Below are 57,671 nucleotides of genomic sequence, written 5' to 3'. Positions count from 1 at the left end.
TTGGTGCTGGCTTATCTACCAGTGGAATAAATTATTGGGGTACGGCGATCGATTCTGGAAGGGTAGCTATCGATAAAGTTGCCCAGGCTTTTGTTAATGAGCGTTCTTACCTTACTTCGCTGAGCAATGAAGATTTTGTGGCACGTATCTTCCAGTTTGGCTTTGAGCGTGCGCCTACTGCATCTGAGTCCGCTGCCTATCTGGCTGAACTTGCTGGTGGCGCTACGCGAGGCAATATTGTCGTTGACATTATCGGAGCGCTGCGTTCGAACGTTGATCCTAGTGATGCAACCGCCCAGGCGCATTTTAATGCAATCACCGACGTTTATGCTCCTGGTCATCTGCCAGCGCTGAATATCCAAGAACAGGTTGCTGCAATCTATTTAGGCGCGGCCCATCGTGGCATTGATGCTCAAGCTTTGGATACCTGGGGCAAAATGCTTTCTGCCGGCAGCCTCAATGCGACTACGCTTACAGCCAAGTTATTGAACTCAACTGAATTCCAGAAAAAAGGCGCTCAATTAACGGGTGATGATTTCATCCAGCATGTTTACACGGCCGTGCATGGCGTTGCGGCAACGGCGGCTCAATTGGCCGTCTACAGCGCATTGGGCACTAACAAGTCAACAATCACCCAGGCCATTATCAACGATCTGCGTAGCTCAACGGCTACCGATGCAACCACCATAACCCAACAGCATGCGTTTGAAGCGGATATCGGTACCAGCCTGCTGTATAAAACTGCGGCATCGCTGACGGCAACCGCCGCAGGCGGCAATGCCACCGGCACGGTAAATACCGGTGCCAGCCACGTGCTGAGCAACGCCGAAACTGCCGTTTTGACTAACGTAGTGTTGAATGCCAACGCTGCCAGCGCGGTAAACCTGAAGTTCGCCGATAATCTGTCTAACCTGACCATCAACGGTACCAGTGCTGCCACCGTCAGCCTGTCGGACAACGGCGTAAATGCCGGAGTGGATGTTACCGTGAATAACGGCAACGTGATCCTCAACGGCAGCTCTGGCGCCGATGACGTGACACTGACCACCAATGCCAACGTTGCTACTGGCACCGGTGATTTTAACCTCGGAGCAGGCAATGACTCGCTGAAATGGGCCGGCAACGCCGCTACCGGCGCCGCCAACACGGTTGGCTCCGGTATTAGCGCCAACGGTGGTGACGGCATCGACACCATTTCTGCCAACTTTATCACCAAGAACGTCGCCATCACCGGCACCCTGCTGCGCACTGCGACCATTACTTCCAACTCTTCACAGTTCAGCAACTTTGAAAAAGTGGATCTGGCTGGTTACATCGGCAAGGCAACGGTTACCGGCGGTACTTCTACCGCGGCAAACCACACCTTTGACTTCGGCGTACTGACCGGTAATGCGACTACCGAATCCAGCACCGCCGTTTCCACCACCAACCAGGCGGCGACCTCAACCGTGGGTTCACAAGGTTTCGTGCTTTCCGGCCTGGCCGATCAGGTCAAGGTTATCAACGCTGCCGGCGGCAACTCCGCGCAGTTGGAAGTCACCGGTAACGCGACCTCTGCCAGCGATCTGGCGATCACTTTCCGTCAGAACGCCACCGATCATTTCAACGTCAACTTCAACGCTGAAAGCAATACCGATATCAACGCCGGTACGCTGAGCCTGAACAGCAGCAGCTCGGTGTTGGCAGGTACTGCGCTGCGTACGGTGAACATCTCCTCTGGTGGGACCGGCGACTTTGACAATACCCTAACGCTGGCTGGCAACAATGCGCAGGTGCAAACCATCAACGTGTCCGGCGATCATACGCTTGACTTGAATCTGGGCAGCGGCTTTAGCGATGTTCGTACCATCAACGCCTCTACCAATACCGGCGGGCTGAATCTTGATTCGGCGCATGGCGGTACCGGTGACGGCCTGATCGTACAGCTGTTGAACGCCTTGCCATTGAGCGTGGTCACCACCACATTGTTGACACCGGTTCTGACAGCATTGGGGCTGAACGGTTATCAGTTGAACGTAACGGGTACCGGGACTGCGGACAGCTTCGACATCGCTGCCAACACCAGCGTTACCGGTGGTGCCGGGGCTAATACCTATGAGCTGAAATCCAGTACTTCAGCCGCGGGTGTGACCATCAATGACTTCAGCAGTGCGAAAGACAACATTATTGACGGGCTGTCCGGCCTGAAAATCTCTGATGATGCGTCTGGCACGGCAATTGCGGACTATGGTACTCGTTCGTCCGACGTATTGGATGGGATCCTGGGGACACTGTTGGGCGGGGTGGTTGGTTCTGCGGCCGGCCTGCTTGGCGGCATCCTCGGGCTGAACAACAGCAATTCGTTGACCGCAAAAGTGGGTGTGGCGTCGGTGGTGTTTGATGGCTTGAACACCGATTCCTATCTGATTATCGACAACAACGATAACGGTACGCTGGATAATGCTGACTCGGTTATCTATTTGACCGACCAGAATCACCAGAACCTGCTGGATACGCTGCACTATGCTCCACAGGTTGCACTGAACGGCATCGCCGATGCTGGCGCTGGCGCCGATCTGGTCGCTGCATAACATCTGCTGCTACATCCCCCTGATAATGGGGGATATTTACCTGCTAACAACGCCCGATGAAGTTTGTCGGGCGTTTTTTATTAATGTAAGGCAATCGGATATCGACTTTTCTGAGCGATCCATCAATGGTTCATTTTAAGACGAGATAATAGACACGCCATGTACATTTATTATACGGAATTTATATTTCTCTGTGGCTCTCTGACATCCAGTATTATTATTTTTACAGCGACAGGTCGAATGGCATGGGGAGCCGGTGGCTTATAAAGTTTACCATGATAATAACCGGGGTGAATGATGTGTGAAGTCGTAACTGTCTAATAGATATACTAAAAATCAGATCTCTAACCAATTGATTGTTATTGACTTTTTTTGTTGCCGGTTTTCTGGTTTTTTTTTCGTTTTGACCTTGCTGATATTTGAATTTGGTAACTATAGTTAAAAGCGGTAGCTGTAGTCTGGTGCAGGGTTGGGATGCTGAGCGTATTAAGATTTTCCTTAGTACGGATCTCTGTGGATTTGACTGGCAGCGTAGGTGAAGTAAGGATAAAAAGTGAACCAATTCATACCGCGCAATGAGATTGCGGATGTTATACGCACACGCAGTAAAGTTTTCTGGACCGTGGGTATATTTACTGCATTTATAAATCTATTAATGCTCGTTCCTTCTGTTTACATGCTTCAGGTATATGACAGGGTTCTCCCTTCGCGTAATGAAATCACTCTGCTGATGTTAACGCTGATCATGCTGGGGCTGTTCGGCATGATGGCCATGCTGGAATATGTGCGCAGCATGGTGGTGATCCGCATCGGCAGTCAGCTGGATATGCGTCTTAATACTCGAATTTACACTGCCGCATACGAATCAAACCTTAAAAACGGTTCATCCGACGCCGGGCAAATGCTGGGCGATCTGACCACGCTGCGTCAATTTCTCACCGGTAGCGCCTTATTTGCGTTTTTTGATGCGCCCTGGTTCCCGATCTATCTGCTGGTGATTTTCCTCTTCAACCCATGGTTGGGGCTTTTTGCCCTGGTCGGATCGCTGTTATTGATCGCGCTGGCGGTGATTAACGAAATGGTGTCGAAAAAGCCATTGGGGGAGGCCAGCAAACTGTCCATCATGTCCGGCAGTCTGGCGAGCACCAATTTGCGCAACGCTGAAGTGATCGAAGCATTGGGCATGTTGCCGAATTTAAAGCGTCGTTGGTTTGGGCTGCATCAGCGGTTCCTCAATAGCCAACGCGTTGCCAGCGAACGCGCCGCCCGTGTGACCTCGGTAACCAAATTCGTCCGCCTTTCATTGCAGTCGCTGGTGCTGGGGCTAGGGGGATGGCTGGCTATCGACGGCCATATCACGCCGGGGATGATGATTGCCGGTTCGATTCTGATGGGGCGAACTCTGGCACCGATTGAACAGGTGATTAACGTCTGGAAAAGCTGGAGTGCCGCCAAGCTGTCCTATGGTCGTCTGGTCAAGTTGCTGGACGAGCATCCGCAACGTGGAACCGGCATGTCGCTGCCGCGTCCGGAAGGGGTACTGTCGGTCGAGGGCGTTACTGCCGCACCGCCGGGATCCAAGGCTGACGCGGTGTTGCACAATGTGAGCTTTGCGCTGCAACCCGGTGACGTATTGGGGATTATCGGCCCGAGTGCGTCGGGCAAGTCGACGCTGGCACGGTTGCTGGTCGGTATCTGGCCGGTCAGCGAAGGCATTGTCCGCCTGGACAACGCCGACATTTATCAATGGAACAAGGACGAACTGGGGCCGTACATCGGCTATTTGCCGCAGGATATCGAACTGTTCGCCGGCACCATTGCCGAGAACATCGCCCGCTTTAACGAAGTGGATTCTGAAAAGGTCATCGAGGCGGCCAAACTGGCCGGCGTGCATGAACTGATTTTGCGCTTCCCGAAAGGCTATGACTCGATTATCGGTAACGGTGGCGCCGGTCTGTCCGGCGGTCAGAAGCAGCGTATCGGGCTGGCACGGGCCTTATATGGCGATCCTTCGCTGGTGGTGCTTGACGAGCCGAACTCCAACCTGGACGACGCCGGCGAGAAAGCCCTGAACCAGGCGATACTGTTCCTCAAACAGCGTAATAAGACCGTGATCCTGATTACGCACCGAACCAATTTGCTGTCGATGACCAGCAAATTGTTACTGCTGACCAATGGCGTGGTCAATGCATTTGGCCCAACGCAACAGGTATTGCAGGCGCTGGCCAATGCGCAGAAAGCCCAGGTCAGCCAACAGGCGGTGCGCGCGGTGAATACAGAGACGGATGAAGGCAACTTCCCAAAAACTCAAACAAATTAGTTGTGAACTTGCCCGGCGGTGCTGTCATGGCCGCCTGCAGTCAAAGGAGTTGGTATGTCTATGCAAATTGGCGAGCCGCAGGACTCGTATTCACAGCAGATCCCGCAGGATGAACGTCGCTTTACCCGAATGGGGTGGCTGGTGGTGGGCGTAGGGCTGTTTGGCTTCTTCGCCTGGGCGGCTTTCGCACCGTTGGACAAAGGCGTGGCGTCACCAGGCTCGGTGATCGTGTCCGGTAACCGTAAAACGGTGCAGGCACCGGCCAGCGGTATCATCAAAAACATCGCGGTAAAAGAAGGCGACAAGGTCAAGGCCGGCGAAGTACTGGTACAGCTGAGCCAGGTACAGGCACAGGCGCAGGTTGATTCGCTGCGCGATCAGTATTACACCACCCTGGCGACGGAAGGCCGACTGCTGGCCGAACGCGATGGGCTGGACAAGGTCACCTTTTCACCGGTACTGCTGCAGTTGCAGGCGCAACCGCGGGTAGCGGAAATCATTGCGCTGCAAAATCAGCTGTTCCATTCACGCCGCCTCGGCCTGCAAAGCGAAATCGATGGTTATAAACAATCGATGGATGGCATGCGCTTCCAACTGAAAGGGCTGCAGGATTCCAAGGTCAATAAAAACATTCAGCTGTCCAGCCTGCGTGAACAGATGAACAGCATGAAACAGCTGGCGGCAGACGGCTATCTGCCGCGCAATCGCTATCTCGAAGTGCAGCGCCAGTTTGCCGAAGTCAACGGCAGTATCGACGAGACGCTGGGGCGCATCGGTCAACTGCAAAAGCAATTGCAAGAGTCGCAACAGAAAGTGGATCAACGTTTTGCCGATTATCAACGGGAGGTGCGAACCCAACTGGCGCAAACGCAGATGGACGCCAGCGAATTTAGAAACAAGCTGGAAATGGCGAACTTCGACCTGGGCAACACCGCAATCACCTCGCCGGTCGACGGCACGGTGGTCGGTTTGACCATTTTCACTCAGGGGGGCGTCGTGGGAGCGGGTGACCACCTGATGGATGTGGTGCCAAGCCAGGCCAATCTGGTGGTGGATGCGCGCCTGAAAGTAGACATGATCGACAAGGTCTACCATGGGCTGCCGGTCGATTTGATGTTTACCGCCTTCAATCAGAACAAAACCCCGAAAATAGAAGGCTCGGTGACGCTGATTTCCGCCGACAGGCTGGTGGATAAGGCGAACGGCGAACCGTATTACCAGATGCAGGTAACGGTGACGCCGGAAGGGATGAAAAAGCTCAACGCGGAAGAAATCAAACCGGGCATGCCGGTTGAGGTATTTGTCAAAACCGGTTCGCGTTCGCTGCTCAGCTACCTGTTTAAACCTATTTTGGATCGCGCTCATACTTCATTGACTGAGGAATAATTTTGAATCGATTTAAACGGCGGGCGACTGGCCTGGTGGCCAGCGCCTGTATGTTTGCGATGTCTGCGCCGGTTTATTCGATAGGAATTTTGGACGCATACTCGCTGGCACTTGATAAGGATCCGACCTTCCAGGCGGCATTAAAAGAGAAACAGGCAGGGGACGAAAACAAAAATATCGGTCGTGCCGGCCTGCTGCCCAAGGTGGCATTCAACTATCAGAATGCCCCCAAGAACTGGCAAACGGTGAAACAACCGCAGAGCAATATATTTACTGGTGAAACGATCCAGACCACCAACAGCCAGCAATACCGCAGTTACTCCGGTTCGGTGACGCTGACCCAGCCAGTGTTCGATTACGAGGCCTACGCGCGATACAAGGCCGGCGTGGCGCAGACGCTGATGTCTGATGAACGTTACCGTGCCAAATTTATGGATCTGGCGGTGCGGGTGGTTGGCGCCTACGTCGAAGTAGCGTATGCCAAAGATCAGATTGCCTTGGCAGAGGCGCAAAAGGCGGCTTATAAAGAACAGCTGGCACTCAACGATCGTTTGCTGGCTGCCGGCGAGGGGACGGTCACCGATCTGTCCGAAACACAGGCGCGTTACAGCCTGGCCGAAGCGCAGGAGATCGAAGCGCGCGACGCGCTGGACGCGGCGCAGCGGGAACTGGAAGTGATCATCGGCATGCCGCTGAGTCAGTTTGACGAGCTGCAGGTATTGCGGCCGGGCAAATTCCAGGTCGCGCCGTTGATCCCCTCCAAGTTTGAGGAGTGGCAAAAAATTGCCATGCAGAACAACCCGCAACTGGCGGCTTCGCGTCATGGGGTGGATGCGGCGAAGTACGATGTGGAACGCAGTCGCGCCGGCTTTATGCCGCATGTGCAGATTTACGCCAGCCATTCCGAGAACGACTCCAGCAGCGATAACACCGTCAACCAAAAATACCGCACTGACAGTATCGGCGTGCAGGTCAGCATGCCTATCTATTCAGGCGGCGGTGTAGCAGCTTCGACCCGCCAGGCGGCGGCGCGCTATGGGCAGGCGATGTATGAGATGGATGCGCAGGTGGGAACCACGCTCAACGATTTGCGTAAACAGTTTAATTTGTGCATCAGCAGTCGCGCCAAGCTGGCGGCCTATGAGCTGGCGGTCAAATCGGCCACCACTCAGGTGGAAGCCACGCGCAAAAGCGTGCTGGCCGGGCAACGGGTCAACGTTGACGTGCTTAACGCCGAACAGCAACTGTACAGCGCGCAACGCGATCTGGCGTCTGCCAAATACACCTACATTAAATCCTGGATCACTTTGCTGAGCGATTCCGGCACCCTCGATGAGAACGATGTGAAACGCGTAGCGCAGTATTTTGCCGATCGTCGCTAAATGGAACAACGCGTGGGCAAACATCAGTATTAATCCGAAAGAGCAGCCGCAAGCTGCTCTTTTTTGCGTTAATACGGTATGTTATCGGGCAGTAGTTTTTCTTTCGTTACTCTGTATGATTCACTTGCCATGTAAGTTTTTGCACATTTTCTTTTTAGTGTTCAGGCAGTGACTTAGGGAGGGGTCTGCATAAGTATGTATGCCGTTGACGAAAGTATAAATTTTATGGTGAATAAACAGCCAATCGTATTGTGGTCTCTGTTTGCAAGTAGGACGACTGAGTAAAGGGTTAATAATGTCAAAACTAATTCCTGTGGTTATGGCCGGCGGTACCGGTAGCCGGTTGTGGCCCTTGTCACGCGAGTCTTTTCCTAAACAATTCTTATCCATTGATGACAGTGGATTCAGTTTGTTACAGCAAACGCTACAGCGCCTATCAAGTTTTGAAGGGTGTGAAGTCGCAGCACCATTGGTTATCTGCAATGAAAATCACCGTTTTCTGGTTGCTGAACAGTTACGTGAAATTGGTCAACTGGGAACCAATATCATTTTGGAGCCGATGGGGCGCAACACTGCGCCAGCCGTAGCGTTGGCAGCACATTTAGCGGCTGAAAGCGCGCCAGGGGATACTTTGCTGGTATTGGCTGCGGACCACCTGATTAAAAAGGTGGACGTTTTCCACGATGCCATCAAGCTGGCAATGGAATACGCAGCGAAAGAGCAACTGGTTACTTTCGGTATTATCCCTGAGCATCCGGAAACCGGCTACGGCTATATCAAGCGCGGCAGCGCGTTTTGCGATGCGTGTTTCAAGGTCGATGCGTTTGTAGAGAAGCCTTGCCTGGAAAAGGCGCAGGCATACTTAGCTTCGGGTGAATACAGCTGGAACAGCGGCATGTTTATGTTCAAGGCTGACTGCTTCCTACGCGAGCTGAAGCAATTTAGCCCGGAAATTTATCAAGTTACCCAACGTGCGATTAATGAAAGCCAGCGTGACATGAACTTTATTCGCATTGACGAAGCGGTCTTTAGCCCTTGCCCTAGCGATTCTATTGACTACGCAGTGATGGAAAAAACGCATGACGCGGTGGTGATCCCCATTGACGCTGGCTGGAGCGATGTCGGTTCATGGTCATCGCTGTGGGACGTTTCTGAAAAAGATGTTCAGGGTAACGTCAATGTTGGCGAGATCATCTCAATCGATTCCAGCAACAACTATATCTCTTCCGAGAAGGCACTGGTCGCCACCATTGGCCTGGATGATATCGTTGTGATCAACACTGATGACGCATTGTTAATTTCAGTAAAAGATCGTGTGCAAGACGTTAAGAAAGTGGTCGATGAGCTTAAAAGACGCAATCTGCATCACTATCGGCAACATTCTTCTTCCTACCGGCCATGGGGCAAGATCTGCGACATTGATAGCGGTGATCACTTCCAGGTAAAGAAAATTATTGTCCACCCTGGTGAAGGGTTGTCAGTTCAGCGCCATCTCCATCGGGCTGAACATTGGGTGGTGGTCAGTGGAACGGCGAAGGTGAGCGTTGACAATAACGAATTCTATCTTTCAGAAAATCAGTCCACCTTTATACCTGCCGGTAGTGTGCATACGCTCGAGAATCCAGGGAAAATCGATCTGGAAATGATAGAGGTCAGATCGGGGCATTACTTGGAAGAGGATGATATAGAACGTTTGCACGATCGGTACGGCAGAGTTTAATTAAAGGATAAGATGATGGAAAAGTTGACATGTTTTAAAGCCTACGATGTGCGTGGGAAACTGGGCGAAGAATTAAATGAAGATATCGCCTACCGCATTGGTCGTGCCTATGGTGAGTTTTTGCAGCCTAAAAGCATTGTATTGGGCAGCGATGTCAGGCTGACCAGTGAAGGCTTGAAGCTGGCGCTGGCGAAAGGGTTGCAGGACGCAGGGACAGACGTCATCGATATTGGTATGACGGGAACCGAAGAAGTGTATTTTGCTACCTCACATCTTAATGCCGACGGCGGTGTCGAAGTGACGGCCAGTCATAATCCAATCGATTACAATGGCATGAAGCTGGTGCGTGAAGGATCCCGTCCGATTAGCGGTGATACCGGTCTGCGCGCCGTTCAGGAACTGGCGGAAAGAAATCAGTTTTCCGAGGTTGCGGCGACTCGTGGTAGTTACGTGCGTAAAGACGTTCTTGGCGACTACGTGCAGCATATCCTTTCTTACGTCAAGGTTGAGAATTTCAAGCCGTTGAAACTGGTGATCAACTCTGGTAACGGCGCCGCAGGTCATGTGATTGACGCCATCGAGGCACAGCTAGGCGCACTGGGGGTGCCACTAGAGTTCATCAAGGTTCACCACCAGCCGGATGGCACCTTCCCTAACGGTATTCCTAACCCACTGTTGCCTGAGTGTCGCGCAGACACGGCCAATGCCGTGCGCGAACATAAGGCGGACATGGGAATAGCCTTCGACGGCGACTTCGACCGTTGCTTCCTGTTCGATGAGCATGGCGAATTTATCGAAGGTTATTACATCGTTGGACTGCTGGCGGAAGCGTTCTTGCAGAAGCAACCCGGGGCGAAAATTATTCACGATCCGCGTCTGAGCTGGAACACCATCGATGTGGTGACGGCTGCCGGCGGCGAGCCGGTGATGTCCAAAACTGGCCATGCGTTCATCAAGGAGCGTATGCGGGCAGAAGATGCTATTTACGGCGGTGAGATGAGCGCGCATCACTACTTCCGCGACTTCGCCTATTGCGACAGTGGGATGATCCCCTGGTTGCTGGTGGCGGAGCTGGTATGTGTGAAGGGGCAAACGCTGGGTGAGCTGGTGCGTGATCGTATTGCAGCCTATCCTTCCTCGGGCGAAATCAATAGTAAGCTGGCCGATCCGGCAGGGTCGATAGAAAAAGTGAAGCAGCATTATCTGAGCCAGGCGACGGCGGTGGACTATACCGACGGCATCAGCATGGAAATTGGGGATTGGCGCTTCAATCTGCGCTCGTCGAATACCGAACCGGTTGTTCGTTTAAACGTCGAGTCGCGCGCTAACGTACAATTAATGCAGCAAAAAACAGAAGAAATATTGCGTTTACTCAACGCGGAATAAACTTTCTTATTGCTTTACGCTAATAAAAACCGGCGCATGATTTTTGCGCCGGTTTTTGCTTGAGGAAAATTAAATGAATTTTCTCATTGATTCTGATGTATCTCGCTGATGAGGTGGTTAGAATAGCGAAGTATGGCAATGTAAAACATCTATGAATGTATGAGGGGTTTTCATGGCAATTTTAGTCACCGGCGGCGCCGGATATATTGGATCACATACCGTATTGGCGCTGTTGGAGCGTGGTGAAAATGTCGTAGTCCTGGATAACCTGTCGAACGCATCCGAGATATCTCTGCATCGGGTCGAGCAATTAACCGGCAAGACTGCGGTATTCTATCAGGGCGATATCCAGGACCGCGCATGCCTAAAGCGCATTTTTGACGCGCATGACATCTCCTCGGTGATTCATTTTGCCGGTCTGAAGGCGGTCGGAGAATCTACCCGTAAACCGTTAGAATATTACCAGAACAACGTTGCCGGCACCCTGGTTCTACTGCAGACGATGCGCGAGGCTGGCGTACACCAGTTCATCTTCAGTTCTTCCGCTACCGTCTATGGCGCCAATGCGCCGGTGCCGTACGTAGAAACCACGCCTATTGGCGGCACAACCAGCCCATACGGTACCTCGAAGCTGATGGTCGAGCAGATTCTGCAGGATTTTGCCAAGGCCGAGCCGGCGTTTTCCATCATCGCGCTGCGTTACTTCAACCCGGTGGGAGCGCATCCATCGGGGCTTATCGGTGAAGATCCGAACGGTATCCCCAACAACCTGTTGCCGTATATCGCGCAGGTAGCCATCGGCAAACTGGAGAAGCTCGGTATCTTCGGTGGCGACTATCCCACCAAGGATGGCACCGGCGTGCGTGATTACATTCACGTTATGGATTTGGCCGAAGGGCATCTGATGGCCATGGATCATCTGAACGGTAACAGCGGCTTCAAAGCCTACAATCTCGGCGCCGGGGTAGGCTACTCGGTGCTGGAGATGGTTCATGCCTTCGAGAAAGCCGCCGAGGTAACCATCCCCTATCAAATTTTGCCACGCCGAGACGGCGACCTGCCGGCATTCTGGGCCGATGCCTCATTGGCCAAACGGGATCTGGGCTGGGAAGTCAAACGCGGAATTGATGAAATGATGCGTGATACCTGGAACTGGCAGAGCAACAATCCACAGGGATATAAAAAGTAAAATCAACCGGTTGCTGGCAGGCTGATCCGTGGTGGAATTAAGTTTGCCAGCACTATAATAACGTGAGTTATTATCATCAAACGCGCCACACCGGTATTTAACCGCGCCAACGGAGGCGCAAATCAAATAGGTGTTCCAGGCGTCGGGCAGGGCAGGTGCCGAGATTTGTCTGATCGGGCAAACGATTTTTTTTAAATCGTTTGTATTTGCTGATGAGAGGAAAACGGCCTACTATCGCTGGCCTGCGGCGCTGTTGGTGTTTCAGTCGCTATGGTAATATTGGCCGCATTTGTTACGTTAATGCATTAACAGCGGTTATCTAAATGAAACACGCTGGCAGAAGCTGGGCATCAAGCTGGGCGTTTTTGGCGGGTGTACAGCAGCGTATAAAATTCTCAGTGCATTGGTAGCTGCAAGCCAAGGGCGGTAGCGTGCATAAAACCGGCGTTGTCAGAGAGCCGCAGCGCGTTAAGCCCTGACGTTATTTCCAAACCGCGCAACCTGTCGGCGTGTCATGCAAATGGTTTTCATTACGCAGCGCGGCTATCTGTTAAGTTTTCTTCATTGTTTACTGGTGAATTAAGCCAGAAATAATACCATTTTCGTCAAACTGTGGCTTTATGAAACAGATTTGAGCAATAAACAAGCGCATGGCTGAGTAGTAAAATGATTAGAGAAATATTATCAGATGGTTTTTATTCACTGATTAATAAAATATGTTATTTCAGTCTTAAAACGCTGGCCATTATTCTTATTACCCGTTCTTTAGGTATTGAGAATGGTGGGGATTTTGTCCTGTTGGTCGGTATCATCGAAATCATGCGAATCGTGGTCGACTTCGGTGTCGATGTATTTGTTATCCGTCGTTATACCGAATTACAACAGCAGGAAAAAATTCAGCTACTTGAGTTGGTGTGTTTACAAAAAATCTGCGTTGGTGTGATCGTCAGTCTGGTAGTTTTTGCCGGATTGATTTTCCAAGGTTATGAAGCAGATTTCCTGCTGCCATTGGCTCTGGTGCTGCCTTTCTCTTTATTGTTTAATTTGGCGGTAAGTTATTTTCAGTCGCAGAACAATAACCGTATGCTGTTGGACCGGGTTATTTTGGCCACGGTGTTGCTGGGGCTGTTTTTTGCCATCAGTTATTTTTCGGCGATTGCGTTATCGCCCTGGATATACCTGTGCGTTGAGGTGATCTTCTCATTGCTGGTGGTCAGTAAACTGGTCTTCGCCACCGATTTTTCCTGGCTGCGGGTATTCCGCCTCAGCCGGATAAAAGAGATTGCTCCGCTCTATCGACATACTTACAGCATTGGGCTTACTGCGGTTATCGTCATATTTTACAGCCGGCTGGATAACTTCTACATCAAGCATTTTTCGCCGGAAAACCTGGCTGCCTATGGGCAGGTTTTCCGCATGGTCGATCCGCTGGTAATGGTATCGTCGGTATTATCAACGGTGGCATATGCCAAATTTTGCGGTATTCCGCTCGGTTTCAACCGCAATTGCTCGGGGTTGTTAACCCGGTTTTTCGGCTTGATTATCGGTTACACCCTTTTTTCGACGCTCGCTTATTACCTGTTGATACTCCTCTTCGGCAAGTACTTCCTGTTGGAAAATGCGTATACCCAAAGCCTGATCGCCATCTTTTTAATGATTGCCGCGGTCAAGTGCGTTAACGGCGCGCTGACGGCAATGCTGCAATCCCAAGGGTTATTCAAGGTTGGTCTGTTTACCTCCATTCTGTGTTTTATCGTCGCATTGCCGGCGATGTACTATGCCACCACCCATTGGGGGGTGACTGGCACCGCAGGCTCTATTCTGCTGGTAGAGTCGATCAGTTTTGTCTGCTTATTACTCTTCCTGTTTATCTATATGAAAAAAGACAAGCCTACTCTATGAGCCAAACCTATTCCCCCCTGCAGATAGACATGAGGAAGCAAAATGTCGTATTGACATTTTCTCTGGCTGCGTTGTTTGCCCTATTTATGGCAATAACCTCGGTGCTGAACCTGCTCGACAGCAATAGAAATATTACCTTTGCCATCGTCAGCGTTCTCTTTTTCAGCGTGTTGGCGTTTTTCTACTTTAACCGCATACGCTACTTCTCGCTGGCGCTGATGTTCTGCTTTATGTTTTCGCTGATACTGGGCATACCGGCGGTCTACCTTATCTTTACGACCATGGACGCCAATTTTCAGCTTTTTTTACTGTCGGTTATCTGGGTCAACCTGTTCCTGTTTGCCTGCTGTCCTCTGTTTGAGGTCAGGGCCACGACCTGGCGCAACGAGTATCAGTTAAGCCAGATCTTCTATCTGGTGTTTCTGCTGGTGGCGGTTTGCCAGTTTTATAAAATTTTTGTCTATGCATCATTCCTGATTTCTTCTGGGCTGGGTCATTTGGCGATATATACCGAGGGTGATGAGTTGCACGCTTCGGTGCCGTTTATCATTCGTTCGATCAGCGGTTTCTCCAATGTACTCGGACTGGCGGTATTCCTATTCCCCAGCTCCAAAAAGGTGAAGTTCATTGGCTTATTGATGATCGCCTCGGATCTGGTGATTGGCGTCAGGAACAAGTTTTTCTTCTCATTGATGGCGCTGTTCATTCTGGTGGCAATACAAAACAGACAGCGGGGTTACCAGCTGTTTAAGCGCATGACCGGGGTAGTGCCGGTCATCGCGGTGTTTGTGTTGCTCAGCGTGGTGTCATACGTGCGTGAAGGCTTTACCATCGACTTTACCAGCTACCTGTTGATCGTGCTGGACTCGCTTTCTTCGACGGTGTTTGGCATCAAGGATGTACTGCAAATGTCGAGCGGGCCGGAGGTGCTGGCCGGCGTCGACCCCGCCCTGGTGTTTAGACAGTTCTTTGACCTGATTGGTATCGGCAGCGGTGACGCAACGGTTGCACAGGCCTATACCCATGTGGCGCTCTCCGGTGCGAGCGAGGGGATTGCCCTGTCGTCGTCGATTCTGCTTGAGTCGATGATTGTCTCCACGGTGCTGTTCCCGCTGGTGCTGTTCGGCTACTGCATTCTGTTTATTGTGGTGATTGATAAATTATTGCAAACGCGCAATCCAATCCTGAACTTGTGCGGTATCGCCATGCTGCCGTTCCTGTTCTATACGACCCGTGCGGAAATGGTTCAACCCTTCGTCTCGTTGTTTAAAGCGTTGCCCGTTATTTTAATTTCCTATCTTTTTTTTGTAAGGCCACAGCAATCTGATGAAAAAAATCTTGATTAACAATTTTTTCTCTGGCTACCTGCACCGAGGTATCCCGGTATACTGTGACAATCTGGCGTTTGCCCTGAATAAACTGGGCTATGAGTGTGTCCAGCTGCGCATGCCACGTTTATGGTACAAGCTGCCACGCGGGCTGATTAATATTCTCTTTGTGCTGTTCGAACAATTCTACGTGCCGCTTTACGCCTGGTTTTCGCGAGCGACGGTCACCATTTACCCTTATAACTCGATCGCTCTGTTGGGGGCGCTCTCGCCAAAGTCGGTGATGGTGGTGCATGACTTTATCCCGAATAAAAAAACCAGCTTTGCAGCGTTGTATATCCGTATCAGCCAGCAGTTCGCCTGCGCTTTCAAACGTAAGGTGTTTTTTGTTTCCCAGGCAATTTTGCGCCAGGCCAATATCTATAACTGCTTCCCGGCGTGTGAAAAGCGCGTTTTACTCAACGGTTTTTATCGCTTTGAGAGCCTGATTGCTAACACTACCGCTTCGGATGAAAAGTTCATCCTGCTGTGTTCCGGACGTGGCGAGAACAAAGATTTTCATGGTGCGCTGATGCTCTATCTGCAAAGCGGGCTATACGACCGGCTGCCGCTGCGGGTGATTGGCATGAGTGGCGATCGTTCGATACTTGCACGTCCCGAGTTTGCGGCCATTCAGCAGCATGTGACCATTTATCCGCAGATTGCCGATGAAGACATCGTTGCTCTGTATCACTCTTGTTCGTTTGTCTGGGCGCATTCGCTCAATGAAGGGTACGGGCGTACCATTGCCGAGGGCAAGCTGGCCGGCAAGCTGGTAATTGCCTCCGACATTGCTACCTTCAAAGAGCAGCGTGACGAATTCGTCTGGCTGTACCGCGACGGCCATGACTTCAAGCAAGGGTTGGCCGCCATGGAGCGTTTCTTGGGGCAAGGGTTTGGCGACGCATTTTATTCGCCGCGTGCGCCGCAAGAGCATCATCAAATAGAAAGTGAATTAAACCGTCTACTGAAGAGAGGGAACGGTGAATAAAATTTTGATAGTCACCCCGCGCTTTCCATATCCGGTAATTGGCGGTGACCGTTTGAGAATATTTAATATTTGCAAAGAACTCGCCAAGAAGTATGAGTTGATTCTGGTCTCTCTCTGTGAAACGCAAAGTGAATTGAACTATCCGGTGCCGCAAGACGGCGTATTTTCAGAAGTGCATCGCGTTATGTTGCCCACCTGGAAATCTCGACTGAACACTCTGCTGACAATGGCAAACGTATTTAAACGCACGCCATTGCAGATTGCCTATTATCGTTCGGACGAGTTTCAACAGCTGGTCAACAGCAAGGCCAGAGAGTGCCAGCTGTTATTGGCGCATCTGGTGCGCACCAGTGAATACATCGTTAATCTTCCCCAACCTAAAGTGGTAGAGATGACCGACGCCATCTCGATGAATTACGAGCGGGTGCGTCAGGTTGCGGGTAAGGCGGGGTTAAAAAACTGTATTTACTCGCTAGAGCAGCATCGCTTGAACTGTTATGAAAGGCAACTAATCGAAAAAATTGATTTGGCAGTATTTGTTTCTAAAGTAGACAAAGAATATCTATATAAAAATAACTACGATGATAAAGTTTTGGTGTGTTCTAACGGCGTAGATATGTCGTCCTACACTAACAGCGAAAAGAATGATTCAAAACGTCTGGTCTTTATCGGCAATATGAATTCCGTACAGAACATGGATGCCGCCCTGTGGTTTGCCAGTAAAGTGATGCCGGTATTACGCCAGCATGGTGATTATACCTTTGTGGTGATTGGCCGTATTCAAGAAAGCAGCATCAAGAGCCTTCTACAGTATCCGGGCGTTGTTGTGACCGGGGAAATCGAGGACATCGGCCATTATACGGTGCCGGCACTGGCCGGTATCTGTTCCGTTCGCCTCGGCGCCGGCGTGCAAAACAAAGTGCTGGAATATATGGCGCATGGCATTCCGGCGATTGTTTCGAGCGTCGGTTATGAAGGCATTCACGCGCAGCCGGATCGGGATCTCATCATTGCCGAAAGCGTCGACGATTACGTGCAGGCAGTTTTGAAACTGAACAGCGATCAAGACTACTATCAACGCATTTCGGTAAACGGCAAGGATTTCATTGCACGCAATCAAAGCTGGGCCATGCAATTACAACCGTTTGTCGAACAGATAGATAAATTAATCGAAGGTTAACTCATGTCCAAGTTAATTCCTGTCATCATGGCAGGTGGTACCGGTAGTCGTTTGTGGCCTCTGTCGCGCGAAGCTTTTCCCAAGCAGTTTTTATCGATTGATGATACGGGCTTCAGCTTATTGCAGCAAACCCTGCAACGCCTGAACGGTCTGGAAGGCATCGAGGTCGCGGATCCGTTGGTGATTTGCAATGAACAGCATCGTTTCCTGGTCGCCGAGCAGCTGCGCGAGATCGAACGCCTGGGTACCAATATCATCCTTGAGCCAAGTGGCCGTAACACCGCACCGGCCGTGGCGCTGGCAGCGCACTTGGCGGCGGAAAGCAGCCCCGGTGATACGCTGCTGGTGCTGGCCGCCGACCATTTGATAAAGAACGTGGATGTTTTTCATCGCGCGATTAACCTGGCCATGGAATACGCTGCCAAACGGCAGTTGGTTACCTTTGGCATCATTCCTGAACATCCGGAAACCGGCTACGGTTACATCAAACGCGGCAGCGCGTTCTGCGATGCGTGTTTCAAGGTTGATGCCTTCGTGGAAAAACCCTGTCTTGAAAAGGCGCAGGAATATTTGGCCTGCGGGGAATATAGCTGGAACAGCGGCATGTTTATGTTCAAGGCGGATACTTTCCTGGCCGAATTGAACACCCTGAGCCCGGAAATTTATCAAATCACGCAACGCTCGATTCAGGAAAGCCAGCGTGATATGAACTTTATTCGCGTCGATGAGCAGATTTTCAATCATTGTCCGAGTGACTCAATCGATTATGCGGTGATGGAAAAAACCCAGGCGGCGGTGGTGATCCCGATCGATGCCGGCTGGAGCGACGTCGGTTCCTGGTCATCGTTGTGGGACGTATCCAATAAAGATGCACAGGGTAACGTGACGGACGGCGAAATCATCTCCATCGACTCGAGTAACAACTATATTTCTTCAGAAAATGCTTTAGTCGCTACTATTGGTCTAGAAAATATAGTTGTCATCAATACCAATGATGCGTTGCTCATTTCGGTAAAGGACCGCGTGCAGGAAGTGAAAAAAGTGGTCGATGAACTTAAAAAACGCAATCTTCACCACTTCCGTCAGCATTCGTCGGCCTATCGCCCATGGGGGAAAATCAGCGATATTGACCGTGGCGAGCATTTCGAAGTGAAGAAAATCATCGTCCGCCCTGGGGAGGGCCTGTCGGTGCAGCGCCACCTGCATCGTGCCGAGCACTGGGTGGTGGTCAGCGGCATGGCAAAGGTAAGCGTTGATGGCAAAGAGTTTTACCTGGCGGAAAACCAGTCGACCTTCATCGCCGCCGGCAGCGTTCATACCCTTGAAAACCCGGGTAAGATCGATCTGGAAATGATTGAGGTCAGATCCGGACACTATCTGGGTGAAGATGACATCGAGCGTTTGCACGATCGCTACGGCCGGATTTAACGAAACGCTGCCAATGCATACCTTGGCGTGTTTATCGCCGATGGCGCGTGAGGCAGGCTTACGGGCGAGAACGTGCCCGTATCGCGGCTGCACCTCGAGTCGCGGGCTAACGTACAATTAATGAAAGAAAAAACAGAAGAAATTCTAGCGATGCTAACGCGCTAAGAGTTCATGTCATTTGCAGATGTGTGGAATAAAAATGAGCAATTACGCGGGGTTACTGCGTGTTTTTCTTACTTTTCTTGTCTATCACATCAATTGCTATCCACTTTCCTTGTACCTGAGTTAACATGCTTGATACATAGCTGAGGCACGAGCTGTAGCCTCAGACGTCCTACTTCAGACAGGAGTTAGTAATGTCCAAACAACAAATCGGCGTTGTCGGCATGGCGGTAATGGGCCGCAATCTGGCACTCAACATCGAAAGTCGCGGTTACACCGTTTCCATCTTCAACCGTTCTGGAGACAAGACTGACGAAGTTATCGCCGAGAACCCGGGTAAAAACCTGGCGCCGTACTATACCGTCGAAGAGTTCGTTGCATCCCTGGAAAAACCACGCCGCATTTTGCTGATGGTTAAAGCAGGTGAAGCAACCGATAAGACTATTGCGTCGTTGACGCCGCACCTGGATAAAGGTGACATTCTGATCGACGGTGGCAACACCTATTATCAGGACACCATTCGCCGTAACCGCGAACTGTCTGACCAGGGTTTCAACTTCATCGGGACCGGCGTTTCCGGCGGTGAAGAGGGCGCGTTGAAAGGCCCATCCATCATGCCTGGCGGCCAGAAAGAAGCCTACGAACTGGTGGCGCCAATCCTGGAGAAAATCGCCGCGGTTGCCGAAGGCGAACCTTGCGTAACCTATATTGGTGCCGACGGCGCCGGTCACTACGTGAAAATGGTGCACAACGGCATCGAATACGGCGACATGCAGCTGATTGCCGAAGCCTATTCGCTGCTGAAGCAGGCGCTGAACCTGAGCAACGAAGAGCTGGCCACCACCTTTGCCGAATGGAACAAAGGCGAGCTGAACAGCTACCTGATCGACATTACCAAAGACATCTTCACCAAAAAGGATGAAGAGGGTAAATATCTGGTTGATGTGATCCTCGACGAAGCCGCCAACAAAGGCACCGGCAAGTGGACCAGCCAGAGCTCGCTGGATCTGGGCGAGCCCCTGTCGCTGATCACCGAGTCGGTGTTTGCGCGTTACCTGTCCTCGCTGAAAGACCAGCGCGTTGCCGCATCTAAAGTGCTGAGCGGGCCAACGGCGGCGGTCATCTCCGGTGACAAGGCCGAGTTTATCGAAAAAGTGCGTCGCGCTTTGTACCTGGGCAAAATCGTTTCTTATGCGCAGGGCTTCTCACAGCTGAAGGCGGCGTCCAAAGAAAACAACTGGGATCTGAACTACGGCGAAATCGCCAAGATCTTCCGTGCCGGTTGCATCATTCGCGCGCAATTCTTGCAGAAGATCACCGATGCCTACGCTGAAAATGCCGACATTGCCAACCTGCTGCTGGCGCCTTACTTCAAGCAAATCGCCGACGAATACCAGCAGGCGCTGCGTGATGTCGTCTCCTATGCGGTACAAAACGGTATTCCGACGCCAACCTTCTCCGCTGCCATCGCCTACTATGACAGCTACCGTTCTGCGGTACTGCCGGCGAACCTGATCCAGGCGCAGCGTGACTACTTCGGCGCGCATACTTACAAGCGCACCGACAAAGAAGGCGTGTTCCACACCGAATGGCTGAGCTGAGTTTCCAGCGGTCATAAGGTTTAAAATAAAACGTTCTTCCGCCAGGAAGAACGTTTTTGCATATTCTCCAGCATCTCCCTCATCGCGTCATTTGTCACACGGCAACGCGCAATTTCTTGATTTTCATGCCTGTTAATTGTCTGAGAAATATATGACTTTTGAAAATAAACCGTTAGCCTCTTCACGCGGCGATGACTTTTCCCTGATTGGCGTCGTACTCCAGTTATGGCAGGGTAAAAAGACGATAATTATTTCGATAATAGTGACATTGATTCTGAGCGGCATTTATTTGGCGGTCGCCAAACAGCAATGGACCTCGGAAGCGGTGGTCAGCCGCCCGACGGCCGGCCAGTTGGCCAACTACAATACCGCACAGAATATTATCTTTACCTCTTCGCCACAGGATAAAACCTCTATCCCGGTGTTGCAGGAACTGCTGTTCAACCGTTTCAATGGGACCATGACCTCCTTGTCAATGTCGTTACAGCGCATGAAAACGCCATTGAAACTGAACGTGAATCCTTTGGTCAGCGGTTCCAACGATCCTCTGCGGATCTCCTTTACCGCCACCAGCGCCGCCGAAGCGCAGAAAAAACTGCAGGTCTACATTGATAACGTCAATCGCGTGGTGGTAAACGGTGCCAAAGATGACATTAAAAGCACGCTGACGGTGAAGAAGAAGGAATTAAACGAAACGCTTGCCGCACAGTTGGGCGTGGCCGAAGAGAAAAAGAACCAGCGTTTGAAAGTGCTGCGCGAAGCGGTGAAAGTCGCGACGGCGGCCAAGATCCTGGAGCCGAAGGTGCAGATGTCGGAGGATCTGTCAGATGACAGCCTGTTCCTGCTGGGCGCGCCGGCGCTGAATTCGTTGCTGGCCAACGAAAGTACGCGTCCTCTGGCGCTGGATCGCGAATACTACGACACCCAGCGAGCGTTGATTGCCCTGAACAATTATGAAGAAAACCTGGACGGGTTGAGTGCCTACCGCTATATCCAGCGTCCCGATCTGCCCGAGTTGCGTGACAGTCCAAAACGCGCACTGATTATTTTGCTGGCGTTGATTGTCGGTCTGATCGTTGGCTCGGCAATTGTCATTTTGCGCAATGCGGTGAAAGACCTGAAGAAAACGGCGTAACAATTGGATTAAGTTGATAAAAACCCGGCGCTGCCGGGTTTTTTTTGGCCCAGATTCGGTTATTTTGCGTGGCGTTCGCGCAGGCGGCCGATCACCGTAGCGAGATCCAGGTCCTGATCCTGCAATAACACCAGCAGATGGTAAATCAGATCTGACGCCTCGTTGGTCAGCTCGGCACGATCGTTGACCGTTGCGGCCAGCGCGGTTTCCACGCCTTCCTCACCGACTTTCTGTGCGATGCGCTTGGTGCCGCTGGCATACAGGCTGGCGGTGTAGGAACTGCTCGGATCGGCATGCTTGCGCTCAGCCAGCAACTGCTCCAACTGATACAGGAAGCCCCAATCGCTGTTCGCCGGGAAGAAGCAACTGCTGTTGCCAAGGTGGCAGGTCGGGCCGATCGGTTTGGCCAGGATCAACAGCGTATCGTTGTCGCAATCCGGCGTGATGCTGACCACATTGAGAAAGTGGCCGGAACTTTCGCCCTTGGTCCACAGGCGCTGTTTGCTACGCGAGAAAAAGGTCACTTTACCGCTTTGTTCGGTCGCCGCCAGCGCCTCCTGGTTCATATAACCCAGCATCAGTACTTCGCCGGAAACGGCATGCTGAACGATCGCCGGCAGCAGGTGGCCGGTTTTTTGCCAATCGAGCCGGGCTTTTTGTTGTTCTGTTAACACACGCGAATCTCCACGCCTTGATCGGCCAGGAACCGTTTCAGTTCGCCGATATTGATAATTTGCTTATGGAACACCGACGCGGCCAGGGCACCGTCAACGTTGGCGTCACGGAAGGCCTGCAGGAAGTGCTCCATGGTACCGGCACCGCCCGAAGCGATCAGCGGCACATTGCACACCTCACGCACGCGCTGCAACTGTTGCAGATCGTAGCCGTTACGCACGCCGTCCTGATTCATCATGTTTAGCACGATCTCGCCGGCACCGCGTTTTTGCACTTCTTTCACCCAGTCCAGCGTTTCCCATTGGGTGACGCGGGTGCGGCTTTCGTCGCCGGTATACTGGTTGACGTGATATTTGCCACTCTCGCTGTCATACCAGGTATCGATGCCAATCACGATGCACTGCACGCCAAAACGGTCCGCCAAGCGACCGATCAGGCCAGGATCCGCCAACGCCGGTGAGTTGACTGAAATCTTGTCCGCGCCAAAAGACAGTATCTGGCTGGCGTCATCGACGCTTTTAATACCGCCGGCGACACAGAAGGGGATATCGATCACTTCTGCGACACGTGACACCCAGCTTTTATCCACCACGCGGCCATCGCTTGAGGCGGTAATATCATAAAACACCAGCTCGTCGGCACCTTCTTGTGCATAACGCTGCGCCAGCGGCACGATGTCGCCAATGATTTCGTGGTTGCGAAACTGCACGCCTTTCACCACTTGTCCGTCCTTCACGTCCAGACAGGGAATTATCCGTTTTGCCAGCATGCGATCGCCTCCTCAACGTTAAACTTACCTTCCAAAAGAGCACGCCCCACGATGACACCGTCTACGCCGCTGCCGCGCAGGGCCGCAATATCATCCAGCCCGCCAATGCCACCGGAAGCCTGAAAGGCGATCTGCGGATAACGCTGGCAGATTTCCCGGTATAGCGCCACGTTGGAACCGGCCAAGGTGCCGTCGCGCGAAATATCGGTACAGAGGACGTGTTTCAGGCCGTAGGGCAGAAACTGCTCAACCACCTGTTCCAGCCGGGCGTCGGAATCTTCCTGCCAGCCGCTGATGGCCACCTGCTTGCTGCCTTCGGCGTTGATGCGTACGTCCAGCGCCAGCACCAACGCGTCGGCGCCATAGTGTTCAAACCAGCTCTGCACCAGCGCCGGCTGTTTGACGGCGGTAGAGCCAATCACCACACGGCTGGCTCCGGCCTCTAACAGCGCCTCCACGTCCTGTTGGCTGCGAATGCCGCCACCCACCTGTACCGGCACGTTCACCCCGGCCAGCAGTTTACGTAATAGCGGTATCTGGCGTGCCGTCGGGTCTTTGGCACCGGTCAGATCCACCAGATGCAGCACCTGCGCACCCTGCTGCTGATAATCCTGCAGCCGCAACAGCGGATCGTTGCCGTAGTCGCGTTGTTGGCCGTAATCACCCTGATGCAGGCGCACCACGTTGCCATCGATCAAATCCAAAGCGGGAATAATCATGCTGCCTACATCTCCAGAAAGTTTTTCAGCAGTTGCGCACCGGCTGCACCAGAACGTTCTGGATGAAACTGCACGCCGAAGAAATTGTCTTTTTGCACGGCGGCGGTGAACGGCTCGCCGTAGTTGGCCTGGGCGATGGTATTTTGGCATATTGGCATCGCATAACCGTGGACAAAATAGAAGTAGCTACCGTCGTCGATAGCACGGAACAGATGGTTGCCAGCCTGGGCCGATACCTGGTTCCAGCCCATGTGTGGCAACGGCAGGCCAACGTCGGTCATCTGTTTCACCGGCGTGTCGATGATGCCGAGCGTTTTAATGCCGCCGTTCTCATCGCTGCCGCTGGCCAGCAGCTGCATGCCGAGACAAATGCCCAGCACCGGCTGGGTGCAGGCCTTGATCAGTTCGATAAGTTCGCGCTGTTCCAGTTGTTCCATTGCCGCCTGTGCGGTGCCAACACCTGGCAGAAACAGTTTGTCGGCGCGCAGCACTATCTCGGGATCGCGACTGACCGTCGGCCGGTAACCCAAGCGTTGCACCGCATAGGTCACCGATGACAGATTGGCGCAGCCAGTATCAAGAATCACCACGTTCATCACAGCACTCCTTTCGAGCTCGGCAGGGTATTGCCTTCAACGCGAATCGCCTGGCGCAGCGTGCGGCCGAACACCTTGAACAGGCTTTCCACCCGGTGGTGATCGTTTTTGCCTTTGGTCTTCAGGTGCAGCGTACAGCCCATGGTGTAGGACAACGAACGGAAGAAATGTTCGACCATTTCGGTGCTCAGATCGCCAACGCGCTGATAGTTGAATTCTGCTTTATATTCGAGGTGCGGGCGCCCGGAAATGTCCATCGCGCACCGCGCCAGGCATTCATCCATTGGTAACACAAAGCCGAAGCGCGCAATGCCGCGTTTGTCGCCCAGCGCTTTATTCAGCGCCTCACCCAGCGCCAGCGCGGTGTCTTCCACCGTGTGGTGATCGTCGATGTACAGATCGCCGTTGACCTGGATATCCATGCGGAAGCCGCCGTGGGTAGCGATCTGATCCAGCATGTGATCAAAGAAGCCGACGCCGGTTTTTATCTTGCTGCCGCCTTCGCGATCCAGCCAGACGTTGACGTCAATCTGCGTTTCCTTGGTGACGCGGTTAACGTGTGCATGACGATCGCGCTGGGTCAACTGACGGGCGATCTCCTTCCAGCCGAGGGTTTCACGCTGGTACAGCAAGCCTTGAATGCCCATATTGGCCGCCAGTTGAACGTCGGTCTGGCGATCGCCAATCACGTAGCTGTTGGCTACGTTGATCACGCCCGGTTCCAGATAATGTTTTACCAGTGCGGTCTTCGGTTTACGGCAGTCGCAGTTATCTGCCGGCAGGTGCGGGCAGATCAGGATATCCTCGAAGTGAATTCCTTGCGACGACAGGATCTGCATCATCAGATGGTGCGGCGGATCGAAGGTTTCCTGCGGGAAACTGGCGCTGCCCAGCCCGTCCTGATTGGTGATCATCACCAGATTATAGCCGGCAGCCTGCAATGCCAGCAGGGAAGGGATGACGTCTGGCTCCAGCGCCAGCTTGTCCAGGCGGTCAACCTGGAAATCTTCGGGGGGTTCAGCGATCAGCGTGCCGTCACGGTCAATAAAGAGAAATTTCTGGCTCACATTGGCTCCTGGCGAGTCTCGGTTGCTCCGGGCAGGGTGTTGAGTGCGTCAATAACGCGCTGACATTCGTCACGGGTGCCTATGGTGATACGCAGGCAGCCGGACAGCCCAGGCTGTTTATTTTGGTCTCTCAGAATAATGCCCTGATCCCATAAGGTTTTAAATACATTACTTGAGGCACTAAAGCGCACCAGCAGATAATTGCTGTCGCTGGCAAAGACCTGTTCGACACAGGCGCAGTCTGCCAATGCCTGCTGCAGCCAGCTGCGGTTGGTGGCAATTTCGCTAACCCGTTGGCGCATCATGCGCAGCCCTTCAACGCTCAACGCCTGCGCGGCGATATCGGCCACCGGGGTGGAGAGCGGATAAGGGGCGATCACCTTCAGCAGCAGCGCGATCAGCTCAGGGTTGGCCAAGGTAAAACCGCAGCGCAGGCCCGCCAGCGCGAAGGCTTTCGACAGGGTGCGCAGGATGGCCAGGTGCGGGTAGTCGTTAAGCCAGCTGACCACGCTGGCCTGCGGACAAAACTCGATGTAGGCCTCGTCAACCGCTACAATCGCCTTGTCTTTGGTCATCTCCAGCAGCGCGCGCAAGTCGTCCGGGTCGATCAGATTGCCGGTCGGATTGTTTGGGCTACAGACATATACCAACTTGACGTTGTCCAGACTGTCGGCAATCGCCGGCAGATCGAGCTGCCAGTCGTCTCGCGCCGCTACCGTGCGGCGTTCGACGCCGAAGGTTTCGGCGCTGACGGCGTACATGCCGTAGGTCGGCGGGCAAAACAGAATGGCGTCCTGGCCCGGCTCGCAGAATGCGCGGATCAGCAGTTCAATGCCTTCGTCCGCCCCGCGGCTGACCAATACCTGCTGTTTCTGCACGCCGGCATAGTCGGCATAGCGTTCAATCACCAACGCCGGCTGGCATTCCGGATAGCGGTTGAAGGTCTGCGCGGTCAATTCGAAGGTCGGCGCCAATGGATATTCATTGGCGTTCAGCCATACGTCGCCCTTGCCACCGAGCCGGCGTGCCGACTGGTAAGGCGTCAGCTCACGTACGTTCTGGCGCGCCAGATTTTCAATGCTCATGCTTGCTCCTTCAATGCGGCGACGCGCAGAGTGACGGCGTTCTTGTGGGCGACCAGCTGTTCGGCAGCGGCAAGCTGTTCAATGGTGGCGGCCAGGTTGATAAAGCCCTGCGGCGTCAGTTCCTGCACCGTCATGCGTTTTTGGAAATCCGCCAGCCCCAGGCTGGAGCAGGTGGCGGTGTAACCGTAGGTCGGCAGCACGTGATTGGTGCCAGAAGCGTAATCACCGGCAGATTCTGGCGACCAGTCGCCGAGGAACACCGAACCGGCGCTGGTGACCTCGTCGACCAGTTCGCGGGCGTTACGAGTCTGAATGATCAGGTGCTCCGGGCCGTACTGGTTGCTGATGCGCAGACATTCAGCCAGATCCTGTGCGACGATCAGCCGGCTGCTGGCCAGCGCCTGACGGGCGGTTTCCGCACGCGGTAACGCCGCCAACTGCCGATCGACCTCGTCGGCCACCGCCTGTGCCATGGCAGCATCCGGCGTCAATAAAATCACCTGGGAATCCGGCCCGTGTTCGGCTTGTGACAGCAGATCGGAAGCGACGAACGCCGGGGTGGCACCGCTATCGGCAATCACCAGCACTTCTGACGGCCCGGCCGGCATATCAATGGCGGCGCCGTCGAGACGTTGGCTTACCTGACGCTTGGCTTCGGTGACAAAGGCGTTGCCCGGGCCAAAGATCTTGTCTACCCGTGGCACCGAGTCGGTACCGAACGCCAGCGCTGCGATAGCCTGTGCGCCGCCGACCTGGAATACCTCCTGTACCCCGCACAGCTGTGCGGCATAGAGGATTTCGTCGGCAATCGGCGGTGGCGAACACAGCACCACGCGGCGGCAACCGGCGATACGTGCCGGGGTTGCCAGCATTAGCACGGTAGAAAATAGCGGCGCGGAACCACCGGGAATATACAGACCGACCGAGTCAATCGGGCGGGTGACCTGCTGGCAACGCACGCCGGGCATTGTTTCAATGTCCACCGCCGGTAGCCGTTGTGCGTTGTGGAAAGTGTCCACATTGCGTACCGCTACCGCCATCGCCTGTTTGAGATCGTCGCCTAGGCGTGCGGCGGCGGCGGCGATCTGCTCGGCGCTGACGCGCAGCGCGCTCACGTCGGTATTGTCAAATTTGGCACTGTATTCACGCAATGCGCTATCGCCGTTGCTTTTAACGTTATCGAGGATCTCGCGCACCGTGCGGGTAATGCTGTCCGAAGCGGAAATCGCCGGGCGCATTAACAGTTCGCTGCGCTGCTCCGCGCTGCATTCGGCCCACTTCACCAAGGTATTGAAGTTCGACATGGCCTTTACTCCATCATCTTCTCAATCGGCAACACCAGAATCGAACTGGCGCCCAGCGCTTTCAGTTTTTCCATGGTTTCCCAGAACAGGGTTTCGCTGCTGACCATGTGCATCGCGACGCGGTTTTGCGCACCGGCCAACGGCAGAATGGTCGGACGTTCGGCACCCGGCAGCAGCGCGACGATTTCGTCTAGACGCTCGCTTGGCGCGTGCAGCATGATGTATTTGGATTCACGTGCCTGGATCACGCCCTGAATGCGCGTCATCAGGCGGTCGATCAGTTGCTGCTTGGCTTCTGGCATTTCGCCGTCGCGCTGAATCAGACAGGCTTTCGAGCGGTAGATCACTTCCACTTCACGCAGGCCGTTGGCTTCCAGCGTCGCACCGGTAGAGACCAGATCGCAAATGGCATCGGCCAGGCCGGCACGGGGAGCAACTTCGACCGAACCGTTCAGCAGGCAGGATTTGAAACGAACGCCCTGTTTGTCGAGATACTGTTTGAGGATGTGCGGATAAGAGGTGGCGATGCGGGCATCTTGCAGGCTTTGTGGGCCGGTGTATTCGCTGTCGAGCGAGGTGGCCAGCGACAGGCGGCAACCGCCAAAGTCCAGGCGACGCAGGGTGAAGTAACGCGGGTCTTCGCCCTGGGCGCGGCGGTTGAGCAGTTCTTCTTCCAGAACGTTTTCACCGATGATACCCAGATCAACCACGCCGTCCATTACCAGCCCCGGAATGTCGTCATCGCGCACCCGCAGAATATCAATCGGCATGTTTTCCGCGAAGGCGATCAGACGCTGTTGCTGCAGGTTGATCTTGATACCGCAACGCGCCAGCAGTTCCTGAGACTCTTCGCTCAGTCGGCCCGATTTCTGCATTGCTATCCGTAAACGTGTTTTATCCAGCATGGTAACCTCTATTCTCTGTAATTTTATGAATTTGTTATTGAAATTCTGTTCTGTCTGTCCGAAGCCAAAAAAAAACCCTCGGAAGAAATCTTCCGAGGGCTCTCTCTTGCAATCTGCGCGCCACTGGAAGATTCTAAAACCGTCTCCCAGCACACATCGCCTGAAAGACTAGTCAGGATGATGGTGATGATGGTGGCTGAACTGAATGCGCGTCATGGTAATCTCGTATAATGATGTCAGGAATGACTCAATTGCTAATTAACCTAAACTATCGGGCGCAGATCGCGCAACCCTTTTTTACTGACATAAATTTAATTCATTGAAACGGGTCTGGTTATTAGCCATACGCCACTTTACCCAACGGTACCGTACGTTGATTGTAACCAGGTATCGAGTGGCGTAGCCTTAGTGAGTCAATCGCTGCACTGTGCAGGAGAGGAAGAAATGAAAAAAGTCGCTATTGTTGGCCTGGGCTGGCTGGGCATGCCGTTGGCATTGTCTTTGATCGGCCGCGGGTTTGAAGTGGTTGGCAGTAAAACCACCCCGGACGGTGTCGAAGCCGCGCGCCTGAGCGGCATCGAATGTTACCAACTGGAACTGACGCCGGAGCTGATTTGCGAAGCGGACGACCTGGATGCACTGTTGCAGGTGGATGCGCTGGTGGTGACCTTACCGGCGCGTCGCACCGTCGACGGCAGCGAAAACTACTTTAATGCGGTGCGCATGCTGGTGGACAGCGCGATGGCGTACAACGTCGCGCGCATCATTTTTACCAGCTCGACCTCGGTCTACGGCGACTATCCCGGCACGCTGCGCGAAGGGTCGCCGATCGCGCCGGTCAGCGCGTCTGGCCGGGTGCTGGCCGAACTGGAGCGCTGGCTGCATGAACTGCCGAATACCTCGGTGGATATATTACGGCTGGCCGGACTGGTCGGTGCCGAACGCCATCCAGGCCGCTTCCTGGCTGGCAAGGTGGAGGTAAAGGGCGGATCGCTGGGGGTGAATCTGGTGCATCAGGACGACGTCATTGCCGCCATTCAGCTGCTGTTGCGTTTGCCGACCGGCGGGCACGTTTACAATTTATGCGCGCCGGGTCACCCCATCAAGCGTGAATTCTATCCGGCATTGGCCGAACGGTTACAGTTGCCGCCGCCGCAGTTTGCCGACGAGGCGCCGCAGGAAGGGCGGTTAGTGGATGGCAGCCGCATTTGCAAGGAACTGGGGTTTGAATATCAGTATCCCGATCCGGCGCGCATGCCGGTCAGTTGAGTGCCTGGCGGGCGAGGCTTTACCTCGGCGGCAATGCGCCGCCTGATTACCTGATTACCCCCGCCATGCCGCAGAGAGGCGCCGCCGGCGTGGTGCTTCGGTGCGATCTCCGCTCGACACCCCGTGCCTACAGCCAGCCGGAGCCTTTCAGTTTGCGATACAGCAGGGCGCAGCCGACCACGGTAACGCCCAACGTGGTGTGGTAGGCCCAGGGCAGCTTCAGCTCCGGCATGTTTTCGAAGTTCATGCCGTACAGGCTGAAAATCACCGTCGGAATGGCCAAAATCGCCCCCCAGCCGGCCAGCCGTTTCACGACCTCGTTCTGCTTGACCGTTACCAGCGCCAGATTGACGTGCATGGCGTTGGTCAGCATTTCGCGCATGTCGTCAATGGTACTTACGACCTGACGCGCATGATCCTGCACGTCACGCACATAGGCGCGTAAATCCTTCGGGATCACCTCCTCATGCAGGCGGATTAACTGACTGCAAATTTCGTCCATCGGCAGTGCCGCGTTGCGTAGCGCCAGCAGATGTCGCCGCAGGCTGTGGACGTGGGCGATCGCCGCCTGGTCAAACTCGGACTGGAACATATTGGCTTCGATAGTTTCAATCGCGCTCTCAAAATGCGTGACGATCTGGCGGTAATTGTCGACGATAAAATCCATAATCGAATACAGCGCGAACCCCGGCCCGCGGCACAGCTGTTTGGGATTGCCCTCGGCCTTGGCGCGGATCGGCGCATAGCTGCTGGATGCGCCGTGCCTGATGGTGATCAGGAAGTTTTTACCAACGAAAAAGTGGGTTTCTCCGTACTCAATGGCCTCGTCCCGGATATGGGCGGTTTTCACCACGATAAATAACGAGTCGCCATAGGTTTCGATTTTGGGACGCTGATGGGCGCACAGCGCGTCTTCGATCGCCAGATCGTGCAGGCCGAACTCCTGCTGAATTTTACGCATGAAGGCGTCTTCCGGCTGCCACAGGCCAAGCCAGACAAAGGCATCCGGTTGTTTCACTACTTCGCTGATGTCATCGATGGTCACATCGCCCAGGCGCTTTCCGGCCTTGTAGGCCACGCTATTCACTACCATGCCGGTACTGTTCATCATACCGCCTGTGAACTATTGATGGTTTTGGTGAGAAAATAGCATTCATGCTCCACCGGATAATCCCGCAACGTCATCTGTAGCTGATAGCCCAGCTTTTCATAGAATGGCCGCGCCTGAAAACTGAAGGTGTCGAGGCGGGAAAAGCGGCAGCCGCGAGCAACGGCGGCCTGCTCGGCGGCGAGCATTATCCGTCGGCCAATGCCGCTACCACGCTGTGAATCTGCGACCCACAGCCAATCGATGCTCAGCCAGTTGCCCCAGGTCACGGCGGTCAGTCCGGCGATTACCGTGCCGGCATCATCCTGGGCAAAAACGTTGAGCGGCGTGCGTTGGCTGGTATCGATAAACGGGCGATTATGCGCCATCAGCCCCTGACGAATGGTTTCACGCGTGCCATCGTCAAGCGCCGTGGTAATGGTAATTTCCATGCTCTCTCCTTGGTTACCCGTTAACTTAAGCACAGCGTAATTAAAAGGCAACCGGCTGATAAGACACCGAAACGGCGATGCCATACCGTTGGGCTACACTGAATGAGCACGTTGTTAACCCTGGAGGATGCATGCCCCGAGTGATATTGATGGCCGGTTTGTTATTGGTGAGCGGCTGGTTGCAAGCCGCGCCGGTGGTAACTCAATTGCAGGACAAACTTGAACACCCATGGTCGCTGGCCTTTTTACCCGGCGAACAGGGAATGCTGATTACCGAACGGCCTGGCCGCCTGCGCCTGTGGCAGCAAGGCAAGGGGCTGTCGCCGCCGATCGCCGGCGTGCCACCGGTATATGCGCAAGGACAGGGCGGCCTGCTGGAGGTGTTGTTGTCACCGGAGTTCGCCAGCAATCGCCGGGTTTATCTCAGCTTTGCCGAACGCGGTAGCGATGGCAAGGCTGGCACTGCCGTTGGCTATGGCCGTTTGAGCAACGATAACGCCCGACTGGACGATTTCCGCGTGATCTTCCGCCAGCAGCCGAAGCTGTCGGTCGGCAACCACTTTGGCGGCAAGATGGTGTTCGACAGGCAGGGGCATCTGTTTATTGCTCTGGGGGAAAATAATCAGCGGCCGACGGCGCAGGATCTGGACAAGCTGCAAGGCAAGATCGTGCGGTTGACCGCCGAGGGCAAGGTGCCTACGGACAACCCGTTTGTCGGCCAGTCGGGCAAGCGGGCCGAGATCTGGTCCTACGGTATCCGCAACCCGCAGGGGCTGGCGCTGAACCCGTGGACCGGCGTGGTCTGGGAGCATGAACACGGCCCGCGTGGCGGCGATGAAATCAACATTCCGCAGGCCGGCAAAAATTACGGCTGGCCGCTCGCCACCCACGGCATCAACTATTCCGGCTCGCCGATCCCTGAAGCCAAAGGGCCGCAGGCTGACGGCACTGAAGCGCCATTACACTACTGGGAAACCTCCCCGGGGATCAGCGGCATGGCGTTTTATGATGCGTCGCGTTTCCCGGCCTGGCAGCATTCGCTGTTCATCGGCGCGCTGGCGCAAAAAGCCTTGATTCGTCTGACGTTGGTCGGTGACAAAATCGTGGCGGAAGAGCGGTTGCTGAGCGATCGCGACGAACGTATTCGCGAGGTACGCAGCGGGCCGGACGGTTATCTGTATCTGCTGACCGATGACCGCGACGGCAAGCTGTTGCGAGTGGGGGACTCCTGACGCCTCGCGGGAGGCGTCAAGGTGCATCAGGTCATGGTGGTCATTACGCCGCTGCGATAAGCCGGTCGGGCGCACAATTGCTGATACCAGCGTTCCATATGCGGACGCGGGCGGCGTGCGATCGGCATTTCAAACCAGGCGTAGATAAAGCTGCCGAGCGGAATATCACCGATGCCGAGCTGGTCGCCGGACAGATAGGGCTGTTGGGAAAGGGTGTCTTCAACGATATCGAAGCACTTTTCCAGTTCGGCGATGGCCGCTTCGATTTTCAACATATCGCGCTGGTCGGGTGGGGTGCGTACCATGCCCCAGAACACCGGGCGAAACGGGGTGACGATGGTGGCGGTCGCCCAGTCCATCCATTTTTCGGCGGCAGCGCGCTGCCGCAGATCCTGCGGATAGAACGGCGCCTTGCCGTATTTGGCCGCCAGGTAGCGTACGATGGTATTGGATTCCCACAGCACAAAGTCATCGTCCTGCAATAGCGGCACCAGGCCGTTTGGGTTCAGCGCCCGATAAGCGGCTTCGTCCACTTTGCCGTAGGCACCACCGGCATTGATATGGCTATAACTCAACTCCAGTTCTGCGGCGCACCAGAGTACTTTTCTGACGTTGTTCGAGTTTTCACGACCCCAGATAGTCAGCATAAAACGCCTCTTTGGTTGATTGACGGATTAGCTTTAATTCCTACGCTACAATCGGCGATTTGTCACTGCCGGAAGCGTTTTGCCTTCATTTCAACGTTCCCAACGGCACACTTCCCAGCCGTGTTGCAGTGCCAGCGCATGTAAATCGGCATCCGGGTTGATTACCGTTGCACTGTCGACATATTCCAGCATCGGCCGATCGTTGATCGAGTCGCTGTAACCGTGAATGTAGCTGAACTGCCGCTGCGGCTGCTGTTCCAGCCACTGCTGCAGGCGGATCACCTTGCCCTGCCGATAAGTCATGGTGCCGTAGGTATTGCCGGTATAGCGGCCCGCGGCGATTTCGACGCCTATGGCCAGCGCGCCGTCGGCGCCCAGTCGTTCGGCAATCGGTGCGACCAGATGTTCGCCGGTGGCCGAAACCACCAGAATGCAATCGCCGCGTTCACGGTGCCATTGCAGCCGCTCACGCGCGGCAGGGTAGACGCGCGGCAGAATATCGCGGCGGATGTAGCGTTCCACCCAGCCGGCGACGGTTGGCACGCTGCAACCGGCCAGCGGAGCCAGCGTCGCCCGCATATAGGCTTCCATCGACAACGTGCCTTGATAGTAATGCTGCATCAACTGTTGTTCTTGCGTGACCAGCTCCGCCGGCGCAAATCCCTGAGACACCAGCCAGCGGATCCATAAGCTGGCGCTGTCGTCGTCAATCAGGGTTTCATCCAGGTCGAACAGGGCTAAATCCATCGGTGCTTCTCCGGCAGGGTCATGTCGCGCTTAAGGATAGCGAACAAGGGGATCGCCAGCCAGCCACGGCGGCGAAATTGCGCTGAGCATAAGAAACACCGATGACGCTTTTGCGACAGCTGGATGAACGTTTGTCTACCGTAGGCTATTCCTCCAGCGCCTGTTGCAGATCGGCGATCAGATCGTCTGCGTCCTCAATGCCCACCGACAGGCGCAGCAACTGTGGCGTAATGCCGGACTTCAGTCGCTGTTCCAGCGGAATTGAGGCGTGGGTCATACTGAACGGCTGGCCGATCAGGCTTTCCACACCGCCCAGGCTTTCGGCCAGCGTGAACAGCGACAGGCGGGCAATCACCCGGCGTGCATAGGCCTCATCTCCCCTCAGGCGCAGTGAGATCATACCGCCAAACTGCCGCATTTGCCGCGCCGCCAGCGCGTGTTGCGGATGGCTGGCCAGGCCGGGGTAATAGACGTTTTCCACCTGTGGCCGGCCTTCCAGCCACTGGGCGATGCGCAGTGCACTGTGGCTGTGGCGCTCCATGCGCAGCGCCAGGGTGCGGATACCGCGCAGGGTCAGGAAACTGCTGAACGGATCGAGGATGCCGCCCAGCGCATTGTGCAAAAAGCCCAGCTGTTGCGCCAACTCGGAATTGTTGCCAACCACCGCGACGCCGGCTACCACGTCGGAATGGCCGTTCAGATATTTGGTAGCGGAATGTAGCACCACGTCGAAGCCATACTCCAGCGGGCGCTGAAGCGCCGGTGAAGCGAAGGTATTGTCCACCACGCCGATCAGCCGATGCTTTTTGGCGATCGCGGCGATGGCTGCCAGATCCGCCAGCTTCAGCAGCGGATTGGTCGGCGTTTCCACCCAGATCATTTTGGTATCGGCCTCGATCGCCTGTTCCAGTGCGGCGCTATCGCCCGGGGCGACATAGGTCACCCGTAGCCCGGCGCTACGGCTGCGCACCTTCTCCAGCAGGCGATAGGTGCCGCCGTATAAATCGTCGACTGCCACCAGATGGCTGCCCTGATCGAGCAGTTCCAGCACCGTAGCACAGGCTGCCAGCCCCGAGGCAAAGGCATAACCGCGGCTGCCGCCCTCCAGTTCGGCAATGGCCTTTTCCAGCGCGCTGCGCGTCGGATTGCCGCTGCGTGAATATTCATAACCGGTAGGTTCGCCGGGCGCCGGTTGCGCATAGGTCGAGGTAGCGTAAATTGCCGGCATGACCGCGCCGGTGGCGTCCGGAGTGTAACCTGCATGTACGCTTTTGGTGGCAAATGTGCTCATGATGTTTCCTTTTAGGCTAATTTCTGACGCCAGGCGTTCAGTAGATCGGTACGTGTGATAAGACCGAGGAAGCGCTCGCCGTCGAGCACCACCGCGACGTGGCCGTGAGAAAAGGTCGCCATCAATTGCCGTTGATCGGCATCTTTTTGCAGGGTTTGTACCGCGCGCGTCATGGCTCGTTCGGCCGGAAGGTTGAAGTGGCTGGCGTCGGCCTGCAGCACATTGAGCAGATCCCATTCGTCAATCAGCCCGACCACGCGGTCGTTGTCCAGCACCGGCAGTTGTGAAATGTCATACAGCCGCATGCGCGCATGTACCACGGCCAGCGTGTCGTCCGGCGCGGCGGCAACCGTCGCCCCCTCATCATGGCGGTAGGCAATCAGATCGCGCAGGTCGCCCTGCGACGGGCGCTGCAGCAGTCCCTGTTCGCGCAGCCAGTAATCGTTATACATTTTTGACAGGTATTTATTGCCGCTGTCGCAAACGAAGGTAACGACGCGTTTTGGCGCGGTCTGCGCACGGCAGTAGCGTAGCGCGGCGGCCAGCAGCGTACCGGTTGACGATCCGGCCAGAATGCCTTCCTTGCGCAGTAGTTCGCGGGCGGTGCTGAAAGCTTCGCGATCGCTGATACGATAGGCCTTGCGCAACCGGTCGAAGTCACCGAGCGGTGGTACGAAGTCTTCGCCGATGCCCTCGACCAGCCAACTGCCGGCGTCGCCGATTTGGCCGTTATCGAGATAATCCGCCAGAATCGATCCGGCCGGATCCGCCAGCACCAGTTCGGTGTCTGGCGAGACGGTGGAAAAATATTGGCTCAGCCCGCCCAGCGTGCCGCCGGAGCCGACGCCGACCACGATGGCGTCAATCTGGTGTTCCATCTGGTGCCACAGCTCCGGCGCGGTGGTCCTGGCGTGCGCCGCCGGGTTGGCCGGGTTGTTGAACTGGTCAATATACAGCGCGCCGGGAGTTGCTGCCGCTAGCCGCTGGGCATAGTCCTGATAATACGCCGGGTGACCCTTGCCGACGTCGGAACGGGTCAGCAGCACTTCTGCACCCAACGCGCGCAGGTGGGAAATCTTCTCGCGGCTCATCTTATCCGGCACCACCAGCAGCAATCGATAGCCTTTCATCGCCGCGACCAACGCCAGTCCCAGTCCGGTGTTGCCGGCGGTGGCTTCAATGATGGTAGCGCCGGGAGACAGCAGACCGTCGTGCTCCGCCTGTTCGATCATCGACAGCGCCACGCGGTCTTTGATCGAACCGCCGGGGTTTTGGTTTTCCAGCTTCACGAACAGGCGGCACGGGCCGGTATCAAACTGCGTCAGTTCCAGCATCGGCGTATTGCCAATGGTGTCGAGTGCGGATGTTGCGATTGCCATGGCTTTCTCCAGGATAATTCGGTTTTAAAACCGTTACCTGGATGATAGCGCTGCAATTATGCCTATTAAAAAGAACAAATAGCCGGTTTATATGTCATTTTGGAATATATTAATCTTTATTTGGACATCAAGGCGTATGGCCGTATGGCAGTCAATACGTTTGGCTGGCTGCCGGTGTGAAAAGGCGCGGTAATAGTAACGTAGGGCCGTAGGGTCAATCGGCGGTGGTACGAAAAATTGCTGTTTGGCGCGGTTTTTACTCAATTTGTGGCCTAAAGCGTACAGTTATGTAAAAGTCCTGAAAAGCATCGCTAAACCCTGCAAAAATAAGATAAATCTAATAAACTCACAGCAAGGGCCGTTTCGGTACATAAATTAAATCAATACGCAATCGCCGGGAGTTGGCGACTGGAATGATGTACCGGGCACTTCTCGCTGGTTGGCTGAAAACGCAACAGGTTTGAAAGTTAACGCTATTTCAATAGTTTGAAAGGACACTCTGGCGACGATATGATGAAAAAAAATATCTCTTCCTCCCTTAAAAAGCTGACCTTTAGCGTCGGTATTCTTTGTCTTGCAGTGCCTGCGGTTCAGGCTGCCACGCCACCGGCTCCGCCACAGGTCGACGCAAAGGCGTTTGTGTTGATGGACTACGACAGCGGCAAGATCCTGGCCGAAGGCAACCCGGATAGCCGGCTCGATCCAGCCAGTCTGACGAAAATCATGTCCAGTTACGTGATCGGCCAGGCAATCAAGGCCGGCAAGATCAAGCCAACCGATCTGGTTACCGTTGGTAAAGACGCCTGGGCTACCGGCAATCCGGTGTTACGCGGTTCATCGTTGATGTTTATCAAACCGGGCGATCGGGTGCCGGTGATGGAGTTGAATAAAGGCATCGTTATTCAGTCCGGCAACGACGCCAGCATTGCGTTGGCGGACTATGTGGCCGGCAGTCAGGAATCCTTTGTCTCGCTAATGAACGGCTATGCCAAGAACCTTGGCCTGCAGAATACGCATTTCCTGACGGTGCACGGTCTGGATGCCGAGGGGCAGTTCAGCACCGCACGCGATATGGCGCTGCTGAGCCAGGCATTGATTCGCGATGTACCGGATGAATACGCGCTGCACAAGGAAAAGGAATTTACCTTCAACAAGATCCGCCAGGTAAACCGCAATCGTCTGCTATGGAGCAGCAATCTGTCGGTTGATGGCATCAAAACCGGCTATACCAGCGGTGCCGGCCACAATCTGGTGGCTTCCGCTACCGATGGCCCGATGCGGCTGATTTCGGTGGTGCTGGGGGCACCGAGCGATCGCGTGCGCTTTAGCGAGAGCGAAAAGCTGCTGACCTGGGGCTTCCGTTTCTACGAAACCACCACGCCAATCAAGGCAGACAAGCCGTTCATCACCCAGCGGGTATGGTTTGGCGACGTCGGGGAAGTGCCGCTGGGCGTGGCGAAAGATGCATCGATCACCATTCCGAAAGGGCAGATGAAAAACCTCAAAGCCAGTTATAAGCTCAACAGTGATACTCTGCAGGCGCCGTTGGCCAAGAATCAGGTGGTTGGCACCATCGATTTCCAGCTTGATGGCAAAGTCATCGATCAGCGTCCGCTGGTGGCGATGCAGGAAGTCAAAGAGGGGAACTTCTTCAGCCGGATCTGGGATCGGGTGATGATGACGCTGACCCAGTGGTTCGGCAGCATCTTCGGCTAAACCGGCTAACGGCCGGTTTCCGCTCGCAACGGGGTGCCTTGAACGGCGCCCCGTCTGTTTTGCAGCATCAGCCAGTCAGTTGCAGGCCACCACTTTGATCGCCAGCCCGCCTTGCGACGTTTCGCGATATTTGGCGTTCATGTCCTTGCCGGTTTCATACATGGTTTCGATCACCTTATCCAGGCACACGCGCGGCTCGCTGGTACGGCGTAGCGCCATGCGTGCAGCATTGACCGCCTTCACGGCGGAAATCGCGTTACGTTCGATACAGGGTACCTGAACCTGGCCGGCCAGCGGATCGCAGGTCAGCCCCAGATGGTGTTCCATGGCGATTTCTGCCGCAATGCACACCTGAGCCGGGCTGCCGCCCATCAACTCTGCCAGACCGGCTGCCGCCATCGAACAGGCCACACCAACTTCGCCCTGACAGCCGACTTCGGCGCCTGAAATGGATGCGTTCATTTTGTACAGTGCGCCTATTACGCCCGCGGTCAGGAAGAAGCGGCTGTAGGAATTGGTATTCACCGGCCGGATGAATCGATCGTAATACGCCAGCACCGCCGGAATGATCCCGCAGGCACCGTTGGTCGGTGCGGTAACCACCCGCCCGCCGGCGGCATTTTCTTCGTTCACCGCGAAGGCGAACATATTGATCCAATCCACCACGTTCATCGGATCGATATTGTTTTTGTCACCGGTGACCAGCATGCGGCGCAACGCGGCGGCGCGGCGCTGTACTTTCATCGGCCCTGGCAACAGTCCTTCCGTGTTCATGCCGCGCTCAATACCGTCACGCATTACCTGCCACACGGCGGCGAAATGGGCGTCGATCTCGGCTTTGCTGCGCAGCGCCAGTTCGTTCTGCATCACCAGTCCGGACAATGACAGGCCGGTGTCCTTGCAGTGTTGTTGCAGATCGCGTGCGCTGTGATACGGGTATGGCAGCGGCCGTGCATCGCTGGCAGGCAGGCCAAAATGTGCTTCGTCGACGATAAAGCCACCGCCGATTGAATAATAGGTTTGGCTGTGCAGCAACTGTTCTGCGGCGAACGCGCGGATGCGCATGCCGTTTTCATGCAGCGGCAGATTGTGGTGATGGAAATTCATGCTGCTGGCCAAGGGGAAATCCACCTGATGGCGGCCGCCGGCAACCGGCAGGCGAGCGGTGATTTCAACGTCGCGGATAAAGCCGGAGATGCTGTCAATATCCACGTCATGTGGCAGGTTGCCCGCCAACCCCATGATAATCGCGATGTCGGTATGGTGGCCCTTGCCGGTCAGGGACAACGACCCATAGACATCCACCACGATACGATGGGTTTGCTCGAGCAGCCCGCGGTCAATCAAATCGTCGACAAACTGTTTGCCGGCCTTCATCGGCCCGACGGTGTGGGAACTGGATGGACCAATGCCAATTTTGAAAATATCGAAAACGCTAACCATGGTCTCGCCTCCTTATAATGAATAAAGGCGTCAATCAAAAGGGAATGGGATAGAGCAGAAGCGCCGGCGCACGGAACGCCGGCGGTGCGGAATCAGCTGAACAGGGTGTACAGGATGGCCGACATGGCGATCAGGCCCATCAGCACCACGAAGGCGTTGCTGATATGACCGCTGTACTTGCGCATGGCAGGTACTTTGCGGATGGCATACATTGGCATCAGGAACAGCAGCATGGCGATAATTGGGCCACCGAGGGTTTCAATCATGCCCAGAATGCTTGGATTCAGCGTTGCCACAATCCAGGTGGTTACCAGCATGAAGATGGCCGTGATGCGGTTCAGCTTGTTGGCGCTGATGGTTTTACCGCGGCTCTTCAGGGATTTATGCACCATGCCGTTGAAGCCTTCACGGGCGCCAAGGTAGTGGCCCAGGAACGATTTGGTGATGGCGACGAAGGCGATAACCGGCGCGATGTATTCAATCATCGGGTTATGGAAGTGGTTGGCCAGGTAAGACAGAATCGAAATGTTCTGTGCCTTGGCTTCCGCCAGGTTGGCCGGTGACAGGCTCAGCACGCAGCTGAACACGAAGAACATCACGGTCAGTACCATCATGATGTGTGCATAAGCCAAAATGCGTGAACATTTCTTTTCGGCGTCCGCACCATATTCTTCTCGTTTCGCCACTGCGAAGGCGGAGATGATTGGCGAATGGTTGAACGAGAACACCATCACCGGAATCGCCAGCCACAGCGTCATGATCAGGCCGTGACCCAGACCGGTACCGCTACCCGCCAGTGACACGTTTTCGAAGATGGCACCGGTCCAGTTAGGGATCAGATACAGTGCCAGCAGCATCAGTACCGCGACAAACGGGAACACCAGAATGCTCATGGTCTTAACGATGGCCTGTTCACCGAAGCGCACGATGGTCATCAGCCCAAGGATCAGGATCAGCGACAGAATGGCGCGCGGCGGCGACGTCATGCCCAACTGGTGGGTAATGAAGCTGTCGACAGTATTGGTGATGGCGACGCTGTAAACCAGCAGAATCGGGTAGATGGCGAAGAAGTACAGCAGGGTAATCAGCTTGCCGGCGCTGATGCCAAAGTGTTCTTCTACCACTTCAGTGATATCTTCGCCGGGGTTTTTGCCGGACAGTACGAAGCGGCACAGGCCGCGGTGGGCGAAGAAGGTCATTGGAAAGGCAATAATTGCCATGATAATCAGCGGAATCAAACCACCGATGCCGGCGTTGATCGGCAGGAATAGCACACCGGCGCCAATTGCCGTGCCGTACAGGCCCAGCATCCACATGGTGTCAGTTTTGCGCCAGGTACTGCTTGAACCCGAAGCCGCAGAGGCAATAGTGCCGGTCTGAGTAGTGTCCATAAATATCTCCGAAGTGAACACGTTAATTTAAAATTAATAAAACGTAAGCTTAAAACCTTCGGCGTAATAGACATTGGCGCCGACGGTGAAATCAAATGTGACTGTCGGGGATAAGTACGTCCCCCTGGTTATATATTGTGCTAATTACCGTTGCCGGTTAATTTATAGCAAGTACGTTCTGCCGCAGGCAGGCAGATAAAGGTCTTTATGCCGGCGGATACCTGTCCGCCGATTTTGTTGGCGGCAAGATAACGATTTGCAGCAGAAACAACCGTGATCGCGCTCTCAAATGCACAATGTGTGCGTGTATTGGCTTTTTTGTGTTTTTTAATGCACCTGTTGCACATTTGTGTAATATTTTGTGCTGAAAGCGCTCTCAGTCGTTCTTCACTGTTTATCCGGTGTGTTGAAACTTTGTCCAGATAAAAAGCTGCTTTTAGGAATAAGGCGAGCAATATATTTTATGCGGATGGTGTGATCTAGTTAAAAACTGTCAATAAGCGTTTTTAGTGATGTAGATCACATTTGATATTAAAGTGGAATTTTCAATAAATCATTGATTTTAAAATGCTATTTTGTGTTTTTTACCCGTCTTTGCCGTTGTTCTAATTGGCTCCCGTCGGTACAAGTTTGCGTAAGGATTCATCATATAAATAGCTGCGATTGCTTATTTTTACCGCAGTCACGTTAATTCTGTGTGAATATTTGGCCGAGAATCTTCTCGCTGTTTGTCATATAAAACGCGGCGGTTATTACTCAACAGCAGATTAATGCATCCAGCTTAGGTATGGGCATCAAAAATACCGTCGCAATTTGTTGCAATTTATTAACCTGACATCGCAGAAAAATAGCAGGTCGGGGGTAACTGATTGCGCATTAATTGCGCATTTTTGCAGGGTGTGTTCGGGCAGGGAAACCGCCGGACAGACCGCCGGCGGTGGTTAAAGCATCAATAGCGAAGGGCGATGCCGTGCTGGTCAAAGAACTCGCTGAACGGGTGATCCGGTTGCCGATCGGTAATAATGCGGTCAAAGCGGGCCAGCGGCGCGATGCAGGCCGGTTTCACCTTGCCAAACTTGCTGTGATCGGCCACCAGGATGGACTGCTGCGCCATCGACATGGCGCGGTGTTTCATTTCCAGTTCATCAAAGTTGAAACAGGTTGCCCCCTGCTGCAGGCTTAGGCCGGCGGCGGAGATAAATGCCAGGTTCGGGCAGATATGATCCATCTCGTTGTGTTTACCGACGCCGCTGAAGATGTAGTTATTGGGTTTGAATTCGCCACCGCACAGGATCACCGTGCACTGTGGTTTGTCCTGCAATGCCAGGAAGGTATTCAGCGAGTGGCAGACGGCGACAAACGGCAGTTCGTCGGAGATAGCGTCAATAATTGCCGGGGTGGTGGTGCCGCAGTCGAAAAATACCGTGTCGTTTTCGTTGATCAACGGTGCGGCGAGCAACCCGATACGCCGTTTCTCGTTGACCTGTTTGGCTTTTTGGTCGGAGACAAAATAGTGGGTGACACCGTTGTTGCGTGGATCGGCCACCACATAACCGCCGAGTAGCACCACTGCGGCAGGCTCGGCGCTAAGATCGCGACGGATGGTCATTTCAGAGACGCCCAGCAATGCCGCGGCTTCTTTCAAGTGGATCTTGTCAGCACGCTTTAGCGCCTGGATTAGTCGGTTGATACGCTCTTCGCGCCGCGTTTCCATGTCGTGTTCCCAAAGGTCTAGAAATAAAGAATCATGTTGCAGCTTGCGCGGGCCGCTACACCGAAAGGGTGATAAGCACAAAAATGCGGGGCTGCGCATAGAACGCATTACCCCGCATGTTATTCGCCCGGTTAACGCTGGCGCAGTCAACCGCCAGAATCAGTAACTGCCGGCAGCGGCCTCGGCACCGGAAACGATTGCGACGCCGGAGCTGGTGCCGATACGCGTGGCGCCTGCAGCGATCATCTTCTCGGCGGTGGCACGATCGCGCACCGCGCCAGAAGCCTTCACGCCCATTTCACTGCCGACGGTTTCACGCATCAGCTTGACGTGTTCTTCGCGTGCGCCGCCGGTACTGAAACCGGTAGAGGTTTTCACAAAGGCGACGTCGAGTTCGCGGCACATTTCACACACTTGAATGATTTGCGCGTCGCTGAGCAGACAGGTTTCCAATATTACCTTCAACGGGATCGCGGCGCAAACCTCGCGCACTGCGGCGATGTCGGCTTTAACCCGATCGTTGAGACCGCTTTTCAGCCAACCAACGTTGATCACCATATCGATTTCCTGCGCACCGGCAGCAATGGCCGCCTTGGCCTCGAACGCCTTGGCTACCGTCAGCGCCGCCCCCAGCGGGAAACCAATCACCGAGCAGACTTTCACCTCGCTTTCCTGCAGCAGGTGCGCTGCCAGCGGCACGTAGCCTGAGTTAACGCAGACCGCATAAAAATTGTGCTGCTGTGCCTCTTCGCACAGTTTGGCGATTTGCGCTTCACTGGCGTCCATTGCCAGCAGGGTGTGGTCGATATAGCGAGCGTAGTCAATGTTTTCAGTAGTCATTGCGATTCCTTAATCAGAGTAAGCCAGGTAAATCTGTGTTATGTGAAAATTATAACATCTGTCATGGCGCAAACATAGATTGATTTAGCGTGTAAGCGGTGATTCATAGTTGCGATCAATGTCACATATATAACAATCCTGCGTTGATAATGTTATTTAATTAACATCATATGACTAAAAAAACAACGGGGATACAACGATGGATATTGCAGTAATCGGTTCGAACATGGTGGATTTAATCAGCTATATCGACCAGATGCCGAAGGCCGGGGAAACGCTGGAGGCAGCAGAATTTGAGTTGGGCTGCGGCGGTAAGGGGGCCAACCAGGCGGTAGCGGCCGCCAGGATGGGCGCCGATGTGATGATGGTGACACGGGTGGGGGACGATCTGTTTGCCGATAACACGCTGCGCAATCTGCAACAGGCCGGCATTGATACGCATTTTGTGAAGAAGGTGCCGGGCGTAAGCAGCGGCGTTGCGCCGATATTCGTCGATCGTACAACCTCGCAAAACCGTATCCTGATCGTCAAAGGGGCTAACAATCAGCTGTTGCCGGCGGATATCGACGAAGCCGCTGATGCCTTGCAACAGTGCCGATTGATCATCTTGCAACTCGAAATTCCACTGGAGACGGTGTACGCGGCGATTGATTTTGCGCGTCGACATCACATCAAGGTGATCCTCAATCCGGCACCCGCGTCGCGCGAGCTGGATATTCGCTACGCCTGCCAATGCGAATTCTTTATTCCCAACGAAACCGAGCTGGAAATCCTAACCGGCATGCCGGTTGACAACGATAACAATATTCGTCGCGCCGGTCAGAGCCTGCTGGATAAGGGCTTGCGCAACCTGATCGTGACCCTTGGACAACGCGGCGCACTGTGGATGACTGACGACAGATGCGAACATGTTGCGTCGCTGCCAGTGGCGGCGCTGGATACCAGCGGCGCGGGAGATGCGTTTATCGGCTGCTTCGCACAGCAATACATTCATCAGGGCGATGTCCTGAGCGCGATGCAGCAGGCGGTTGCCTATGCCGCCTATAGCGTCACCGGCAAGGGTACCCAGCGTTCTTATCCTGACGCTGCGCAGTTCCGTGACTTTATCGCCACCAGACAGCATGGAGTATAAAATGCGCCAGACCATCGTGCAGCAAGCAGACGGTTATCTGAACAAGACGCCGCTGTTTCAATTTATCCTGTTGTCCTGTCTGTTCCCATTGTGGGGGTGTGCCGCCAGCCTGAACGACATTCTGATTACCCAGTTCAAGAGCGTGTTTGCGCTGAGCGATTTTGCCAGTGCGCTGGTACAGAGCGCGTTTTATGGCGGTTATTTTCTGATCGCCATTCCGGCATCGTTGGTGATTAAAAAGAGCAGCTACAAAGCGGCAATTCTGATCGGCCTGACGCTGTATATCGTCGGCTGTATGCTGTTTTATCCCGCTTCGCATATGGCGACCTATACCATGTTTCTGGCGGCGATTTTCGCCATTGCCATTGGCTTGAGCTTTTTGGAAACCGCTGCCAACACTTACAGTTCAATGATTGGCCACCGGGATTACGCTACGCTGCGGTTGAACGTCAGCCAGACGTTTTACCCGCTGGGGGCGCTGATGGGCATCGTACTGGGCAAATACCTGGTATTCCAGGAAGGGGACAGCCTGGAAGCTCAGATGGTCGGCATGTCACCGGAACAGGTCCATCAGTTCCGTCTGTCGATGCTGGAACATACGCTGGAACCGTATAAGTATCTGATTATTGTGCTGGTGGTAGTGATGCTGCTGTTCCTGCTGACCCGTTACCCGCGCTGCAAGCCGCAAGATGCGCACGGCGAGCAGGCCACCGCGCCGGCGTTGGGAGAAACGCTGAAATACCTGGCGGGCAATGCACGCTTTCGTAAAGGCATTGCCGCACAGTTTTTATATGTCGGCATGCAGGTTGCCGTGTGGTCGTTTACCATCCGTTTGGCGTTGAATCTTGGGGCGACCAATGAACGTGATGCCTCCAACTTTATGATTTACAGTTTTATCTGCTTCTTTATCGGCAAGTTTATTGCCAACTTCCTGATGACCCGCTTTAAAGCCGAAAAAGTGCTGATTGTCTACGCATTGCTGGGCCTGGTTACGCTGGCCTACGTAGCGCTGGTGCCGAACTTTACCGCTGTTTACGCTGCGGTGTTGGTCAGCGTGCTGTTCGGCCCCTGCTGGGCGACCATTTATGCCGGCACCCTGGCAACGGTAGAAAACAAATATACCGAAGTGGCCGGGGCGATCATTGTCATGTCGATCGTCGGTGCGGCGTTTGTCCCGGCATTGCAGGGTTATGTTTCCGACCGTCTTGGCTCGATGCAACAGGCGTTTGTGGTCTCGCTGCTGTGCTTTGCCTATGTCGGGTTCTATTTTTGGGGAGAGCTTCGCCATCAGAAACGCCAGGCTTCGCATAGCGTGGCCACCGAACAATCATAAGGAGAATGCGGATGAAAGCGAAAATACATTTATTTCCTGAGTTGTTCGGTCCCGCACCGCGTGAGATATACCGCTGTGCATCATTCTGCGTAACGGCGTTTCGCTATCCTAGTGGTATTGCCGGCTTAACGCTGGCGAATGGCCGCGGCCATCTGACGGTGCTGCCGTACTATGGCCAGATGATCTGGGACGCGCAGTTCGACGGCCATGATTTAAAAATGGAGCAGATGTTTAGCCAGCCGCGGCCAGGTGACAACATTGTCGATACCTATGGTTGCTTTGCCTTCCATTCAGGCCTGTTGAGCAACGGCTGTCCGTCGCCGGATGATAGTCATCCACTGCATGGCGAAATGCCGTGTGCGGTTATGGATGCTGCCTGGCTGGAGCTGGAGGGCGATCGGTTGGCGGTAAGCGGCAGCGTAGAATATGTCAAAGGGTTCGGCCACCGTTACCGAGCGCAGCCGGCGGTGAGGTTGACGGCGGGCAGCGCGCAGTTCGATATCGAAATGCAGGTCACCAACCTGGCCGGGATGCCTATGCCGCTACAATATATGTGTCATATGAATTATACCTATGTGGCGGGCGCGACATTTAGGCAAAATTTACCCGGTTCGGTGCTGCAACTGCGCGAAAGCATCCCGGCGCACGTTAAGCCGACGCCGTCATGGTTGGCGTTTACCCAGCGTCTGGCCGAGCGTGGTCATGGGATATGCGAATTGAGCGAGCCGCAGCATTACGATCCGGAAATCGTGTTTTTTGCCGATAGGTTGTCGCAGTACGTCGATCAGGCCGAGTTTTTCATGCTTGCGCCGCAGGGGCACCGGTTCGTGACACGCTTTTCCACCGCGCAGTTCAATTATGCCACACGCTGGATTTTGCATAATGCGGATCAGAAGGTTGCCGCGTTTGTTTTACCGGCAACCTGTCGGCCTGAGGGGTATCTGGCGGCGGAACGCGCCGGGAGCCTGCTGATGCTTGCCGCTGGCGAAAGCCGGGCGTTCTGTGTGACCACCGGGGTAGTTTAAATAACGGGGCGGTAACGCCCCGCAGGTGATTACTCTTTTACCCAGCCTTTGCGGATCGGGAAGGCAAACAGGAAGCGATACAGACGTTCCAGTTTGGCGGCAATCAGGTCGCCAAACAGATTCCACACCAGTTGCGCGAACAGGCAGCCAACCATACCCAGCAACAACCCGCCCACCATATCCAGCGGCCAGTGCACGCCAAGATAGACGCGTGACCAGGCAATGCCTGCTGCGACAACCATCAGCAAGATGCCGGACCACATGCGATGCCAGCACAAAAATGCAATGGCAAAGGTGAAAATAGCGGTGCCGTGATCGCTGGGGAAGGAACTGTCGGGGGCATGTTGCAGAAAGGTATAACCGATGCCGGCAACAAATGGCCGTTCGTGCGGCAACAGCATGCCGATGGCGGCCGAGGCCACCAGGGAAAAACCGAGAGCAATTGTCGTCTTCGACACCACTGCACGTTGTGAAACCAGCGCGTTTTGTGGCCCCCATAACCACAGTCCGGCAATCAGCAGCGGGACGATGGCGATCAGATCGCGAGCCAGAAAGGTGGCGAGATCGATCGCCCATTCTGGCGAGGCCGGGGTCGCGTTAATCCAGGCGAAAAGAAGATAATTCAACTGCTCCATTATAGTTACCTCGTCTTGCGGCTTAAGTAGCCGCTAACCCACCAATAAACAGCCAGCTGGCTGAACCAAACCCACCAACCTGCCCACAGGTTATGGGAAAAGAAATGTGCGCCGCGCATCACCTGGCCAAAGCCCATCAGCATGCCGAGCGTGATGCCGCCAAACCACCAGGCATAGGCGATGCGCGGCCGTAGCGGATAAAACAGAAAGAACACTGCCATCACCGCAAATCCGCTGGAGGCATGCCCACCCGGGAAACACCGTCCCGGACCCGGGTGGGCCGGTATCGTGCCAAGTAGGGGATAGGACATCGCCTGGCCGCCGTATTCCAGCAAGTCCCATGGACAGGAGTGCGCACTGCCGGCCTTCAGAACACCCACCACCAGTGGGCCGAGGCCCAGCAGCAACATGCAGAACGCTAAACGCGCATGCCGCTGATAAACCGCCCACAGCAAGCTGGCCACTGCCGTGCCGATCACGCCGATTTTCAGCAGTCGATGATTGATTAAATCGAGCCAAAAATTGTTTTGCCACGGGAAATGCCTGCTGGCGGCGTCGTACCAGTGATTGCTGATTGCCCAGTCCAGCTGTTCGTTGCGTGAAAGCCACATGAACAGCAACCCACTGACCAGCAAACCAAAAACCTGCCAACGGTAAAAGGAAGACGGCAAAGAGTAAATGGCAGTTGTCTTAATATGCGGTGTTGTTGAGGTTTGATTTAACAATGATTGTGCCAATTTTTGTGGCTTCACAGAGGGCGCTCGCGAGATAACAGGGATGAACAACTGTAATAATGCTGTCTTAAGAAAACCTTAATACGTCACTTTGCGTTGCTGGTCCGTTTTTTATGCTGATTTTTATTCTTATGTTGGTTGCAAAAATCATCGACAACATTATGTAAAGAAGATTAAACCATTGGAATGTGTCGGGGGAGTGTATTAACGTATGTTCGGATTTTAGGAAAATCATAGGGAAAGTTTATGAAAAAGATCTCTTTGCTGGTTGCCGGCATGCTGATGGCAACCACTGCCGGAGCGGCGACCTCTGCGAGCGAAAACGATGATATCAGCCAACAGCCGCTGGAAAAGGTAGCGCCTTATCCGCAGGCAGAGAAGGGTATGACGCGACAGGTCATTTATCTGCCCAAGCAGGATCGTGAAGAAAACTTTAAAGTGGAACTGCTGATTGGCAAGACGCTGGAAGTGGACTGCAACCGACATATGATGGGCGGCAAGCTGGAAAGCAAGACTCTGTCCGGTTGGGGTTACGATTATCTGGTGCTGGATAAGCTGTCTGCGCCAGCCTCTACCATGATGGCCTGTCCGGACGGCAGCAAGCATCGGCAGTTTGTGGCTGCAAATCTGGGCGATGCCGCCATGCAGCGTTATAACAGTCGCCTGCCGATCGTGGTCTATGTGCCGCAGGACGTGGAGGTGAAATACCGCGTATGGCAAGCCGCTGAAACCGTCAACGTCGCGGTGAAGAAGTAATTAACCGCTGTTGTGCCGCTCACTGATGTCAGCGGCAAACGGCTGTAAATCCAACGCCCCGGTGATGGTGTCACCGGGGCGTTACGTTTACGGCGTGACGATATTAAACCAGAAGTCGAACTTATCCATATAGCCCAACAATTCGTTTAGCTTCTCGGCATTGCCGGTGATTTTTACATCCCCTTTGTCTTGCTCTTCCTTCAGCGTATGTTCTTTCAGAACGATCCGGTTCAAGGCGTCACGGGAAAGCGTGATTGTCGCATCGGCCTCCTTGGCTTCGGCGTTGGCGGTGTGGTTGAGTACGCCGTTTTCCAATTCGATTTTGTATTTACCGTCTTGCTCGCCAAAGTCAAAGTTCAGCACGATATGTGCCTTGGCGGCTTTTTCACCGTTAATATGCACGCCTAAATAGTCAAAGAACATCTCCGGCGTCATGGCGCGTACCGTATCCGGACTGGCAGTATTTGGCGTTGGCAACTGCTTGACGCCGTTGCGCAGCTCTTGCGCGCCGGTCAGGTAGAAGTTACGCCACGGGCCCGATTCTGCCTGATAGCCGAGCTGTTCCAGCGCATCCGCCTCAAGGTGGCGAGCCGCTTCGTTTTTAGGATCGGCGAAGACCACTTTACTGACCACCTGCGCAACCCAACGGTAGTTGCCCTGATCATAGTCAGCCTTGGCTTTCTGCAGAATATTGTCCGCGCCGCCCATGTACTCAACGAATTTTTTCGCCGCTTCTTCAGGCGGCAGTTCATCCAGCGTGGCTGGGTTACCATCAAACCAGCCGAGATAAAGCACATAGGTGGCCTTGACGTCGTGACTTACCGAACCGTAATAGCCGCGGTTCGCCCAGACCGTGGCAAGCGCTGGCGGCAGGGTAAAGTTGGCGGCGATTTCGTCGCGCGTCAGGCCTTTATTCGCCATACGCAGCGTTTGGTCGTTGATATACCGATACAGGTCACGCTGGCTTTTCAGCAGTTTTTTAACGTTGTCGTTACCCCAGGTCGGCCAGTGGTGCTGCGCCATGATAATTTCGGCTTTATCACCCCATAACTGCAATGCATCGTTGATGTATTTTGACCAAGGCAGCGGCTCACGAATTTTTGCCCCGCGCAGAGAATAGGTGTTGTGCAGCGTATGCGTGACGTCTTCTGCCGCTTCAATCAGCTTTTTCTCCTCGATATACCACAGCATTTCAGCCGGCGCTTCGGAACCGGGGGCCAGCATAAAGTCATAGGTTAATCCGTCGATTACTTCCTTCTGACCGGTTTTGGTAATGTAGTTCGTAGGTGCTATCAGGGTCACTGTCCCGGCGGAGGTCGTGGTACCCAATCCGGCACCGACCTGTCCCTTGGCCTCGGGTTTGAGCAGGTTGCCGTACATGTAACTTGCACGGCGGCTCATTACGTTACCCGCCATGATATTTTCGGCTACGGCTGAATCCATAAACCCTTCAGGCGCATAAATTTTCACTTTGCCGTTCTTGACGTCCGCTTCGTCTACCACGCCGCGTACGCCACCGTAGTGGTCAACGTGACTGTGCGTGTAGATCACCGCAACCACCGGTTTCTTGCCGCGATTCTTATAATACAGATCCATGCCGACCTTGGCGGTTTCGGCTGATACCAATGGGTCAACTACCGTGATGCCTTCTTTCCCTTCAATAATGGTCATATTGGAAAGGTCAAGGTTACGAATTTGATACACCCCGTCGGTGACTTCAAACAAACCGCTAATATTGATGAGTTGCGACTGCCGCCATAGGCTGGGGTTGACCGTATCGGGGGCTTTTTCTCCCTCTTTAATAAATGCGTATTGTTGCGGGTTCCAGATGACGTTGCCCTTTTCGCCTTTAATGACTTCTTGCGGCAGTGGCGCAATAAAGCCTTTGTGGGCATTGGTAAAATCGGTGTTATCGGAGAAGGGGAGTTGTTCATACAGGGCATTATTTGCCTGTTTTGTCGCCGCTGTTGCATCTTTTGTCGTTTCTTGTGCCAAGCTAGGCATAGCTATGGTTGTCAGCAATCCCGCTAAAGCGAGGCTTTTGACGATCGGTTTGAGTCTCATCTGTTGGCCTTTTAGTGATATAGGGAGCATAACCCTGTATTGAGAATGAAGGATAGTTTCCCATTGGAAAGTAAAGTGACGCTAATTGATTGAGATGTAAAAATAAATATAGCCCAAGGTTTACACTTTGCAAGTTTCAGACATCAAGTTAATTCAGAATGTAAGCAGCAATAATACTTTTTGTCTCAGTGGTTTAAGAAATTAATTCTCACCGCCGCCCGTGAATCTACGGGTGTCTAGGGCCATACCTTATTTCAGCCAAGGGATAATATGAAATGCAATAAATTAGCATTTTTTATACTTGGCATAATTGCCATTTATTATGATTCTGCAACGAAAAAGTCGGCTGGTGTGGCCCAGGTGCGTAGGCCGTTGACTAATATGACGCTCTTTATCGAGAGCGTCTTGTTTTCTTGTTATTCTTTTTAATAGGAAACTTAAATTGAAACTATATTGGCAGCAGATTTTTCTACATAATAATCTTTTTTATTTATTATGTTGGATATAATACGCTGTGTTTTTTGAATTTTTTTCACTATGGTAAAACCAATAAAGTATCAACCCAGTAACAACGCTGAGTTTTGTGCCTTGGCCCCACGTTCGCGCTTCGCCTGTTGTCGACTGTCAGGTTTGAATTGCTTTCCAACACCCAACACGGCCAGCTAAAGTCTAAGCCAATACAGCTACTATCTTGCGCGGCCTGCGGGCTGTTACGTTTTCGGCTTCCCCTGGCGTGGCAGCTCGCCCAAGATTTTTAGTGGGCCGTGGCAAATACAGGGTTACTTTATGTCGATTTACTCTCAGACGCAGGGAAGGCTACAATGGGATGCAATGTGTATAAATAAACAGGCGTCATGCTATGTCGTTGATACTAAAAGGCGAAAGAATTGCTCGTGATCGATTTACCGGTGCCAGAATTGAAAATGCGAGTTTCCGCAACTGTGATTTTTCCGGCGTTGATCTGACCGACAGTGAGTTTATCGGCTGTCAGTTCTACGATCGCGAGAGCCAACAAGGTTGTCGTTTCAGTCGGGCGCAGCTTAAGGATGCCAGTTTTAAACAGTGCGATTTATCCATGGCAGACTTCAGCAACGCCAATGCGCTGGGCATTGAAATCCGTGAATGCCGGGCACAGGGCGCCGATTTTCGCGGCGCCAGTTTTATGAACATGATCACTCCCCGCACCTGGTTTTGCAGCGCCTACATCATAAAAAGTAACCTTAGCTATGCTAATTTTTCGAAAGTCGTACTAGAAAAGTGCGAACTGTGGGAAAACCGGTGGAATGGCGCTCAAGTTGTGGGTGCGACCTTTAGTGGTTCCGATCTTTCCGGCGGAGAATTCACTTCATTCGACTGGCGTTCCGCCAATTTTACCCATTGCGATCTGAGCAATTCGGCGTTAGGGGAGCTTGACGTACGCAATATCGATCTACAAGGCGTTAAGTTGGACAGCTACCAGGCGTCGCAATTGATGGAACGCTTGGGCATCGTCGTTTTAGGCTAACCCCATGTTTTTTAAGATCCCTGCTGAGATAAGGCTTAGGCTGTATCAATGCTGCCTTGAAAAGGCGCTGAATTAGAGCTTAGCAGCGGTTTTAGCGATTACCCCGTAAACCCTCGCTCAAATTGAACTGCACCCCAAAAGTTGGACACCAACTGAGTAAGGTGCATTTTATGGGCAAACCCAATTACACACTGGAATTTCGCATTGCTGTCGTGAGGTATTACCTCTCCGGCCAGGGCGGAATGACCAGGACCGCAGCGCATTTTGGACTCCACAAATCTACCGTCAGCCACTGGGTCGCCTCCTGGCAGCTACACGGTATTGACGGCATAACCTGGAAAGTTGCTGATTACAACCCGGAATTTAAACTCAACGTAGTGAAAACTCTGCAGAAAGAACATCTCTCTTTTCGGGAGGCGGCAGTCCGGTTCTATATCTCCGATAATAAAGTGATAAAACGCTGGTTTGATGCTTATGAAGCTGCTGGTAAATCCGGACTGCAGAAGAGGAAACGACACCACGTGAAAATAAAAAACATCTCCGGACAGGCGACACAGCCGCCGGTGAGCACGGCAAAACCTGCTGAGGAGCTCACGCATGACGAGTTGCTGGCAGAACTGAGATATCTTCGGGCGGAGGTCGATTACCTAAAAAAGCTAAAAGCCCTGGCTCAGCAAAAGAAAAAGCAGAAATAATCCATGAGCTGAGGGCGATTCATGCCCTGCGGGACCTGCTGGCTGCATCTGGTATGGCCCGCAGTACCTGGTATTACCATCAGGCAGTCCGCAACCGGCCGGATAAACACGCAGACATAAAGCGAAAAATCAGCCAGATATACTATCGTCATCATGGCTGTTACGGCTACCGGCGGATCACAGCAGTACTGGCCAGAGAGCATGAACGTGTGAATCACAAAACTGTGCAGCGGCTAATGGGAGAACAGTCCCTGAAGGCAGTGATCCGGGCAAAGAAATACCGTTCCTGGAAGGGGAATACGGGGAAAATCGCCCCCAATGTTCTGCAGCGGGACTTTACCGCCACACGGCCAAACGAAAAGTGGGTGACGGACGTTACAGAGTTCGCTATGGGCGGACAGAAACTGTATCTGTCGCCGATTATAGACCTGTTTAACGGAGAAGTTATCTCGCATGTGATGTCGGCGCGCCCGGTGATGAACATGGTCAGTAGGATGCTGGAGAAGGCGGTGATGACACTGAGCCCAGGGGAGACACCGGTGTTACATCCGGACCAGGGCTGGCAATACCAGATGCAAAGCTGGCAGGCACAGCTAAAAGCGCACGGCCTGACGCAGAGCATGTCACGGAAAGGAAACTGTCTGGATAATGCCGTGGCGGAAAGCTTCTTCGGCACGCTGAAATCGGAATGTTTTTACCTGAGGAAGTACAGCAGCGTGGCAGAACTCAGGAAAGCGGTGGACAGGTATATCCACTATTACAACCATGAACGGATAAAAATGAAGTTAAAGGCCCTGAGCCCGATGGAATACCGGGCCCAGGCAATATAATTTGTATCTGTGATAATAACCGTCCAGGTTTATGGGGTCAGTTCATTTACGGCGTGGGCAGTCACGGTTTAACAACTGTAACGCATGTTCCGGGGTCATCTCGAAGCGCACGCCCAGCTGACCGGCAACGTCCAGTGCAAAAACCCGGGTATAGATCTCGGTACTTTTATAGTCACGGTGCCCCATGAACGATTGTAGGATCTTCGGATGTACCCGGTTATAGAGCAAATGCATGGCAAAACTGTGCCGAAACGTATGTGGCGTGATGTTCTCAATGGAGAAATGCATACCGTTACGTTGTGCATGACCCAGGGCGTCTTTTAACCAGTTTCGTGCTGTGTCATCGGAGATCTCCCATACCGGCTTGGTGACATAACGGGTAAAGGTGGCAAGATGATCACGCAGCCGACGGACAAAACCGGAGTCAAGTAACGGCAAGGTTCTTTTCACCGGTGTATCTTTACCAGGTCGGCCGCGGCGGCCTGCTGTCTGATTACGTTGCTTTAATGTTCGTAGCACAACGAAGGGTTTGACGGCATCAAGCATAATGTCTTCATTCGGTCTTAGAGGCGTTTTACCGAAACCACATTGCAAAACGCTATACTTCCTCCATCCAGTTCGGAGCATACCGGAAGTGGCCGGCAACAGTTGTCACCTCATCACGACCACTACCGCAGTAATTTTTGCCAAGGGAGGCCAGAAAAATGAGCGTCACAATATTCAGAAAAATGAGAGGACGCATTGTTCCCCTCACCGTTGATGAAGAGCATGCTTCAAAATACGAGTCTCATGACTATAAAAAAACACCAAAACATAAAGTAACCACGAATAAATTTGACTCTTTCACGTCGTTCATGGTGCCCAATGCCACTTGCAATAAATGTGGCAAGGATGTTTTCTATTATGAGAATTCATACGGTTCACGGGTACTCTTTGATGCCTTAGGTCTCCCCTGGCCAATTCATCCGTGTTATCATTCAGAACCGGTATTGAAAACCGGCAACCGCGCCGGGGTGGGAACCCGTTTTTAATTGAAAAAGGCGTCATCACATCCAGTGGCGCATTACGGGTACAAGGGGAAATCCGTGGGGCGATAATCAGATTTACGTTCGAAGCAACTGATTTTTTTTAAAAAATGCACGTTGACATAAAGGATGTAAAAAATCTCATTGTGTTTGCCCGGCAGGAAAAAAACAAGGTACAGACGCACAACGGCAAAAAGACCTTTGATCCTACCCGCGTAATGTGGACACGGCCCTAAGTGAGGTTCTGGTTTTCAAATTGCTCCGGGCTAAGGCAGCCACAGGCACTGTGACGACGCCACCGATTGTAACCGCACTCGATATAATTAAACACCGCTGTCCGCATTATTTCCCGGCTGGCAAAGTCCTCTCCGTGGATACATTCCACCTTCAGCGTGTGGAAGAAGCTTTCCGCACATGCATTGTCGTAACAATAGCCTCTGGCACTCATACTGCCCTGCAGATTATGGCGTTTCAGTAAGCTCTGATAATCCGTTGAACAGTACTGACCTCCTCTGTCTGTATGAACGATGACATTTTCCGGACGTTTACGCCGCCACAACGCCATCTGTAACGCATCGCAGGCAAGCTGTGCTGTCATCCGCAGCCAATGACTGACCGCGACCACAGGTCAATCACCACCGCCAGATACAGCCAGCCTTCACCGGTGCGAAGATACGTGATGTCACCCACCCACTTCTAATTCGGGCCGCTGGCGTAAAAGTCCCGCTTCAGCAGATTCTCTGATACTGGCAGACCATGCTCACGGTAACTGACCGGGCTGAACCGGCGGGAGGCTTTCGCCCGCAGTCCCTGCCGACGCAGGCTGGCCGCTACGGTTTTTATGTTATACACCAGTCCTTGAGCACGAAGCTCATCCGTCAGGCGTGGCGCACCATAGCGCTGTTTTGCGTCACTGAATGCCTCCCGGACGACGTTATCACAGACAAGGCGAAACTGCTGACGCCGGTTTATCTGATGACGACGCTGATGCCAGATGTACCAGCCGCTACGGGCAACCTGAAGTACACGGCACATGGCTTTGATACTGAACTCAGCCTGATGTTTTTCGATGAAGACATACTTCATTTCAGGCGCTTGGCGATGTATGTCGCGGCCTTTTGAAGAATGGCCAGTTCCTCATCCCGTTCAGCCAGTTGGCGTTTGAGGCGGGCATTCTCAGCGGCGAGTTCGCTCTCACGTTCAGAGGACGTTGCCTGTTGCTGCCGCTTGCTACGCCAGGTGTAAATTTGCGACTCATAAAGGCTGAGTTCGCGGGCGGCTGCGGCCACACCAATGCGTTCAGCTAGTTTCAGGGCTTCGTCGCGGAATTCAGGTGTATGTTGCTTGCGTGGTTTTTTGGTGGTTGATGCTGGTTTTGTCATGTGAGTCACCTCTTGCTTGAGAGTTTACTCACTTAGTCGCGTGTCCACTATTGCTGGGTAAGATCAGTGGTCAGCATCTCCGAGGTAAAAGCCCTTGAGAAAAAATCAAACAACTTGAACAAATGCTGGGACGCAAAACGATGGAAGCTGGAATCCTTCGGGACGCGCTTGAGACAGTCCAGGCAAAAAAGTTGATATCGCGCATGCCGTTACTGCCACCCCATGATGGCGGGCGACAACCGAGACGGTCATACCGGGCTCAAGACTTTGCTGAACAATGGCGATTTTTTCCTGGACAGTACGCCGTCTGCGCTTCTCCGGACCTAAAACGTCAATCATCCTGACTCCAACGACTAGTCTAAAAACCAGTATTAAGACTATCACTTATTTAAGTGATATCAGTTGACTGAAGATTCAGGGGGCCAGTCTAGGCTGTGTCCCTTAATTGCCTGAGCTATAGTAACTGTCTGTTTCCACAACATATTAAACTATGGCTCGCTACGACCTAC

General features: G+C 53.7%; 50 protein-coding genes, 3 pseudogenes and 1 other annotated feature (1 of these 54 running past the window's edge). Of the genes and pseudogenes, 25 read left to right on the top strand and 28 right to left on the bottom strand.

Translation table 11 applies throughout. From position 1 onward, the window contains the following. From NYE85_RS19620 to wzzB, 14 genes are all read left to right on the top strand, one after another. On the top strand, positions 1-2,570 hold the 3' portion of the coding sequence (locus NYE85_RS19620; protein ID WP_259006425.1) for a DUF4214 domain-containing protein. The gene continues 457 nt to the left of window position 1, outside the view; only the last 2,570 of its 3,027 coding nucleotides appear in the window; its start codon lies beyond the left edge, outside the window; the stop codon is at positions 2,568-2,570. A 553-nt stretch (positions 2,571-3,123) separates the two neighbouring features. Then, complete coding sequence (locus tag NYE85_RS19615) at positions 3,124-4,890, top strand: type I secretion system permease/ATPase (protein WP_259006424.1); 1,767 nt, start codon at positions 3,124-3,126, stop codon at positions 4,888-4,890. A 54-nt stretch (positions 4,891-4,944) separates the two neighbouring features. Then, positions 4,945-6,276 (top strand): HlyD family type I secretion periplasmic adaptor subunit, encoded by a 1,332-nt coding sequence (locus NYE85_RS19610; RefSeq protein WP_259006423.1) that lies wholly within the window; start codon positions 4,945-4,947, stop codon positions 6,274-6,276. 2 nt (positions 6,277-6,278) lie between these two features. Continuing rightward, positions 6,279-7,658 carry a TolC family outer membrane protein gene (locus tag NYE85_RS19605; RefSeq protein ID WP_405050693.1) on the top strand — a complete coding sequence of 460 codons (1,380 nt, stop codon included), beginning with the start codon at positions 6,279-6,281 and terminating at the stop codon, positions 7,656-7,658. Between the two features lie 295 nt (positions 7,659-7,953). After that, on the top strand, positions 7,954-9,378 hold the full coding sequence (locus tag NYE85_RS19600) for a mannose-1-phosphate guanylyltransferase/mannose-6-phosphate isomerase (protein WP_259006422.1): 1,425 nt from the start codon (positions 7,954-7,956) through the stop codon (positions 9,376-9,378). A gap of 15 nt (positions 9,379-9,393) precedes the next feature. After that, positions 9,394-10,764, top strand: coding sequence for a phosphomannomutase CpsG (gene cpsG, locus NYE85_RS19595; protein WP_259006421.1), 1,371 nt, complete (start codon positions 9,394-9,396; stop codon positions 10,762-10,764). A 172-nt stretch (positions 10,765-10,936) separates the two neighbouring features. Beyond that, the gene (galE, locus tag NYE85_RS19590; RefSeq protein ID WP_259006420.1) at positions 10,937-11,953 is read left to right on the top strand and encodes a UDP-glucose 4-epimerase GalE; all 1,017 of its coding nucleotides are present in this window, start codon (positions 10,937-10,939) and stop codon (positions 11,951-11,953) included. 666 nt (positions 11,954-12,619) lie between these two features. After that, positions 12,620-13,855, top strand: a complete 1,236-nt coding sequence (locus NYE85_RS19585; RefSeq protein WP_259006419.1) for a lipopolysaccharide biosynthesis protein — start codon at positions 12,620-12,622, stop codon at positions 13,853-13,855. 29 nt (positions 13,856-13,884) lie between these two features. Next, the gene (gene wzy, locus NYE85_RS19580; RefSeq protein ID WP_259006418.1) at positions 13,885-15,201 is read left to right on the top strand and encodes an O-antigen polysaccharide polymerase Wzy; all 1,317 of its coding nucleotides are present in this window, start codon (positions 13,885-13,887) and stop codon (positions 15,199-15,201) included. Then, entirely contained in the window at positions 15,194-16,213 is a 1,020-nt protein-coding gene (locus NYE85_RS19575; protein WP_259006417.1) for a glycosyltransferase, read from the top strand. Before wzy ends, NYE85_RS19575 begins: the two co-directional genes overlap by 8 nt. After that, positions 16,206-17,393 (top strand): glycosyltransferase family 4 protein, encoded by a 1,188-nt coding sequence (locus tag NYE85_RS19570; protein WP_259006416.1) that lies wholly within the window; start codon positions 16,206-16,208, stop codon positions 17,391-17,393. The genes NYE85_RS19575 and NYE85_RS19570 overlap by 8 nt, the downstream gene beginning before the upstream one ends. 3 nt (positions 17,394-17,396) lie before the next feature. Continuing rightward, positions 17,397-18,821: a mannose-1-phosphate guanylyltransferase/mannose-6-phosphate isomerase gene (locus NYE85_RS19565; protein ID WP_259006415.1), complete on the top strand. Its 1,425-nt coding sequence runs from the start codon at positions 17,397-17,399 to the stop codon at positions 18,819-18,821. A gap of 356 nt (positions 18,822-19,177) precedes the next feature. After that, a complete protein-coding gene (gndA, locus tag NYE85_RS19560) occupies positions 19,178-20,584 on the top strand; it encodes an NADP-dependent phosphogluconate dehydrogenase (protein ID WP_259006414.1) in 1,407 nt (468 codons plus the stop codon). A 151-nt stretch (positions 20,585-20,735) separates the two neighbouring features. Then, a complete protein-coding gene (wzzB, locus tag NYE85_RS19555; RefSeq protein WP_259006413.1) occupies positions 20,736-21,719 on the top strand; it encodes an LPS O-antigen chain length determinant protein WzzB in 984 nt (327 codons plus the stop codon). Positions 21,720-21,778: 59 nt separating this feature from the next. Here the strand turns inward: wzzB and hisIE are convergent, their stop codons facing one another. The 9 genes from hisIE to hisL all read right to left on the bottom strand — a co-directional run bounded on the left by hisIE (position 21,779) and on the right by hisL (position 29,055). Next, entirely contained in the window at positions 21,779-22,393 is a 615-nt protein-coding gene (hisIE, locus tag NYE85_RS19550; RefSeq protein ID WP_259006412.1) for a bifunctional phosphoribosyl-AMP cyclohydrolase/phosphoribosyl-ATP diphosphatase HisIE, read from the bottom strand. Next, on the bottom strand, positions 22,387-23,163 hold the full coding sequence (gene hisF, locus NYE85_RS19545) for an imidazole glycerol phosphate synthase subunit HisF (protein WP_259006411.1): 777 nt from the start codon (positions 23,161-23,163) through the stop codon (positions 22,387-22,389). The genes hisIE and hisF overlap by 7 nt, the downstream gene beginning before the upstream one ends. Further along, positions 23,145-23,882 (bottom strand): 1-(5-phosphoribosyl)-5-[(5-phosphoribosylamino)methylideneamino]imidazole-4-carboxamide isomerase, encoded by a 738-nt coding sequence (gene hisA / locus NYE85_RS19540; RefSeq protein ID WP_259006410.1) that lies wholly within the window; start codon positions 23,880-23,882, stop codon positions 23,145-23,147. Before hisA ends, hisF begins: the two co-directional genes overlap by 19 nt. A 5-nt stretch (positions 23,883-23,887) precedes the next feature. Continuing rightward, entirely contained in the window at positions 23,888-24,478 is a 591-nt protein-coding gene (gene hisH / locus NYE85_RS19535; protein ID WP_259006409.1) for an imidazole glycerol phosphate synthase subunit HisH, read from the bottom strand. Beyond that, the gene (gene hisB, locus NYE85_RS19530; RefSeq protein WP_259006408.1) at positions 24,478-25,545 is read right to left on the bottom strand and encodes a bifunctional histidinol-phosphatase/imidazoleglycerol-phosphate dehydratase HisB; all 1,068 of its coding nucleotides are present in this window, start codon (positions 25,543-25,545) and stop codon (positions 24,478-24,480) included. Before hisB ends, hisH begins: the two co-directional genes overlap by 1 nt. Beyond that, entirely contained in the window at positions 25,542-26,630 is a 1,089-nt protein-coding gene (gene hisC / locus NYE85_RS19525) for a histidinol-phosphate transaminase (protein ID WP_259006407.1), read from the bottom strand. Before hisC ends, hisB begins: the two co-directional genes overlap by 4 nt. After that, positions 26,627-27,934 (bottom strand): histidinol dehydrogenase, encoded by a 1,308-nt coding sequence (gene hisD, locus NYE85_RS19520; protein ID WP_259006406.1) that lies wholly within the window; start codon positions 27,932-27,934, stop codon positions 26,627-26,629. The genes hisC and hisD overlap by 4 nt, the downstream gene beginning before the upstream one ends. Before the next feature lie 5 nt (positions 27,935-27,939). Further along, complete coding sequence (hisG, locus tag NYE85_RS19515) at positions 27,940-28,839, bottom strand: ATP phosphoribosyltransferase (RefSeq protein WP_259006405.1); 900 nt, start codon at positions 28,837-28,839, stop codon at positions 27,940-27,942. Between the two features lie 66 nt (positions 28,840-28,905). Next, positions 28,906-29,032 (bottom strand) — a sequence feature (His leader region). Beyond that, the gene (gene hisL / locus NYE85_RS19510) at positions 29,008-29,055 is read right to left on the bottom strand and encodes a his operon leader peptide (RefSeq protein ID WP_101495319.1); all 48 of its coding nucleotides are present in this window, start codon (positions 29,053-29,055) and stop codon (positions 29,008-29,010) included. (Overlaps the previous feature by 25 nt.) A gap of 228 nt (positions 29,056-29,283) precedes the next feature. Between hisL and NYE85_RS19505 the strand changes: the two genes are divergently transcribed. Then, a complete protein-coding gene (locus tag NYE85_RS19505; protein WP_259006404.1) occupies positions 29,284-30,108 on the top strand; it encodes an SDR family oxidoreductase in 825 nt (274 codons plus the stop codon). A 127-nt stretch (positions 30,109-30,235) separates the two neighbouring features. On the opposite strand, the gene NYE85_RS19500 is transcribed toward NYE85_RS19505, so the two are convergent. Continuing rightward, complete coding sequence (locus NYE85_RS19500) at positions 30,236-31,216, bottom strand: magnesium and cobalt transport protein CorA (RefSeq protein ID WP_259006679.1); 981 nt, start codon at positions 31,214-31,216, stop codon at positions 30,236-30,238. Further along, a complete protein-coding gene (locus tag NYE85_RS19495) occupies positions 31,216-31,647 on the bottom strand; it encodes an N-acetyltransferase (protein WP_259006403.1) in 432 nt (143 codons plus the stop codon). The genes NYE85_RS19500 and NYE85_RS19495 overlap by 1 nt, the downstream gene beginning before the upstream one ends. A gap of 131 nt (positions 31,648-31,778) precedes the next feature. On the opposite strand from NYE85_RS19495, the gene NYE85_RS19490 reads away from it, so the two are divergent. Then, a complete protein-coding gene (locus NYE85_RS19490; protein WP_309600881.1) occupies positions 31,779-32,879 on the top strand; it encodes a PQQ-dependent sugar dehydrogenase in 1,101 nt (366 codons plus the stop codon). A gap of 26 nt (positions 32,880-32,905) precedes the next feature. Here the strand turns inward: NYE85_RS19490 and NYE85_RS19485 are convergent, their stop codons facing one another. From NYE85_RS19485 to NYE85_RS19470, 4 genes are all read right to left on the bottom strand, one after another. Beyond that, complete coding sequence (locus tag NYE85_RS19485) at positions 32,906-33,526, bottom strand: glutathione S-transferase family protein (protein WP_259006402.1); 621 nt, start codon at positions 33,524-33,526, stop codon at positions 32,906-32,908. A gap of 90 nt (positions 33,527-33,616) precedes the next feature. Continuing rightward, entirely contained in the window at positions 33,617-34,273 is a 657-nt protein-coding gene (locus NYE85_RS19480; RefSeq protein WP_259006401.1) for an HAD family phosphatase, read from the bottom strand. A 145-nt stretch (positions 34,274-34,418) separates the two neighbouring features. Next, positions 34,419-35,564, bottom strand: a complete 1,146-nt coding sequence (locus tag NYE85_RS19475; RefSeq protein ID WP_259006400.1) for a PLP-dependent aspartate aminotransferase family protein — start codon at positions 35,562-35,564, stop codon at positions 34,419-34,421. A gap of 11 nt (positions 35,565-35,575) precedes the next feature. Then, positions 35,576-36,943 (bottom strand): cystathionine beta-synthase, encoded by a 1,368-nt coding sequence (locus tag NYE85_RS19470; protein ID WP_259006399.1) that lies wholly within the window; start codon positions 36,941-36,943, stop codon positions 35,576-35,578. 510 nt (positions 36,944-37,453) lie between these two features. On the opposite strand from NYE85_RS19470, the gene NYE85_RS19465 reads away from it, so the two are divergent. Then, complete coding sequence (locus NYE85_RS19465) at positions 37,454-38,659, top strand: serine hydrolase (RefSeq protein ID WP_259006398.1); 1,206 nt, start codon at positions 37,454-37,456, stop codon at positions 38,657-38,659. 75 nt (positions 38,660-38,734) lie between these two features. On the opposite strand, the gene NYE85_RS19460 is transcribed toward NYE85_RS19465, so the two are convergent. From NYE85_RS19460 to deoC, 4 genes are all read right to left on the bottom strand, one after another. After that, positions 38,735-40,102, bottom strand: a complete 1,368-nt coding sequence (locus tag NYE85_RS19460) for an L-serine ammonia-lyase (RefSeq protein WP_259006397.1) — start codon at positions 40,100-40,102, stop codon at positions 38,735-38,737. A gap of 92 nt (positions 40,103-40,194) precedes the next feature. Then, the gene (locus NYE85_RS19455; RefSeq protein WP_259006396.1) at positions 40,195-41,493 is read right to left on the bottom strand and encodes an HAAAP family serine/threonine permease; all 1,299 of its coding nucleotides are present in this window, start codon (positions 41,491-41,493) and stop codon (positions 40,195-40,197) included. A gap of 949 nt (positions 41,494-42,442) precedes the next feature. Beyond that, a complete protein-coding gene (gene deoR, locus NYE85_RS19450) occupies positions 42,443-43,207 on the bottom strand; it encodes a DNA-binding transcriptional repressor DeoR (RefSeq protein ID WP_259006395.1) in 765 nt (254 codons plus the stop codon). Between the two features lie 159 nt (positions 43,208-43,366). Further along, positions 43,367-44,047: a deoxyribose-phosphate aldolase gene (deoC, locus tag NYE85_RS19445; protein ID WP_259006394.1), complete on the bottom strand. Its 681-nt coding sequence runs from the start codon at positions 44,045-44,047 to the stop codon at positions 43,367-43,369. A gap of 199 nt (positions 44,048-44,246) precedes the next feature. On the opposite strand from deoC, the gene rbsK reads away from it, so the two are divergent. Genes rbsK through NYE85_RS19430 form a run of 3 tightly spaced genes read left to right on the top strand, consistent with a single transcriptional unit; the run spans position 44,247 to position 47,537 of the window. Continuing rightward, positions 44,247-45,179 (top strand): ribokinase, encoded by a 933-nt coding sequence (gene rbsK / locus NYE85_RS19440; RefSeq protein ID WP_259006393.1) that lies wholly within the window; start codon positions 44,247-44,249, stop codon positions 45,177-45,179. Between the two features lies 1 nt (position 45,180). Continuing rightward, positions 45,181-46,512 (top strand): L-fucose:H+ symporter permease, encoded by a 1,332-nt coding sequence (fucP, locus tag NYE85_RS19435; protein ID WP_259006392.1) that lies wholly within the window; start codon positions 45,181-45,183, stop codon positions 46,510-46,512. Between the two features lie 11 nt (positions 46,513-46,523). Then, positions 46,524-47,537, top strand: a complete 1,014-nt coding sequence (locus tag NYE85_RS19430; RefSeq protein ID WP_259006391.1) for an aldose 1-epimerase family protein — start codon at positions 46,524-46,526, stop codon at positions 47,535-47,537. 29 nt (positions 47,538-47,566) lie between these two features. Here the strand turns inward: NYE85_RS19430 and ybjG are convergent, their stop codons facing one another. Continuing rightward, on the bottom strand, positions 47,567-48,172 hold the full coding sequence (gene ybjG, locus NYE85_RS19425; RefSeq protein ID WP_259006390.1) for an undecaprenyl-diphosphate phosphatase: 606 nt from the start codon (positions 48,170-48,172) through the stop codon (positions 47,567-47,569). Between the two features lie 5 nt (positions 48,173-48,177). After that, positions 48,178-48,942 (bottom strand): phosphatase PAP2 family protein, encoded by a 765-nt coding sequence (locus NYE85_RS19420; protein ID WP_405050699.1) that lies wholly within the window; start codon positions 48,940-48,942, stop codon positions 48,178-48,180. Between the two features lie 210 nt (positions 48,943-49,152). Between NYE85_RS19420 and eco the strand changes: the two genes are divergently transcribed. Next, a complete protein-coding gene (eco, locus tag NYE85_RS19415; RefSeq protein WP_259006388.1) occupies positions 49,153-49,662 on the top strand; it encodes a serine protease inhibitor ecotin in 510 nt (169 codons plus the stop codon). Positions 49,663-49,749: 87 nt separating this feature from the next. Here eco and NYE85_RS19410 read toward each other — a convergent pair whose 3' ends face one another. Then, on the bottom strand, positions 49,750-51,726 hold the full coding sequence (locus tag NYE85_RS19410; protein ID WP_259006387.1) for an alkyl/aryl-sulfatase: 1,977 nt from the start codon (positions 51,724-51,726) through the stop codon (positions 49,750-49,752). An 859-nt stretch (positions 51,727-52,585) separates the two neighbouring features. On the opposite strand from NYE85_RS19410, the gene NYE85_RS19405 reads away from it, so the two are divergent. Together NYE85_RS19405 and NYE85_RS19400 are read left to right on the top strand one after the other, a co-directional pair. Further along, positions 52,586-53,230 (top strand): Qnr family pentapeptide repeat protein, encoded by a 645-nt coding sequence (locus NYE85_RS19405; protein ID WP_259006386.1) that lies wholly within the window; start codon positions 52,586-52,588, stop codon positions 53,228-53,230. A gap of 170 nt (positions 53,231-53,400) precedes the next feature. Next, a protein-coding gene (locus NYE85_RS19400) for an IS3 family transposase (RefSeq protein ID WP_259006385.1) occupies positions 53,401-54,755 on the top strand; the annotation gives its coding sequence in 2 pieces (ribosomal slippage) (positions 53,401-53,899 and positions 53,899-54,755; 1,356 coding nt in all). Between the two features lie 42 nt (positions 54,756-54,797). On the opposite strand, the gene NYE85_RS19395 is transcribed toward NYE85_RS19400, so the two are convergent. Then, positions 54,798-55,301, bottom strand: coding sequence for a site-specific integrase (locus tag NYE85_RS19395; RefSeq protein ID WP_259006384.1), 504 nt, complete (start codon positions 55,299-55,301; stop codon positions 54,798-54,800). 158 nt (positions 55,302-55,459) lie between these two features. Here NYE85_RS19395 and NYE85_RS19390 point away from each other — a divergent pair, with 158 nt between their 5' ends. Beyond that, positions 55,460-55,786 carry a hypothetical protein gene (locus NYE85_RS19390; RefSeq protein ID WP_259006383.1) on the top strand — a complete coding sequence of 109 codons (327 nt, stop codon included), beginning with the start codon at positions 55,460-55,462 and terminating at the stop codon, positions 55,784-55,786. 226 nt (positions 55,787-56,012) lie between these two features. Here the strand turns inward: NYE85_RS19390 and NYE85_RS22855 are convergent, their stop codons facing one another. From NYE85_RS22855 to NYE85_RS22840, 4 genes and pseudogenes are all read right to left on the bottom strand, one after another. Further along, positions 56,013-56,228 carry an IS3 family transposase gene (locus NYE85_RS22855; RefSeq protein WP_405050698.1) on the bottom strand — a complete coding sequence of 72 codons (216 nt, stop codon included), beginning with the start codon at positions 56,226-56,228 and terminating at the stop codon, positions 56,013-56,015. Positions 56,229-56,267: 39 nt separating this feature from the next. Next, positions 56,268-56,416 (bottom strand): annotated as a pseudogene (locus NYE85_RS22850) (DDE-type integrase/transposase/recombinase); the annotation flags it as partial. A gap of 60 nt (positions 56,417-56,476) precedes the next feature. After that, entirely contained in the window at positions 56,477-56,815 is a 339-nt protein-coding gene (locus NYE85_RS22845; protein ID WP_405050697.1) for an IS3 family transposase, read from the bottom strand. 47 nt (positions 56,816-56,862) lie between these two features. Further along, positions 56,863-57,162: a transposase gene (locus NYE85_RS22840; protein WP_405050692.1), complete on the bottom strand. Its 300-nt coding sequence runs from the start codon at positions 57,160-57,162 to the stop codon at positions 56,863-56,865. A 66-nt stretch (positions 57,163-57,228) separates the two neighbouring features. Here NYE85_RS22840 and NYE85_RS22835 point away from each other — a divergent pair. Further along, positions 57,229-57,382 (top strand): annotated as a pseudogene (locus NYE85_RS22835) (IS3 family transposase); the annotation flags it as partial. Here the strand turns inward: NYE85_RS22835 and NYE85_RS19380 are convergent. Then, positions 57,379-57,501: pseudogene (locus NYE85_RS19380) on the bottom strand (transposase); the annotation flags it as partial. The pseudogenes NYE85_RS22835 and NYE85_RS19380 overlap by 4 nt on opposite strands. Between the last annotated feature and the right edge of the window lie 170 nt (positions 57,502-57,671).

It is taken from the genome of Serratia sp. AKBS12 (assembly GCF_024793895.1).
Lineage (GTDB): Bacteria > Pseudomonadota > Gammaproteobacteria > Enterobacterales > Enterobacteriaceae > Serratia_F.
The sequence above is the reverse complement of the archived record's forward strand: the minus strand, read 5'-3'. Positions and strand labels throughout refer to the sequence as shown.

Bases quoted from the DNA above. Each gene is read 5' to 3' on its own strand.
- wzy (WP_259006418.1), top strand. From the start codon at position 13,885: ATGAGGAAGCAAAATGTCGTATTGACATTTTCTCTGGCTGCGTTGTTT.
- NYE85_RS19455 (WP_259006396.1), bottom strand. From the start codon at position 41,493: ATGGACACTACTCAGACCGGCACTATTGCCTCTGCGGCTTCGGGTTCA.
- NYE85_RS19475 (WP_259006400.1), bottom strand. From the start codon at position 35,564: ATGAGCACATTTGCCACCAAAAGCGTACATGCAGGTTACACTCCGGAC.
- gndA (WP_259006414.1), top strand. From the start codon at position 19,178: ATGTCCAAACAACAAATCGGCGTTGTCGGCATGGCGGTAATGGGCCGC.
- NYE85_RS19405 (WP_259006386.1), top strand. From the start codon at position 52,586: ATGTCGTTGATACTAAAAGGCGAAAGAATTGCTCGTGATCGATTTACC.
- deoC (WP_259006394.1), bottom strand. From the start codon at position 44,047: ATGACTACTGAAAACATTGACTACGCTCGCTATATCGACCACACCCTG.
- NYE85_RS19430 (WP_259006391.1), top strand. From the start codon at position 46,524: ATGAAAGCGAAAATACATTTATTTCCTGAGTTGTTCGGTCCCGCACCG.
- NYE85_RS19565 (WP_259006415.1), top strand. From the start codon at position 17,397: ATGTCCAAGTTAATTCCTGTCATCATGGCAGGTGGTACCGGTAGTCGT.
- NYE85_RS19410 (WP_259006387.1), bottom strand. From the start codon at position 51,726: ATGAGACTCAAACCGATCGTCAAAAGCCTCGCTTTAGCGGGATTGCTG.
- NYE85_RS22840 (WP_405050692.1), bottom strand. From the start codon at position 57,162: ATGACAAAACCAGCATCAACCACCAAAAAACCACGCAAGCAACATACA.
- deoR (WP_259006395.1), bottom strand. From the start codon at position 43,207: ATGGAAACGCGGCGCGAAGAGCGTATCAACCGACTAATCCAGGCGCTA.
- NYE85_RS19495 (WP_259006403.1), bottom strand. From the start codon at position 31,647: ATGGAAATTACCATTACCACGGCGCTTGACGATGGCACGCGTGAAACC.
- fucP (WP_259006392.1), top strand. From the start codon at position 45,181: ATGCGCCAGACCATCGTGCAGCAAGCAGACGGTTATCTGAACAAGACG.
- NYE85_RS19485 (WP_259006402.1), bottom strand. From the start codon at position 33,526: ATGCTGACTATCTGGGGTCGTGAAAACTCGAACAACGTCAGAAAAGTA.
- wzzB (WP_259006413.1), top strand. From the start codon at position 20,736: ATGACTTTTGAAAATAAACCGTTAGCCTCTTCACGCGGCGATGACTTT.
- NYE85_RS19610 (WP_259006423.1), top strand. From the start codon at position 4,945: ATGTCTATGCAAATTGGCGAGCCGCAGGACTCGTATTCACAGCAGATC.
- NYE85_RS22845 (WP_405050697.1), bottom strand. From the start codon at position 56,815: ATGTGCCGTGTACTTCAGGTTGCCCGTAGCGGCTGGTACATCTGGCAT.
- NYE85_RS19600 (WP_259006422.1), top strand. From the start codon at position 7,954: ATGTCAAAACTAATTCCTGTGGTTATGGCCGGCGGTACCGGTAGCCGG.
- NYE85_RS19390 (WP_259006383.1), top strand. From the start codon at position 55,460: ATGAGCGTCACAATATTCAGAAAAATGAGAGGACGCATTGTTCCCCTC.
- NYE85_RS19505 (WP_259006404.1), top strand. From the start codon at position 29,284: ATGAAAAAAGTCGCTATTGTTGGCCTGGGCTGGCTGGGCATGCCGTTG.
- eco (WP_259006388.1), top strand. From the start codon at position 49,153: ATGAAAAAGATCTCTTTGCTGGTTGCCGGCATGCTGATGGCAACCACT.
- NYE85_RS19470 (WP_259006399.1), bottom strand. From the start codon at position 36,943: ATGGCAATCGCAACATCCGCACTCGACACCATTGGCAATACGCCGATG.
- hisH (WP_259006409.1), bottom strand. From the start codon at position 24,478: ATGAACGTGGTGATTCTTGATACTGGCTGCGCCAATCTGTCATCGGTG.
- rbsK (WP_259006393.1), top strand. From the start codon at position 44,247: ATGGATATTGCAGTAATCGGTTCGAACATGGTGGATTTAATCAGCTAT.
- hisG (WP_259006405.1), bottom strand. From the start codon at position 28,839: ATGCTGGATAAAACACGTTTACGGATAGCAATGCAGAAATCGGGCCGA.
- galE (WP_259006420.1), top strand. From the start codon at position 10,937: ATGGCAATTTTAGTCACCGGCGGCGCCGGATATATTGGATCACATACC.
- NYE85_RS19490 (WP_309600881.1), top strand. From the start codon at position 31,779: ATGCCCCGAGTGATATTGATGGCCGGTTTGTTATTGGTGAGCGGCTGG.
- NYE85_RS19480 (WP_259006401.1), bottom strand. From the start codon at position 34,273: ATGGATTTAGCCCTGTTCGACCTGGATGAAACCCTGATTGACGACGAC.
- NYE85_RS22855 (WP_405050698.1), bottom strand. From the start codon at position 56,228: ATGAGTGCCAGAGGCTATTGTTACGACAATGCATGTGCGGAAAGCTTC.
- NYE85_RS19585 (WP_259006419.1), top strand. From the start codon at position 12,620: ATGATTAGAGAAATATTATCAGATGGTTTTTATTCACTGATTAATAAA.
- NYE85_RS19465 (WP_259006398.1), top strand. From the start codon at position 37,454: ATGATGAAAAAAAATATCTCTTCCTCCCTTAAAAAGCTGACCTTTAGC.
- hisC (WP_259006407.1), bottom strand. From the start codon at position 26,630: ATGAGCATTGAAAATCTGGCGCGCCAGAACGTACGTGAGCTGACGCCT.
- hisA (WP_259006410.1), bottom strand. From the start codon at position 23,882: ATGATTATTCCCGCTTTGGATTTGATCGATGGCAACGTGGTGCGCCTG.
- ybjG (WP_259006390.1), bottom strand. From the start codon at position 48,172: ATGGAGCAGTTGAATTATCTTCTTTTCGCCTGGATTAACGCGACCCCG.
- cpsG (WP_259006421.1), top strand. From the start codon at position 9,394: ATGGAAAAGTTGACATGTTTTAAAGCCTACGATGTGCGTGGGAAACTG.
- NYE85_RS19500 (WP_259006679.1), bottom strand. From the start codon at position 31,216: ATGAACAGTACCGGCATGGTAGTGAATAGCGTGGCCTACAAGGCCGGA.
- NYE85_RS19460 (WP_259006397.1), bottom strand. From the start codon at position 40,102: ATGGTTAGCGTTTTCGATATTTTCAAAATTGGCATTGGTCCATCCAGT.
- hisF (WP_259006411.1), bottom strand. From the start codon at position 23,163: ATGCTGGCAAAACGGATAATTCCCTGTCTGGACGTGAAGGACGGACAA.
- NYE85_RS19395 (WP_259006384.1), bottom strand. From the start codon at position 55,301: ATGCTTGATGCCGTCAAACCCTTCGTTGTGCTACGAACATTAAAGCAA.
- hisD (WP_259006406.1), bottom strand. From the start codon at position 27,934: ATGTCGAACTTCAATACCTTGGTGAAGTGGGCCGAATGCAGCGCGGAG.